We start from the raw sequence: 56699 nt of genomic DNA, 5'->3' as shown, positions 1-56699 counted from the left end.
GGGCTCCGTCTGCGCGTCGACCCTGTCGCTCCTCAACGCCGGTGTGCCGCTGCGCGCCCCGGTCGCGGGCATCGCGATGGGCCTCGTCTCCGACGTGGTCGACGGTCACACCCGCTACGCGGCGCTGACCGACATCCTGGGCGCCGAGGACGCGCTCGGCGACATGGACTTCAAGGTCGCCGGCACCTCCGAGTACGTCACGGCCATCCAGCTCGACACGAAGCTCGACGGCATCCCGTCGTCGGTCCTCGACGCCGCGCTCAAGCAGGCCAAGGACGCCCGCACCACGATCCTCGCGGTGCTCACGGCGGCCATCGACCAGCCCGACGAGATGGCCCCGACCGCGCCCCGCGTGATCTCGGTCCAGATCCCCGTCGACAAGATCGGCGAGCTGATCGGCCCCAAGGGCAAGACGATCAACGCGATCCAGGACGAGACCGGCGCCGACATCTCCATCGAGGAGGACGGCACCGTCTACATCGGCGCCGTCGACGGACCGTCGGCCGAGGCCGCTCGCGCCCAGGTCAACGCCATCGCGAACCCGACCAACCCCGAGGTCGGCGAGCAGTTCCTCGGAACCGTCGTCAAGATCGCGACCTTCGGTGCGTTCGTCTCGCTCCTGCCCGGCAAGGACGGCCTGCTGCACATCAGCGAGGTCCGCAAGCTCGCCGGTGGCAAGCGCGTCGAGAACGTCGAGGACGTCCTCGGAGTCGGCCAGAAGCTGCTCGTCTCGATCACCAAGATCGACGACCGCGGCAAGCTGTCCCTCGCGCCCGTCGTGGCCGAGGACGCCGAGGCGCCCGTCGAGGTCCCCGCCGAGAGCTGATCCCTCCCGCACGACGACGCCCGTCCCACTCCGGTGGGGCGGGCGTCCGTCGTTTCCCGGGTGATGGCCGTCCCACTCGTGCGGGGCGGGCGTCCGTCGTTCCCGGGGTGCGACCGCACCTCGGGGGCCGGCCGCCTGTCGTCCGTGGGGTACGGTGGCGGGACCGTGCCGTCGCACCGCCCCGACCGGAGGACCCCGTGACCGACTCGACGCCCCCGGCCCTCGCGCCGGAGACGCCCCTTCCGCCCCGCCTCCTCGGAGCCACCGGTCTGCCCGTGCACCCGGTCGCCCTCGACGGCTCCGTCTTCGGCTGGGCCGCGAGCATCGACGAGACCACCGAGGTCCTCGACGCCTTCGCCGAGCTCGGCGGGACGCTGATCTCGACCGCCGACCACTACGCCACCGGGCGCAGCGAGTACATGATCGGCCGCTGGCTCGAGCAGTCCACTCGGCGCGACGAGCTGCTCGTCGCCACCAAGGTCGGCCGCCACCCCGACGCCCCGGGCCTCGCGGCCGAGGACGTGCGGGTCGCGATCGAGGGCTGCCTCGAGCGGCTCGGCACCCGGATCGACCTGCTCTCCTTCGACAGCGAGGACCCGGAGGTCCCGATCGCCGAGAGCCTCGCCGCCGTCGCCCCGTTCATCGAGAACGGCTCGGTCGGCGCCCTCGGCGCGGCGCACTTCAGCGGCGCCGCCCTCGCCGAGGCGGAGGCGGCGGCTCGCGACCTGGGCCTGCCCGCCTTCACCGCGGTGATCGCGGAGTACAACCTGATGGAGCGCAAGCACTACGAGGCGGACGTCGCCCCCGAGGTGCTCCGCCAGGGTCTCGGCACCCTCGCCCGCCTGCCGCTCGCGAGCGGCTACCTGACGGGCCGGCTGCGCCACCGCTCCGACGAGCCGGAGTCGGTCATGTTCGAGGCCGCGCTCGACTACGTCGGCCGGCACGGCAACAAGGTGCTCGCGGCGCTCGACGAGGTCGCGGAGGCGCACGGCAGCAACCCCGGCACCGCCGCGCTCGCCTGGGTGCTCGCGCACCAGGAGGTCTCGGCCGTGATCGTGCGCGCCCGCGGCGCCGAGGAGCTGGCGTCGATCTTCGGCGCGGCGACGCTGCCGATCACCCGGAGCGAGATCGCCCAGCTCGACCGCGCCTCCGCCTGAGCGGCGCCCCCACGGGTCGGCCGGCAGCACAGGCCGGCCCGGCAGCGCCCCGTCGGAGCAGGGGCGCTGCCGGGCCGGCGGTCAGCGACGCAGGATGCGCGCCTCCCACGGCCCGAGCGTCGACCCCGACGCGCCCGCGACGTTGCCCAGCACCGTCTCGGCCCCGGCCCACTCCTGGAGCAGCGCGACCTCGAGCGGCTCACCGGAGACGTTGCCGACCACGAGCAGCTCGCTCGCCCCGGTGCGGGTGAACGCGAAGAGCGTCGGATGCCCTGCCTCGAGCAGCGCGAACCGGCCCAGCTGCACCGTCTCGTCCTCGTGCCGCAGCGCGATCAGCGCGCGGTAGTACTCGAAGACCGAGCGCTCCGCCGCGCGGTCGGCCGCCACGTTCACCTCGACGTGGTTCGGGTTGACCGGGATCCACGGCTCGCCCGTGGTGAAGCCGGCCTGCGGTCCGCCGTCCCACTGCACCGGCGTCCGCGCGTTGTCGCGGCTCTGCGCGCGCAGCCCCGCGAGCACCTGCTCCGGGTCCTCGCCGCGCTCCTCGACCGCCTCGGCGTAGTAGTTCAGCGACTCGACGTCGCGGAAGTCCTCGATGCCGGCGAACGGCACGTTGGTCATGCCGATCTCGTCGCCCTGGTAGATGTACGGCGTGCCGCGCTGCAGGTGCAGGAGCGTCGCCCAGAGCGTGGCCGACTCGTAGCGCCAGGTGGCGTCGTCGCCGAAGCGGGACACCAGCCGGGGCTGGTCGTGGTTGCCGAGGTAGAGGCTGTTCCAGCCGCGCTCGGCCAGCCCGTCCTGCCAGCGGGCGAGATTCGCCTTGAGGGCGACGAGATCGAGTGGGACCGGGTGGAACTTGTCGACGCCGTGGTCGATCCCGACGTGCTCGAACTGGAAGACCATGTCGAGCTCGCGCCGCTCCGGGTCGGTGACGAGCACCGCCTCCTCGAGCGTGACGCCCGGCATCTCGCCGACCGTCATCAGCGCGGCGTCGCGCCCGGCGAACACCGCCTCGTTCATCTCGCGGAGGTACTCGTGCAGCCGGGGGCCCACCCCGCCGACGATCCCGGAGCCGCCGCCCGGCCCGTCGATCTCCTCGACGTTCTTCGAGACCAGGTTGATGACGTCCATCCGGAAGCCGTCGACCCCGCGGTCGAGCCACCAGTTCATCATCGCGTGCACCGCGTGCCGGACCTCCGGGTTCTCCCAGTTGAGGTCGGGCTGCTGCACCGCGAAGAGGTGCAGGAAGTACTCGTCGGTCGCCGGATCGAGGGTCCAGGCCGGGCCGGAGAAGTAGGAGCGCCAGCCGTTGGGCTCGGCGACGTCGAGGCTCGCGGCGGCGGTGGCCTCGAGCTCGGCGTCCGGCGCGAGCGGCGCCTCCCGAGGCGCGTTCTCGCGCCCCTGCCGCCACCAGTACCAGTCGCGCTTCGCGTCCTCCTGTGACGAGCGCGACTGCACGAACCAGGCGTGCTCGTCGCTGGTGTGGTTCACCACGAGGTCCATCACCAGCTTGATGCCGCGCTCGTGCGCCTCGGCGAGGAGCAGGTCGAACTCCTCGAGCGAGCCGAACAGCGGGTCGATGTCCTGGTAGTCCGAGATGTCGTAGCCGTTGTCGTGCTGCGGCGACGGGTAGACCGGCGACAGCCAGACGACGTCCACGCCGAGGTCGGCGAGGTGATCGAGATGCGCGCGGATGCCGCCGAGGTCGCCGAACCCGTCGCCGTTCGAGTCGGCGAACGAGCGGGGGTAGATCTGGTAGACGACCGCGCTCGTCCACCAGGGCGTCGCGGGGGTCGGGGTGAGGGGCTCCATGGCCCGAATCTAGCCGCCACCACCGACGCCGGCGGGGTCGCCGCACCGTCGCCGGCCGCCCTCGCGAGACCGCCGGAGGACACCGTGTAACGATCGGGTTAAGCGTTCCCGGGCGCCCCGCGAGGCGCCCGCCGCGCTCGGATACCCTCGGTCTCGGCGGACCCGACCGCCGCGGGGGAGTGGACGAGTGGCGAGGGTGAAGGCCGGCTCCGGCGCTCGGACGATGCGCGGCACCGCGGCGCATCCGCCCCTCGCGGACAGCGGGCCCGTCGTGGCCCCCGCCGCCCTCCGGCGCTCTCTCGGCGACACGGCCGAGGCCCTCTTCCCGCTCGTCCTCGACGCCGCAGCGCTCGCGCGGCGCGAGGTCGGCGGCCCCGAGCTGCTCGAGCGCTTCGCGGCCTGGGGCGGCGACGGCGTCGTCGTCGCGGACACGGTCGGAACCGCGACGGGGGAGGAGCGGCTCGGCGCCTGGCTCGCCGGCCACCGCGACCGCGATCGGTTCCGGCTGCTCGGCCGCTTCGGCGGCTCCCCGTCCGCCGTCGCCTCCCCGCGCGCCCTGGTGACCCGGGTGGAGGAGACACTGCGACGCCTCGGAGTCGAGCGACTCGACGTCCTCGCAGTCCGCCCCGACGGCGCCGGTCGCCTCGACCAGCTGCTCAGCGCCGTCGAGGTCCTGCTCGCCCGCGGTCTCGTCGGCACCGCCGTCGCCTCGGGGTTCGCCGCCGAGGAGCTCTTCGAGGCGCGCGTGCTCGCCGGCCACGGTCACCCGCGGTTCGCCGGCGTCGAGCTGCCCTACAGCCTGCTCGACAGCACCCGGGCGGACGGCGACCTCGGTCTGGTCGCGGCCGGCCAGGGTCTCTCGCTGCTCTGCACGGCGCCGCTCGCGCACGGCTTCCTCGACGGCGTCGAGCGCGGCCGCCGGCAGCTCGGCCGGCTCCCCGACGGCGTCCTCGCCGCCGCCCACGTCGGGCGGCGCGGGCGGCGCGTGCTGGTCGCCCTCGACGCCATCGGCGCCGAGCTCTCCGCCACCCCGGCCGCCGTCGCACTGGCCTGGCTGCTCTCCCGGCCGGGAGTGACCGCGGCTGCGGTCGCCCCGCGCTCTCCGGCCGACGTCGACGCCGTGGTGCGCGCCGTCTCGCTCGAGCTCGACGCCGGGCACCTGGCGGCCCTGGAGCGCGCCCGCCGCTGACGGGTCGCGCAGGGATCATCCGGTGCAGGTGGCCTAGGCTGTGCCGGATGAACCACGGTGTCGCACTCCCTCTCGAACAGCCGGAGACGACCATCGGGGCCGCCGGCGGCTCGCTCGTCCGCCGGACCGTCCTCTCGAGCGGTGTCCGCATCCTCAGCGAGGCGATGCCCGGGGCCCGCAGCGCGTCGATCGGCTTCTGGGTCGCAGCCGGCTCCCGCGACGAGGCGCCCGCCCTGCCCGCGGCCGACGGCCGTCCCGCCGTGCCCTCCAACTTCGGCTCCACGCACTTCCTCGAGCACCTGCTCTTCAAGGGCACGGGCACCCGGTCGGCGCTCGACATCGCGGTCGCCTTCGACTCGGTCGGCGGCGAGCACAACGCGCTGACCGCCAAGGAGTACACCTGCTACTACGCCAAGGTGCAGGACCGCGATCTGCCGATGGCGGTCGAGGTCATCGGCGACATGGTCACGTCGAGCCTGCTCGACCCGGCCGAGTTCGAGACCGAGCGGGGCGTCATCCTCGAGGAGCTCGCGATGGCCGACGACGACCCGGCCGACGTCGCCAGCGAGCGGCTCTTCGAGGCCGTCTTCGGCGAGCATCCGCTCGGGCGCCCGATCGGCGGCACCCCCGCGATCATCGGCGAGGCCACCCGCGACGCCGTCTGGGCGCACTACCGCGCCGCCTACCGCCCGCGCGACCTCGTCGTCACGGTCGCGGGAGCGGTCGACCACGAGGTGCTGGTCGCCCAGCTGGAGCGCGTCCTCGCCGCCGACGGCTGGGACCTCAGCACGCCGGCCGCACCGGTCGAGCGGCGGGTCGGCGGCTCGGCCGTCTTCACCCGCGGCACCCCCCTCTCGATCGTGCACCGCCCGACCGAGCAGGCGAACCTGCTGATCGGCTTCCCCGGCCTGGCCGCCGCGGACGACCGGCGGATGACGATGGGCGTGCTGAACTCGATCCTCGGCGGCGGCATGTCCTCGCGTCTCTTCCAGGAGGTGCGCGAGAAGCGCGGCCTCGCCTACTCCGTCTACTCGTTCGCCCCGTCCTACTCCGATGCGGGCCTCTTCGGCCTCTACGCGGCCTGCACGCCGTCGAAGGCGGGCACCGTCGCCGAGCTGCTGCTGGCCGAGTTCACCCGGCTGGCGGAGCACGGCGTCACCGCCGAGGAGCTCGCCCGCGCCCGCGGCCAGCTCTCCGGCGCGGCAGCGCTCGCCCTGGAGGACTCGGACACCCGGATGTCGCGGCTCGGCCGCTCCGAGCTGACCTTCGGCGAGTTCGTCGACCTCGACGAGAGCCTGCGCCGACTCGCCCTCGTCGGCGCGGAGGACGTTCAGGCAGTCGCGGCAGACTTGGCCCGGGGGCCGTCGTCGATCTCGGCCGTCGGAGCGGTCGACGAGTCGACCTTCGCCGGCATCGCCGAGATCGAGACCACTCCCGCGGCCTGACCCGCTCCGAGAACACCCGCTGACCGCGCACCGTCGCGCCGCACCAGGGAGGACCTCCGTGTCCCACTACATCTACCTCGTCCGCCACGGCGAGCAGCAGGACGCCGAGCACGGCATGCCCGACGGGCCGCTGTCGGCCCGCGGCGAGCGCCAGGCCCGGCTCATCGCCGAGCGGCTCGGCGGCGTCCCTTTCACCGGGGCGTGGCACTCGCCGCTGCGCCGGGCGGAGGAGACCGCCGCACGCTTCCAGGCGGTCCTGCCCGGGCTGTCGATCGAGCCGTCCTCGCTGCTGTTCGACTGCATCCCCTCCGGCCCGACCCCGGACATGCCGCGCGCCTTCGAGCCCTTCTTCGGCAGCGTCACCCCGGCTGAGATCGACGCCGGGCACGCGCAGATGCAGGACGCCGTGGCCGAGTTCCTCGCCCCGTCCCGCGAGGACCGCCACGACCTGCTCATCACGCACAACTTCGTCATCGGCTGGTTCGTCCGGCACGTGTTCGACGCCCCGGACTGGCGCTGGCTCGGCGTGAACCAGGCGAACTGCGGCCTGACGATCATCCGCGTCCGCTCCCGCAAGCCCCCGGTCCTCGTCGTCCACAACGACCTCGCCCACCTCCCGGTCGAGCTGCGCACCGGCCTCCCCGAGGCCCAGTCCTACTGACATCGCCTGCATGCTGATCGAGTAGCCCGCGCAGCGGGCGCATCGAGATCCCGCTCCGCCCGCAGTCCCACCCCACCCGCGGTCGTTAGGCTGGCACGGTGACCACCTCCGTCGCCGTCGTCGGTGCAACCGGCAAACTCGGCTCCCTCACCTGCTCGCTCCTCGAGGCCTCGGAGGAGTTCGACCTCGTCGCCCGGCTCGGCTCGCGCAGCGACCCGCGCGAGATGCTCGCGGCGGACGTCGTCGTGGACATGACGCTCCCCGCCGTCAGCCAGCAGATCGTCGACCTCGCCGTCGCGAACGGCAGGAAGGTGCTCGTCGGCACCTCCGGCTGGACCGGCGACCGCATCGCGGCGCTCCGCCGCAGCGTCGACGCGCAGCCCGGCGCCGGCGTCGTGATCATCCCCAACTTCTCGCTCGGCTCCGTGCTCGCGACCGCGCTGTCCACCGTCGCGGCGCGCTTCTTCGACGCGGTCGAGATCGTCGAGACCCACGGCGCCCGCAAGGTCGACTCGCCCTCCGGCACCGCCGTGCGGACCGCCGAGCTCCTGCTCCGCGCCCGCGCCGAGCTCGGCCCGGTCCAGGCGCCGCACACCGACCAGCGCGCCCGCGGCCAGCAGGTGGCGAGCATCCCGGTGCACAGCCTGCGCCTGCCCGGGGTCGAGGCACGCCAGGAGGTGGTCTTCGGCGGCACCGGCGAGACGGTCACGATCCGCCACGACACCACGTCCTCCGCGTCCTACGAGGCCGGCATCCTCCGCGCCCTCGACGCCGTCCGCAGCACCACCGGCGTGGTCGTCGGCCTCGACGCGCTGATCGACCTCCGCGCCGCCTTCGACGCCGCACCCCTGGCCGAGCAGGTCCGCGACGAGCCGGCGATCAGCGACGACCCGCCCTCCGGCCAGGCCGCGGCCGCCACGAGCGCCCCGTGACGACCCGCATCGGCGTCGGCCTGATGGCCGTCCTCCTCGCGCTCTACCTCTTCGTCTGCCTGCAGTACTCGTACGTCGCCTTCGCCGCCGGGACGGTGCCGGGCATCGTGATGGGCGTCGGCCTGCTCGTCCTCGGCGGGGTCGGCGTCTGGGGTCTCGTACGCGAGATCTCCTTCGGCGTCCGCGCCGAGAAGCTGGCCCGGCGCCTCGAGTCCGAGGACGCCCTGCCCTCCGAGGTCCTCGAATCCAGCGCGACCGGCCGACTCGACCGGACCGAGGCCGACGCGCTCTTCCCGCGCTACGCGGCCGACGTCGACGAGGACCCCGGCAGCTGGCGCGCCTGGTACCGGCTCGGCCTCGCCTACGACGCGAGCGGCGACCGCAAGCGCGCCCGCGGGGCGATCCGCCGCTCGATCGCCCTGGAGCGCGAGCGGCCCGCCTGATCGGCGGCGCTCAGTCCGCCAGCACCGCCTGCAGCGCCTCGGCCACCGTGCGGTGCCGGAAGACGAAGCCGTCGTCGAGCAGCCGCTGCGGCACCAGCCGCTGGCTCGAGAGCAGCAGCTCGTGCCCCGCGTCGCGCAGTGCGAGCTCGATGATCTTCTCCGGCACCGGCAGCTTGAACGGCCGGTGCAGGAGCTCGGCCAGGGTGCTCATGACCTCGTTCGCCGTCGCCGCTTCGGGTCCGGCGAGGTTGACCGGTCCGGACAGCGACGAGGTCAGCAGGTGCCGGATCGCGGCGGCCTCGTCGTAGTGGCTGATCCACGGCCAGTACTGCTGTCCGCCGCCCAACGGGCCGCTCAGTCCCAGCTTCGTCAGCGGCAGCAGCGGCTTCAGGGCGCCGCCGTTCCCGAGCACGAGCCCGGTGCGCACCGTCACGACGCGCGCGGTCTCGGGAGCGAGCAGCGCCGCCTGCTCCCAGCGCTCGACGACGTCGGCGAGGAAGCCCTCGCCGCGGGGGGACTCCTCGGTCAGCTCCTCGCCCGGCCGGTCGCCGTAGTAGCCGACGGCCGAGGCGTTGAGCAGGATCGACGGGGGAGTGGACGCCATCCGCATCGCATCGGTGATGGTCTGCGTGGCCTGCACCCGCGAATCGAGGATCTCGCGCTTGTACGAGGAGGTCCACGGGAGGCGGCTGATCGAGGCGCCCGAGAGGTTGACCACGGCGTCGACCCGGTCGAGCACGCTGAAGTCGAGCATGTGCGAGGCGGGCGCCCAGTGGAACTCGTCCGGGCTGGTCGGGGCGTGGCGGACAAGGCGGAAGATCTCGTGCCCGTCCGAGCGGAGCTGGCGCACCAGCTCCGAGCCGATCATGCCGCTCGCCCCGGAGATCAGGACCCGCAGCCGCTTCGGAGCCGCGGACTCCTCCTGTGCGCGGGTCGCCGTGTCCGGCGCCTCGCCGGGCGGCACAGCCGGCCGCGGTGCCGCCGTGCGGGTGGAGCGCCGGGGGGAGTCGCCGGCGCCGCCGGTCCCGTCCTGGTCCGAGTGCCGTGCGGTCGATTCGCTCATGGTGCCTCCCGAGGCCCGTCGCGGGCCGCCCGCGAAGCGGGATTCAGCCTAGGGCCTCAGGCCCGGGAGCCGGCCGTGCGGCCGAGGACCCCGGCACGCACCAGGAGCAGGTAGAGCTCGCAGCCCAGGCAGAGGCCGAACGCCGCGTTGAGGAAGGCGGCGAGGAAGGCGATCGCGGCGGCGACGGGGACCGCACCCGGCACTCCGGCGAGGTGCAGGACGACTCCCGCGGCGGTGACGAGCAGCCCGACCAGCTGGGCGAAGCGCGGCGGGCGGGCGTCCTCCCACTCCGTCGGCGGGGCGAGGCGGGGCCGGAGGAGGCGGCGGAAGACGACCGCCCAGGGCCCCGAGCCGACACCGCGGGAGGCCGACCAGGCGAACAGCGCCGCGAGGACCGCCAGCAGCAGGAAGCCGGGCTGGACGAGCCGGGCGACGGAGTCCGCCGGCACCGGCGCCGCGAGTCCGAGCCCCACGGTCGCGAGTAGCAGCACGGCGGTGACGGAGGCGGCGAAGCGCGGTCCACGCGGATCGACGGAGCCGGCGGGCGGGGCGGTGGTCATGCTGTCTCCAGTCGGTCGAGCTCGGCGAGGACGACGGCGCGGGCCGGAGCGCCGGCGATGCGGCTGCGGGCCACGCCGTCGGCGTCGAGCACGAGCAGGGTCGGGGTCTGCAGGATGCGGAAGCGGTCGGCCAGGTCCGCCCGGCGGGTCAGGTCGACGTCGAGGTGCACGACGCCGTCGCGACCGGCGGACACGTCGGCGAGCATCCGGTGCACCGCCGGGCAGCGGGCGCAGTACTCGGTGGAGAACTGCACGATCGTCGCTCGCGGGCCGAGGACCGCGCCGTCGACCAGCGCGGCCGGATCGATCCGCTCGGCGGAGGCGGCGGGCCGGGCGCGGACACGCCCGGCCGCGCGCCGCCGGAGCAGCCCGAGGGCGGTTCCGAGCGCGACGAGGCCCAGCAGGGCGGCCGCGATCTGGAGAGGGTTCACGCGATCACGGTAGGCGCCGGCCGCCCTGCACGCCCGTTCATTGCGCTCTGCGTCGACGGACCGTGCTCTATCGTCGAAGCCGTGACCGACCAGAGCGCCTCCGACAGCACCCCGATCTTCCGCTCCGATGTGGTCGTCGAGCTCGTCCGCTCCAGTGCCCACGACTCCGACGTGCTCTTCGCCGCCCGCGTCTCGACGCAGGGCGAGAAGACCCTCGCCGGCGCCCTCGACGAGGAGTCGGCCGACAGCGAGCTGCAGGGCAAGCGCGACCGCGGCCTGATCAACTACCTGATGCGCGACCGCCACGGCTCGCCCTTCGAGCACAACTCGATGACCTTCTACGTGCAGGCGCCGATCTTCGTCTTCCGCGAGTTCATGCGGCACCGCATCGCCTCCTACAACGAGGAGTCGGGCCGCTACCGCGAGCTCCGCCCCGTCTTCTACGTGCCCGGCCCCCAGCGCAACCTCGTCCAGGTCGGCAAGCCCGGCGCCTACTCCTTCGAGCCCGGCACCCCCGAGCAGACGGAGCTCGTGGTCGCCGAGACGCGCCGCGCCAGCACCCAGGCCTTCGAGGCGTACCAGCGGATGCTCGGCGAGGGCGTCGCCCGAGAGGTCGCCCGCATCGTTCTGCCGCTCAACATCTACTCCTCGATGTACGTGACGCTGAACGCCCGCTCGCTGATGAACTTCCTCTCCCTGCGCACCAAGCGCGAGGACTCGACGTTCCCCTCCTTCCCGCAGCGCGAGATCGAGATGGCGGCCGAGCAGATGGAGCAGCACTTCGAGCAGCTCATGCCCCTCACCGCCGCCGCCTTCACCGCGAACGGCCGCGTCGCCCCGTAGCAGCGCCCCTGCCCGCACTCCCCACGCCCGTCCGCTCTGCAGGCGCCTCTCCGTTGTGCAGGTGCCTGTCCGATCTGCAGGCGATCCGACGACGAAGCCGCCTCGAGCCGCGCGAGTAGGCCCGGGCGGGCCGGGATCGCCTGCACATCGCACCACTCCCCGCGAAAGCGTCCCCCTCCACAGGAGCCGTGGCGGCAAATTGTCCACCGATCGCAGTGTGCGCCGCCCGCGCGCCCTTCCTGCGCGGCCACGCTCTCCCTGTGCGCGCGTCCTCCGGCTCCGTCCTCCGCGCCGGAGGCCTGGTGAAGACCGAGCAGTTCCTCCGCGAGGGCTCCTCCGCACGCGAGCTCCGCGAGGCGGTGAAGACCGGAGCGCTCCTCCGTGTCCGGAAGGGCTGGTACGCCCTTCCCGGAGTCGACACCGGAATCGAGCGCGCCTTCCGCGTCGGCGGGGCCCTCGCCTGCGCGAACGCCGCCGTCGCGCACGGGCTCTGGGTCCCGCGCTTCCGCGGCCTGCACGTCGCCGTCGGTGCCCACACCTCACGACTCCGTGATCCGGACCGTCACGCCGTCCGGCTCTCCCATGACCCCGACGTCGTCGTCCACTGGTCGAAGGAGGCACCGCGACCCTCCGCGCTGGTCCAGGCGCTCGAGGACTGCGTCGTCGAGGCGGCGGCCTGCCAGGGCGCCGAGTTCGCCTTCGTCCTCCTGGAATCGGCGCTGCACCGGCGGCTCCTCGACTCCGCAGGCCGAGCGCGGATCCTGGCTCGGCTGCCGACGACGCTCCGGCGGCTCCTCCGCCGGGCCGGTTCGTCCTCCGAGAGCGGGCTGGAGTCGATGGTCGCCTTCCGGCTGCGAACTCTCGGGATCGCCTTCCGCCAGCAGGTGCGCATCGGCCGCCGGCGCATCGACTTCCTGCTCGGCGAGGTGCTCGCCCTCGAGGTGGACGGTGCTGCGTTCCACGATCCCGAGCACGACAACCGGCGCGATGTCGAGCTCGGCCTGCTCGGCTACCGCGTCCGCCACTACCGCACCTCCCTCGTCCTCGACGACTGGCCGCTCGTGGAGGCCGACATCCTCGCCGCCCTCTCCCGCGGGGATCACGTCCGCAGCTGACTCCGTCCGTCTGCGCACGGCGCGGATCCGTTCGATCTGCAGGTGTTCGGTTCCCCGCCGAGGTCTCCGGCGCGGTTGAAGACCCGTTCGGCTCGGCGACTCCTGCAGATCGAACGAGAGCCCGCAGACCCGGCCGGCACCCGCGGATCAGAACGCCACGAGCCCGTGGCCGCCGACCCGTTACCCTGGGCTCGTGTCAACTCCGGAGAATCCTTTCGGCCAGGTCCTGGTCGCCCTGGTCACCCCGTTCACCGCCGACGGCGAGGTCGACTGGCCCGGCGTCGAGAAGCACATCGACGACTGCATCGCGAAGGGCGCCGACGGCATCGTCGTCACCGGCACCACCGGCGAGACCAGCACCCTCACCGACCCGGAGAAGATCCGGCTCGTCGAGGTCGGCAAGTCCGTCGCCGCAGGTCGCGCGAAGATCATCACCGGGGGCGGCTCGAACGAGACCGCGCACGCGATGCAGCTCGCCCGGCAGAGCGAGAAGGCCGGCGCCGACGGCAACATGATCGTCACGCCGTACTACAACAAGCCCACCCAGGCCGGCATCCTCACGCACTTCCGGATGATCGCCGACGCGACCGACCTCCCGGTCATCCTCTACGACATCCCCGGCCGCACCGGCGTGCCCATCCGCTACGAGACGATCCTCCGCGCGGCCAAGCACCCCAACATCCTCGCCGTGAAGGACGCCAAGGGCGATCTCTCCGAGGTCAGCCGCGTCCTCAACCAGACCGACCTGATGTACTTCTGCGGCGACGACGCCAACGTCCTGCCCGAGCTGGCCATCGGCGCCACCGGCCTGATCGGCGTCACCGCCAACATAGCCGCCTCGCCCTACCGCACCATCGTCGACGCCGTGAACTCCGGTGACCTCAGGGCCGCCACCCTCGCGCACCAGCAGCTCGAGCCGCTCGTGCGCGCGGTGATGACGCACGTGCCCGGCACCGTCGCGGCGAAGTACATCCTGCACGGCCTTGGCCGCATCTCCTCGCCCCGCGTGCGCCTGCCGCTGGTCGGCCCCGAGGAGTCGGAGGCCGCCCTGATCGAGGACGAGCTCGGCCTCGTCCGCGACATCCCCGGTGTCGACTTCCGCAACTTCCGGCCCGACCGCAACGCCGCCGCGGGCGGCGCGCTGCCGAAGGTCGCCGGCACCACACGCTGACGCCGCACGAGCGGCACGGACGACTCCCGACCGAGGAAGAGGAGGGCGCATGCCCAGTCCCGTGATCACTCCTGCCGCGCTCGAGGCGGGCACGCTGCGGATCATCCCGCTCGGCGGCCTCGGCGAGATCGGCCGCAACATGACGGTCTTCGAGATCGACGGCAAGATCCTCGTGGTCGACTGCGGCGTGCTCTTCCCGGAGGAGAACCAGCCGGGCGTGGACCTGATCCTGCCCGACTTCACCCCGATCAAGGACCGCCTCGAGGACATCGTCGGCGTCGTGCTGACCCACGGCCACGAGGACCACATCGGTGCCGTCCCCTACCTCCTCAAGCTCAAGCGGGACATCCCGCTGATCGGCTCGACCCTGACGCTCGCGCTGGTCGAGGCGAAGCTGAAGGAGCACCGGATCAAGCCCTACACGCTGACGGTGAAGGAGGGCGACGTCGAGAACCTCGGGCCCTTCGAGCTCGAGTTCGTGGCGGTCAACCACTCCATCCCGGACGCGCTCGCCGTCGCGATCATCACCGACGCGGGCTCCGTGCTGCACACCGGCGACTTCAAGATGGACCAGCTCCCGCTCGACGGGCGCATCACCGATCTCCGCGCCTTCGCCCGCCTCGGCGAGGAGGGCATCGACCTGTTCATGGTCGACTCGACCAACGCCGACGTGCCCGGCTTCACGCCGAACGAGCGCGACATCGGCCCGGTCATCGAGAGCGTGATCGCGAAGGCGACCCGCCGGGTCATCGTGGCGAGCTTCTCCAGCCACGTGCACCGCGTGCAGCAGGTGCTCGACGCCGCGCACGCCAACGGCCGCCGCGTGGCGCTGCTCGGCCGCTCGATGGTGCGCAACATGGGCATCGCGGCCACCCTGGGGTACCTCAAGGTGCCGGAGGGCGTGCTGATCGACGTCAAGAAGGCCGGCGACATCCCCGAGGACGAGATCGTCTACATGTCCACCGGCTCCCAGGGCGAGCCGATGGCGGTGCTCAGCCGGATGGCGAACCTCGACCACCAGATCCAGCCCGGTGAGGGCGACACGGTCATCCTCGCGTCGAGCCTCATCCCCGGCAACGAGAACGCCGTCTACCGCGTGATCAACGGACTGACCAGGCTCGGCGCCACCGTCGTGCACAAGGGCAACGCGAAGGTGCACGTCTCGGGCCACGCCGCCGCCGGCGAGCTCATCTACTGCTACAACATCCTCAAGCCGCTCAACGTCCTGCCGGTGCACGGCGAGTACCGCCACCTCGTCGCGAACGCGAAGCTCGCGCAGGCCACCGGCATCGCGGAGGAGAACACGATCATCGCCGAGGACGGCACGGTGCTCGACCTCCGCGACGGCGTCGTGACCGTGGCCGGCCAGCTCGACCTCGGCTTCGTCTACGTCGACGGCTCGTCCGTCGGCGAGATCACCGACGCCGACCTCAAGGACCGCCGCATCCTCAGCGAGGAGGGCTTCATCTCGATCATCGTGGTCGTGGAGGCGGGCACCGGCCGGATCGTGGTCGGTCCCGAGATCCACGCCAAGGGCTTCGCGGAGGACGACAGCGTCTTCGACGACGTGAAGCCGCGCATCGCCAAGGCCCTCGAGGAGGCGGTGCAGAGCGGAGTCAGCGACCAGCACGCGCTCTCGCAGAGCATCCGCCGCGTCGTCGGCCGCTGGGTGAACACCACCTACCGCCGCCGCCCGATGATCGTCCCCCTGGTCATCGAGGCCTGACCCCCGGACGGAGTGCCCCCGACGCTCCGACCCGCTTCCGTACCGTCCGCCGCCCCAGGCACCCGTCCGCACCTCATGCCAGACCCGATCCCCCACGGAGACCGCGCATGGACCACTCGATTCGCCCCGCTCGCCGCGACGACGCCCCCTTCCTCGCCGACATGCTCGTCGACGCGGCGAACTGGAACTGGACGTCGGCCCGCACCCGCATCGACGTCCTCGAGGAGGAGTCGACCCGCCGCTACGTCGCCGGCTGGCCCCGCCCCGGCGATCTCGGCTCGGTCGCCGAGACCGTCGACGGCGAGCGGATCGGCGCCTGCTGGTTCCGGCTCTTCAGCGCCGCTGCACCCGGCCGCGGCTTCGTCGCCACGGGCGTGCCCGAGCTGACCCTCGGCGTGCGCCCGGTCTGGCGCGCGCAGGGCATCGGCCGCGGGCTGCTGAGGGCCGCCCTGGACCAGGCGCGCGCCGCCGGGTACGCGCGCATCTCGCTCAACGTGTCGACGGACAACTTCGCGCGCCGGCTCTACCGCAGCGAGGGCTTCAGCGCGGTGGCCGACCGCGGCGACGCGGAGACGATGGTCGCGACGCTGCGCTGAGCAGGCGCGGTGCGGCGCGGTGCGGGCCCCGCGCGGCCCCCGCCCTCCGGCGCGGGTCCGCGGCGATGACGGAGGCGGCGGGTACGGTGGCCCTATGGCGACGACTCCGAAGACGACCTCCCGCGCGAAGGCGAGCGCCCCCGCGCGCTCGAGCACTCCGCGCTCCGGCCGCGGCTCCGGGCGGGGATCGTCCGAGAAGAGCACGGTCGCGTTCAGCTCGACCCCGCGCACGAATCCGCTCGTCACCGTCTGGATGGCGCTGGCGCACCTGGCCGGCGGTGCCGCCCGCGCGCTCGGTCCGGAGCGCCTGGCGAAGGAGGAGCGCCGCGACGGCGTCCCCTTCCTGCTCCTGCTGCTCGCCGTCGCCGGCGCGGTGGTGGAGTGGTTCCTCGCGACCGACCCGGTCGCCCTCGTGCTGGACGCCTGGAGCTTCGGCGGCCTGTTCGGCCGCGTCGCCTACGTCCTCCCCGTGGTGCTGCTGCTCTTCTCGCTCTGGCTGTTCCGCCACCCGCGCTCGGTCGACGACAACGGCCGCATCGGCGTCGGCCTCGCCGTCCTGCTGATCTCCTCCGCCGGTCTCTGCCACGCGCACCTCGGCGCGCCGCAGCCGGGCTCGGGCATCGAGCAGATGGCCGCCGCCGGCGGTGTCCTCGGCTGGCTCGTCGGTGCGCCGCTCGTGGCGATCGCGACCGTGCCGGGCGCCACGGTGCTCCTCTCCCTGGTCGTCCTGCTCTCCCTCTTCATCATCACCAAGACCCCGCCGAACCGGATCGCCGCCCGCTCGCGCGAGCTCTACGGCTACCTCTTCGGCGCTCCCGTCCTCGACGACGAGGAGCGCGCGCGCCTCAAGGCGGAGAGGGCCGCGAGCAAGGCGGCTGCGAAGGCCGAGAGCGAGAAGGCCGACGACGAGCAGGAGGAGGGCGGCGAGCTGCCCTGGTGGCGCCGCACCGACTCCGGTCGCGAGGACGAGCCGACGGTCCAGGCCGAGCTGCCGATCGACGCGCTCGGCGACGAGGACGAGGCGCCGAAGGGCCGCAAGGGCCGCGGCCGCGCGAAGGGCTTCGACACCGCGCTCGAGGAGCCGGCGTCCGCCGAGCGGGACGAGCCGGCCGACCCGCCCACCCGCTCCTACGCCACCGAGGTAATCTCCGAGGCCGAGTCGGCCGAGGCCGCCCTGGCCCGCCACGATCAGAGCGCGACCACCCGCATCCCGCTGGGCGTGGTGGACGACGACGCGACGGGCGTGATCGCGCTCGACGACCTCGACGTCGCCCCCGCCGTCCCGCTGCCGCCGATGATCGAGACCGGTCCGATCGCCCCTGTCGTCGCCGACCCCACCGCCGACTTCGACTCCTCGTTCGGGGAGGAGACCCCCTACCGCCTGCCGTCCGCCTCCGCCCTCTCCACCGGTACGCCGTCGAAGGCGCGCTCGGCGGCGAACGACGAGATGGTCCGCGCGCTCACCGAGGTGCTCCAGCAGTTCAACGTCGACGCGACGGTCACCGGCTTCTCCCGCGGCCCGACGGTCACCCGCTACGAGATCGAGCTCGGCCCGGGCGTCAAGGTCGAGCGCGTCACGGCGCTGAGCAAGAACCTCTCCTACGCGGTCGCCAGCAACGAGGTGCGGATCCTCTCGCCGATCCCGGGCAAGAGCGCGATCGGCGTCGAGATCCCGAACACCGACCGCGAGATCGTCTCGCTCGGCGACGTCCTGCGCTCCGCCGCGTCGACGACGTCGACCCACCCGATGACGATCGGCGTCGGCAAGGACGTCGAGGGCGGCTACGTGGTGGCCAATCTCGCCAAGATGCCGCACCTCCTGGTCGCCGGCTCGACCGGCTCCGGCAAGTCCAGCTTCGTGAACTCGATGATCACGAGCCTGCTGATGCGGGCGAGCCCGCAGGACGTCCGGATGGTGCTGATCGACCCCAAGCGCGTCGAGCTCACGATCTACGGCGGCGTCCCGCACCTGATCACGCCCATCATCACGAACCCCAAGAAGGCCGCCGAGGCACTCCAGTGGGTCGTGAAGGAGATGGACATGCGGTACGACGACCTCGCGTCGTTCGGCTACCGGCACATCGACGACTTCAACGCGGCGGTGCGCAGCGGCGAGATCAAGCTCCCCGCGGGCAGCAACCGCGTCCTCCGGCCCTACCCCTACCTCCTGGTGGTCGTCGACGAGCTCGCCGACCTCATGATGGTCGCCCCGCGCGACGTCGAGGACTCCATCGTCCGCATCACTCAGCTGGCCCGCGCCTCCGGCATCCACCTCGTGCTCGCCACCCAGCGGCCGAGCGTCGACGTGGTCACCGGACTCATCAAGGCCAATGTGCCGAGCCGGCTCGCCTTCGCCGTGACGAGCGTCACCGACTCGCGGGTCATCCTCGACCAGCCGGGCGCCGACAAGCTCATCGGCCAGGGCGACGGGCTGTTCCTGCCGATGGGCACGAACAAGCCGATGCGCGTCCAGGGTGCCTGGGTCCGCGAGGAGGAGATCGCCAAGGTCGTCGAGCACGTCACCCGGCAGGCCCAGCCCGAGTACCGCCAGGACATCACGGTCCAGGCGCAGCGCAAGGAGATCGACTCCGACATCGGCGACGACCTCGAGCTGCTGATGGCTGCGGCCGAGCTCGTGGTCAGCACGCAGTTCGGCTCGACCTCGATGCTGCAGCGCAAGCTCCGCGTCGGCTTCGCGAAGGCGGGCCGCCTGATGGACCTGCTCGAGTCCCGCGAGGTCGTCGGCCCCTCCGAGGGGTCGAAGGCGCGCGACGTGCTGGTGACCGCCGAGCAGCTGCCGGGTGTCCTCTCGCGGATGCGCGGCGAGGAGCCCGGCGAGCACTCCGCCGCGCCGTCGCCGACCGCACCCGACGCCTACGCCGATCCGCTGGCGGAGCCCTCGGGCCCGGTCGCGACCGACTACCACGACGACGACGAGGGCTCCGACGACGACGCCTGGGCGCTCACGGGGCGCGACTGAGCGATGACCACGCCGACCACGCCGCCGATTCGACCGATCACGAGGAACGGCTCAGACCGATGACCAGCCCCACCGCGCACGCCGACGCCGCCCCGAGCAACTGGAACCTGCCGAACGCGATCACCGTGGTGCGCATCCTGCTCGCTCCGGTGTTCTTCTGGCTGCTCCTGGCCGACGGCGGCGAGGACGGCGGCGTGCGCATCGCGGCCGCGCTGCTCTTCATCGTCGCGATCGCGACCGACGGCATCGACGGCCACATCGCGCGCAGCCGCGGGCTGGTCACCGACCTCGGCAAGCTGCTCGACCCGATCGCGGACAAGGTGCTCACCGGTGCCGCGCTGGTCGGCCTCTCGATACTCGCCGAGCTGCCCTGGTGGGTCACGATCGTCATCCTGGTCCGCGAGATCGGCATCACCGTCTTCCGGATGGCCGTCCTCTCGGACCGGGTGATCCCCGCCTCTCGCGGCGGCAAGCTGAAGACGATCGTGCAGTCCGTCGCGATCTCGCTCGCGCTCCTGCCGCTCTGGACCTTCCTCGGCGAGTGGGTGCACTGGCTGAACGGCATCACGATGACAGCCGCGGTCGTCCTCACCGTCGTGACCGGCATCGACTACCTCGCCGACGCGGCGCGCCAGAGTCGCGCGGCCCGCGGGCGCCGATGAGCGCCGAGGAGCTCCTGCGGGCACTCGCGGAGCGCGGTCTCGCGCTGGCGGTCGCGGAGTCCCTGACGGGCGGCGCGCTGAGCTCCGCCCTGGTCGAGGTGCCCGGCGCCTCCGCCGTCTACCGCGGGGGAGTGGTGTCCTACGCCACTGATCTGAAGCACCGCCTGCTCGGGGTCGACGCGGCGCTCCTGGCGCAGGAGGGACCCGTCCACCCCGTGGTCGCCGTGCAGATGGCGCGCGGCGTCGCCCGGCAGCTCGGCGAGGCCGGCGCGAGGACCGTCGGCGTCGCGACGACGGGGGTGGCGGGCCCGGAGCCGCAGGGCGGAGCGGCCGTCGGCACCGTGTTCGTCGCGGCGGTCCTGGGCGAGGCCGAGCTCGTGCGCGAGCACCGCTTCGACGGCGGGCGGCCCGAGATCCGCGCCGCGTCCGTCGCCGCGGCACTCGATCTGGCCGGCGAGGTCGCGGCCTCGGCCGTGTGACGTTCGAGAGTCCCCGAACCGCCTCGGAATCGTGGAATGCGCAGGGTTTCGGCCGGGTTACATCTGACGTCGCTCACACGCAAAGTCCAGTCATCCGGTATTAGAGTCGACTCACACGAGCCGGGTAGTGAACAGCTATCCGGCTCTCTCGTACACATCCCCTTCGAATCCGATGCTCCGGCATTCCTCGAAGCGGTGCGCGAGAAGCGGTTGACGTGGAGAAGGAGGGTCCAGTGGTTCTAGTTCGTCAGGAGATCGGCGATGTCCTCAGGGACTTTCGCCTGCAGAAAGGTCGCACCCTGCGCCAGGTGGCGAGCAAGGCGAGTGTCGCTCTCGGCTACCTCAGCGAGGTCGAGCGCGGTCAGAAGGAGGCGTCGTCCGAGATCCTCGCCTCGGTGGCCGATGCGCTCGACACCCCGATCTCGGTGATCATGCGCGAGGTCGGCGACCGTCTCGCGGTCATCGAGGGGATCGACACGATCCCCGACACCATCCCGGCCGACATGGTCGCCGGATTCGACGCGGACCTCGTCTCGCAGTAGCGGATCCGTCCTCTTCCCACCCACCGCACCGCACCTCGCGAAGGGCGCCCGAGCTCCGGCTCCGGCGCCCTTCGTCGTACCCGGAGACGCACCCGCCCCACCCTCCGGGCTTGCACCCCGGTTCGGGTTGTTACCGTGGACGCATGCGCTTGAGCGAGTTCCAGCAGCTGGTCGACGACGAGTTCGGCGACGCGTACGCGCGCGTCCTCGTCTCCGACCTCGTGCTCACCGAGCTCGGCGGTCGGACGGCCCAGAAGGCCCTCCGCGACGGCGCGGAGCCGCGAGAGGTCTGGATCGCGCTCTGCCGCGCCAACGACGTCCCCGAGGGCCGCTGGCACGGGATCGACCCGGCGAAGCGCCGGCACTGACGTCGCACGCCTCCCGCGGCGGTCTGCGGCCCGAAGTCGTGTTCGACACGCCTGGCGCGCCACCATCGAATCCCTGTTCGAACGGGTCTAAGCTCCTCACCAGAAGCAGGATCGCCTCCGTCTCCACAGAAGCGGTCCGGCTCGGCGCCGATGTCGGTGGTCGGGCCTACCGTCGACATCAGTCACACGGACTGCTTCACCGCCTTGTCGCAACCGGCCGGGACCGCATTCAGGGGCACTCGCCCGCGAACGGTTCCGGTACGACACGACAGCCTGTAGGCGATACCACCACGACACGAGAGCGAGACGGCCATGCCCAGTTCCTCAGACCGCGAGAAGTCCCTCGAGACCGCACTCGCCCAGATCGACCGCCAGTTCGGCAAGGGCGCCGTCATGCGCCTGGGCAGCGATGACCGCGCCCCCGTCGAGGTGATCCAGACCGGCTCGATCGCGCTCGATGTCGCGCTCGGGATCGGCGGACTCCCGCGCGGCCGCATCGTCGAGATCTACGGCCCCGAGTCCTCGGGAAAGACCACGCTGACCCTGCACGCGATCGCCAACGCCCAGCGCAACGGCGGCATCGCGGCCTTCATCGACGCGGAGCACGCGCTCGACCCGGAGTACGCCAAGAAGCTCGGCGTCGACATCGACTCGCTCCTGGTCTCGCAGCCGGACACGGGCGAGCAGGCGCTCGAGATCGCCGACATGCTCGTGCGCTCCGGCTCCATCGATCTCATCGTCATCGACTCCGTCGCGGCCCTCGTGCCCCGCGCTGAGATCGAGGGCGAGATGGGCGACTCGCACGTCGGCCTCCAGGCCCGCCTGATGTCGCAGGCCCTCCGCAAGCTCACCGGTGGCCTCAACACCACGAACACCACGATGATCTTCATCAACCAGCTCCGCGAGAAGATCGGCGTCTTCTTCGGCAGCCCCGAGACCACCGCGGGCGGCAAGGCGCTGAAGTTCTACGCGTCGGTCCGCCTCGACATCCGCCGCATCGAGACCCTCAAGGACGGCACCGACGCGGTCGGAAACCGCACCCGCGTCAAGGTCGTCAAGAACAAGATGGCGCCGCCGTTCAAGCAGGCCGAGTTCGACATCCTCTACGGCATCGGCATCTCCCGCGAGGGCAGCCTGATCGACTTCGGTGTCGAGCACGAGATCGTCCGCAAGTCGGGCGCCTGGTACACCTACGACGGCGACCAGCTCGGCCAGGGCAAGGAGAAGGCGCGCCAGTTCCTCATCGACAACCCGGACATCGCGGCCGAGATCGAGAAGCGCATCCTGATCAAGCTCGGCGTCGTCGCCGACCCGAACGCCGTGGTCGACGCCGCCCCGGTCGCGATCGAGACGAAGCAGCCGGTCCGCGAGACCAAGCCGCCCGTCCGCAAGGGCGCGTAGCCCGTGGGGGAGAAGGCTGCGGAGGGGGCACAGGGTCGGCCCGTGGCCTTCCTCCCCTGGGTCAAGGACGACGGGGCGGCCGCCGAGGCGGTCGAGCCCGCTGTCGACGCGATCGCGGAGCTCTCGGCGCACGTCGCGCGTCGGGACGCGGCGCCCTCGAGGGCTCCGGGCCGGTCGTCCCGATCGGACGACTCCGCGGCGGACGTCGCAGAGGACGACTCCCCGGAGGAGGACTCCTTCGCGGAGGATCTCCCCGAGGAGCCCGACCCCGAGCAGATCGCCGACCGCATCGTCCGCGGCCTGTCGCGCAAGAGCCTCTCGGTCGCCGAGGTCGAGGCGCGCCTCTACACCGAGGGCGTCGCCGAGAAGGACGCGATCGACATCCTCGAGCGCTTCACCCGCTTCGGCTATCTCGACGACTACAAGATGGCGGAGTCGCTGGTGATCCAGCTGCGCGAGCGCAAGAAGCTCGGTCGCTCGTCGATCATGCAGGAGCTGCGCGCCCGCAAGCTCGACCCGGATGCGATCGCGACGGCGCTGGACGAGTTCGACGGCGACGACGAGTACCGCACCGCGATGGAGCTCGCGCGCAAGCGCCTGCCGAGCCTGCGGTCGCTCTCCGATGAGGTCGCCGAGCGCCGCCTCTCCGGGTTCCTCGCTCGTCGCGGCTACGCCGGCGCACTGGTGCAGCGCGTCGTCCGCGAGACGGTGCGCAAGCCCGGCTCGAGCGTCCGCTTCCGCTGAACGACCGCGCCGCCCGGTCGCCGAGAGGCGGCCGGAGCGGCGCGTAGAATCGCACACCATGAGCACGCTCGGTCCGGTGACCTCCCCCCTCGTCGATGCGCGGCCGAGGACCTACGAGGTCCGCACCTTCGGCTGCCAGATGAACGTTCACGACTCCGAGCGGCTGAGCGGCTCGCTCGAGGCGGCCGGCTACGTCTCGGCCGACGGCGCCGAGGCCGACATCGTCGTCATCAACACCTGCGCCGTCCGCGAGAACGCGGACAACAAGCTCTACGGCAACCTCGGCCACCTCGCCTCGGTGAAGCGCCGGCACGAGGGCATGCAGATCGCCGTCGGCGGCTGCCTCGCGCAGAAGGACAAGAACGTCATCCTCGAGAAGGCTCCGTGGGTCGACGTGGTCTTCGGGACGCACAACATGGGGGCGCTGCCGAGACTGCTCGAGCGGGCCCGGCACAACGACGAGGCCCAACTCGAGATCCTCGAGTCGCTCGACGTCTTCCCCTCGACGCTGCCGACCAAGCGCGACTCGACCTACAGCGGCTGGGTGTCCATCTCGGTCGGCTGCAACAACACCTGCACCTTCTGCATCGTCCCCGCACTGCGCGGCAAGGAGAAGGACCGCCGTCCCGGCGACGTGCTCGCCGAGATCCAGGCACTCGTCGACGACGGCGCCATCGAGGTCACCCTCCTCGGCCAGAACGTGAACTCCTACGGCGTCGAGTTCGGCGACCGGCAGGCGTTCTCGAAGCTGCTCCGCGCCGCGGGCACGATCGAGGGCCTCGAGCGGATCCGCTTCACCAGCCCGCACCCGGCCGCCTTCACCGACGATGTCATCGACGCGATGGCCGAGACGCCGGCCGTCATGCCGCAGCTGCACATGCCGCTGCAGTCCGGCTCCGACCGCATCCTCAAGGCGATGCGCCGCTCCTACCGCTCCGAGCGCTTCCTCGGGATCCTCGACCGCGTCCGCGACCGGATCCCGCACGCGGCGATCAGCACCGACATCATCGTCGGCTTCCCCGGTGAGACCGAGGCCGACTTCCAGGAGACCCTCCGTGTGGTCGAGGCGGCCCGCTTCGCCTCCGCCTTCACCTTCCAGTACTCCATCCGCCCGGGGACGCCCGCGGCGACGCTGCCCGACCAGATCCCGAAGGCGGTCGTCCAGGAGCGCTTCGAGCGCCTGGCCGCGCTGCAGGACTCGATCAGCGAGAGCGAGAACCGCACGGTCGTCGGGCGCCGGGTCGAGGTGCTCGTCGCGACCGGCGAAGGCCGCCGCGACAGCACGACGCACCGCCTCAGCGGCCGCGCCGAGGACAGCCGCCTGGTGCACTTCGATGTGCCCGCCGGCTCCGAGCAGCCGCGCCCGGGCGACGTCGTCAGCGTCGAGGTCACCCGCGCCGCACCCTTCTACCTGATCGCCGACTCGACCGACGGTGCTCCGCTGCAGGTCCGCCGCACCCGCGCCGGCGACGCCTGGGACCGCGCGCAGGCGGAGTCGTGCGGAGTCCCCGCGGCTCCGGGCGCCAGCGGCGCACCGAAGGTCTCGCTCGGCCTGCCGTCGCTCCGCCTCCGCCCGATCACGCCGGTCGCGCCGGAGACGCTGACCACGCCGATCTACGACGCCCTCGATGGCGAGCGCTGAGCGGGCGGCGCCCGCCCTCCTCACCGTCGTCGGCGCCACGGGCACCGGCAAGTCCGACCTCTCGCTCGCCCTCGCCGGCTCGATCCGCGCGGCCGGCGATGCCGCGGAGGTCGTCAACGCCGACGCGATGCAGCTCTACCGCGGCATGGACATCGGGACCGCGAAGCTCCCGCCGGAGGAACGCCAGGGCGTTCCGCACCACCTGCTCGACGTCCTCGACGTCACCGAGGACGCCTCCGTCGCCCGGTACCAGCGCGAGGCCCGCGCGGTGATCGACGGTGTCCTGGCGCGCGGCGCGACCCCGATCCTGGTCGGCGGGTCCGGTCTGTACGTCTCGAGCGTGATCTTCGAGTTCTCCTTCGCCGGCACCGACCCGGCCGTCCGGCGCTCACTGGAGCAGACCGCCGAGCGCGAGGGGCCGGCCGTGCTCTTCGAGCGGCTCCGCGCCATCGACGCCGAGGTCGCCGCACGGATCGGGCCGCACAACGTCCGCCGGATCGTGCGCGCCCTCGAGATCACCGAGCTCACCGGCTCGCCGAACAGCGCGCTGATGTCGGACACCCCCGTCCCGTGGCGCCCGAGCACGGTCCTCGCGCTGGCCGCGCCGCGGGACGTCCTCGTCGAGCGGCTCGACCGCCGCGTCGAGCGGATGTGGGCGGGCGGCATGCTCGACGAGGTCGAGCGCCTCGTGCCGCTCGGCATCGAGCGGGGCGTCACCGCCAGCCGCGCCATCGGCTACGCCCAGGCGCTCGCACAGCGCTCGGGGGAGCTGACCGAGGCGGAGGCCGTCGCCTCCACCCAGGCGCTCACCCGCCGCTACGCCCGCCGGCAGAACAGCTGGTTCCGCCGCTACCAGGCGGCGCACTGGCTCCCGTTCGACGCTCCGGACCTCCTCGAGCAGGCGCTCGCCCTCGCCCAGGTCGGGGCTCGAGCGCCTCGGTAGGCTGAGCGCCATGACGATCGAGCTGCACTTCACCAAGGGCCAGGGCACCGGCAACGACTTCGTGCTCTTCAGCGACCCGGACGGTGAGGTCGACCTCTCGCCCGCGCAGATCGCGATGATCTGCGACCGGCACTTCGGCGTCGGCGCCGACGGCATCATCCGCGCGGTCCGCTCCCGCTCGCTCGCCGACGGCGCCGCCGCCCTCGAGCAGGAGCCGGAGGCGGAGTGGTTCATGGACTACCGCAACGCCGACGGCTCGATCGCCGAGATGTGCGGCAACGGCATCCGCGTCTACGCGGCGTTCCTGCTCGCCGGCGGTCTGGCGACCCTCGAGCAGGGCGACACCCTCCCCATCGGCACTCGCGCCGGGGTCCGCGACGTCACCCGCAGCGGTGCCGGCTTCCAGGTCGACCTCGGGCACTGGGAGCTGGCCGGCGGCGAGCCGCTCGTCCGGGCCAAGGAGCTGAAGGTTCCGCGTCCCGGTCTCGGGCTCGACCTCGGCAACCCGCACATCGTCGTCGCACTGAGCAACGACGAGGAGCTCGACGAGGCCGACCTCAGCTACATCCCGCAGATCGAGCCGGAGCCGTCCGACGGGGCGAACGTCGAGTTCGTCGTGCCGGGCGAGCCGCTGGTGCACGACGGCATCGGCCGGATCCGGATGCGCGTCCACGAGCGAGGCAGCGGCGAGACGCTCAGCTGCGGCACGGGCGCCGCCGCGGCGGCCCTCGCCGTGCGCTACTGGGCCGGAGCGCGCGCTCCGCAGTCCTGGCGCGTGGAGGTGCCCGGCGGCACACTGGGCGTGACCATGTTCCCGACCGAGGAGGGCGAGCACGTCGGCCTGTCCGGCCCGGCCGACCTCGTCTACACCGGCACGATCCGGATCGACTAGCTCGGGATCGCTCGATCGGTCGACCGGCGCGGCACCGGTCCGGTCCGGCGAGCGCGCCCGGTGCCTGCGATCAGGCGGTGCGCGTGGTGCGGATGACGCGGAAGCCCTTGGCCGAGGAGATCCGGTCGACCTCGAGCCGGCCCTCGAACGTCTCGGTCAGCCAGGTCAGCAAGGAGTCGGCGCCCAGGTTGCGCTGCACGACGAGCCAGGCCTCCGCCTCGGGCTCCAGCCGCGGGAGCCAGCGCTCGAGCAGAGCGTGCAGCTCGGCCTTGCCGACACGGATCGGCGGGTTCGACCAGACGGCGGCGAAGCTGACGTCCTCGGGAACATCCTCGGGCAGCACGGCGTTGACATTGGAGACACCGAGTTCTGCGCAGTTGCGGCGGACGAGCTCGAGCGCCCGCTGGTTGACGTCGACCGCCCACACCCGGGCGTCGGGGGAGCCGAGCGCCAGGGCGAGCGAGATCGGTCCCCAGCCGCAGCCGAGGTCCAGGAGGTCTCCGCTCGCGGGGGCGTCGGGGACCGCGTCCAGCAGGACCCGGGTGCCCAGATCGACGTGGCCGGGGCTGAACACCCCGCCGGCGGTCGTGACCTCCAGATCGCGGCCGGCGATCCGGGCGCTGATCCTCCGGGGTCGGAGGTCGCCGTCGGGAGTGCTGGTGAAGTAGTGCTCGGCGGCCATGAGAAGTGAACTTATCAACAGCTGAGGAGTTAGTGTTATCCGGATGACGGAAGACCTGAACGAGACCGACACGACCGAGGCCGTCGACGTCGTCTCGCGGGTCCTGGCGAACGCGCAGTCGCGCTCGTCGGGATATTCGCGGTTCGTCGCGGGCGGAGCCCAGGCGCTGCAGAGCGCCGGAGGCGACGTCGAGCGCGACGCCGAGCAGACCAGTGACGGCGACCAGTTCGATCGCGAGGACCGCCAGGCGCTGCGGCGCGTGGCCGGCCTCTCCACCGAGCTCGAGGACGTCACCGAGGTCGAGTACCGCCAGCTGCGCCTCGAGAACGTGGTGCTGATCGGCGTCTACTCGCAGGGCTCGATCGAGGACGCGGAGAACTCGCTGCACGAGCTCGCCGCCCTGGCCGAGACCGCGGGAGCGACCGTCCTGGACGGTCTGCTCCAGCGCCGGCCGCACCCCGACCCGAGCACCTACCTGGGCAAGGGCAAGGCGGAGGAGCTCGCCGGGCTCGTCGCCGCCCTCGGCGCCGACACGGTCGTCGCCGACACCGAGCTGGCTCCGAGCCAGCGCCGCTCGCTGGAGGACGTGGTGAAGGTCAAGGTCATCGACCGCACGGCCGTCATCCTCGACATCTTCAGCCAGCACGCCACGAGCCGCGAGGGCAAGGCGCAGGTCGAGCTCGCGCAGCTCGAGTACCTGCTGCCGCGCCTGCGCGGCTGGGGCGAGTCGATGTCCCGCCAGGCCGGTGGCCAGGTCGGCGCCGGCGCCGGCATGGGCTCGCGTGGTCCGGGTGAGACGAAGATCGAGCTCGACCGCCGCCGCATCCACACCCGCATGGCGCGCCTGCGCAAGCAGATCACCGCGATGAAGCCCGCCCGGGAGGCGAAGCGCGCCAACCGCAAGCGCAACGCGGTGCCGTCGGTCGCCATCGCCGGCTACACCAACGCCGGCAAGTCCAGCCTGCTCAACCGGATGACACACGCCGGCGTGCTCGTCGAGAACTCGCTCTTCGCGACACTCGACGCGACGATCCGCAAGTCCGAGACCCCGGACGGGCGCGGCTACACGCTCGCCGACACCGTCGGCTTCGTGCGCGCCCTGCCGCACCAGCTGGTGGAGGCGTTCCGCTCGACCCTGGAGGAGGTCGCCGACTCGGACATCATCGTCCACGTCGTCGACGCCTCGCACCCGGACCCCGCGGGGCAGATCGCGACCGTCCGCGACGTCATCGGCGAGGTGGGCGCACGGAGCATCCCCGAGATCATCGCGTTCAACAAGTCCGATCTCGTCGACGAGGGCCAGCGGCTCGTTCTGCGCGGTCTCGCCCCCGGCGCCGTCTTCGTGTCGGCGCGCACCGGCGAGGGGATGGACGAGCTCCAGGCGAAGATCGCCGAGATCCTGCCGGAGCCGCAGATCGAGATCGATCTGCTGGTGCCGTACGACCGCGGCGACGTGGTCTCCTCGCTGCACCGCAACGGCCGGATCCTCTCGACGCAGTACGTCGAGGGCGGCACGCACGTCCACGCGCTCGTGCACGAGGACCTCGCCGGCTCGCTGGGTGAGTTCGCGGCTCCCGTCGCCGCCGTCGAGGCGTAGCGGCGGAGCCGGCACCCGCGCCCGAAGCGCCCGCGACCACGGATCACCTCCGCGGTCGCGGGCGCTTCGTCGTCACGCTGCGCGAGCTGCTCGCCGCGCGCCCCGGTGAACGCAGGAGGGGCGGACGGCTCGATGCCGTCCGCCCCTCCTGCGCGTGTGCGCCGCCGCGTCAGACGGAGCGGAGCACCGCGACGATCTTGCCGAGGACCTCGGCCTCGTCGCCGAGGATCGGCTCGAAGTTGGAGTTGCGGGGGAGCAGCCAGGTGTGGCCGTCGCGCTGCCGGAGGACCTTGACGGTCGCCTCGCCGTCGAGCATCGCGGCGACGATCTCGCCGTTCTCCGCGGTGCGCTGCGAGCGGACGACGACCCAGTCGCCGTCGCAGATGGCGGCGTCGATCATGGACTCGCCGACCACCTTGAGCATGAAGAGCTCGCCCTTGCCGACCAGCTGGCGGGGGAGCGGGAAGACCTCGTCGATCTGCTGGTCCGCCATGATCGGCACGCCCGCCGCGATCCGGCCCACCAGCGGCACCATCGCCGCGTCGGCGACCGTCGCCGTCGATTCGAACGAGCCGTCGTCCTCGGTCGAGCTCGGCACGTCGATGAGGATCTCGAGCGCCCGGGGGCGGTTGGGATCGCGGCGCAGATACCCGCTCAGTTCGAGCTGGTTGAGCTGGTGGGTCACGCTGGAGAGCGAGGCGAGCCCGACGGCGTCGCCGATCTCGCGCATGCTCGGCGGATAGCCGCGGCTGGACACCGAGCGCTGGATGGCGTCGAGGATCGCGAGCTGCTTCGCGCTGAGGTTCTTCCGGCGGCGGCCCGCCGCGGGCTTCGCCGCCGCCTTCGCCTTCGGCGCCGGAGTCGTCGTCCTGGCCGCCTTCGCCCCGGCCGCCTTCGCCCCGGCCGTCTGCGCGTCGCTCACGATCGTCCCTCTCTCGGTGCGCACGCCGCGTGCGCGCCCTCTCCGTCCGCGTCGAGCACCGATGTCGGTGGTCGCTGCTGTACTGACTGCGGACTCTCGAAACTGTATCCGGCGGGGGTCCGCGTTCGAAACATTCGTTCGAGTGTGTCGCGCGATCCAGCAACGGATGCGACGCGACCGGGTCTTGCCCGGCGCGGTATTCGAAGATATATTCGGAACAGAGGTTCGGACCGGGTCCTCCCGGCCGAGGCCCCGGCCCGAACCCCTGCTGAAAGGAGCGATCACCATGACCGCACAGCCCTCCACCATCGCGCAGCACCAGCCCTCCGCGCAGCACGTCACCGCTGCCGAGCAGCCCGGTGCGCGCACCCGCCTGCGCCTGACCCGTCGTGGCCGCGCCGTCCTCGCGACGCTCGGCGCCCTGCCCCTCGTCGCGGGCGCCTTCGTCTTCGGACTCAACGGCGGCGGAGCCGTCGCCTCGGGGGAGAGCGCCGACGTCGAGTTCCAGTACGTCACCGTCCGCGCCGGCGAGTCCCTCTGGTCCCTCGCGGAGGAGCTCGCACCGGACTCCGACCCGCGCGACGTCGTCTACGACATCCAGTCGCTCAACCAGCTGGCGAACGCCGGCCTCGAGCCCGGGCAGCGCCTCGCGATCCCGGCGCAGTACGACCTCGCGGACTGATCGAGCGCACCGAGTGCCCCGGTACCATTCCGGGGTGACGACTCTCGACGATCTCCCCCTCCGCGACGACCTGCGCGGTCAGCAGCCCTACGGCGCTCCGCAGGCCGTCGTGCCCGTGGCCCTCAACGTCAACGAGAACACCCACCCGGTCCCTGACGACGTCATCGCCGACATCGTCGAGCGGGTGTCCGTCGCCCTCCGCACGGTGAACCGCTACCCCGATCGCGAGTTCCGGGAGCTGCGCAACTCCCTGGCCGGCTACCTCGGCCACGGTCTGACCGCCGACTCGATCTGGGCTGCCAACGGCTCGAACGAGGTACTCCAGCACATCCTGCAGGCCTTCGGCGGCCCCGGACGGTCGCTGCTCGGCTTCTCGCCGACCTACTCGATGTACTCGATCCTCGCCTCCGGCAGCGGCACGCGCTGGATCGGCGTCGAGCGCGAGGCCGACTTCCGCGTGTCCGCTTCGTACGCCGCCGACGCCGTGCGCCGCGAGCGCCCCGACATCGTCTTCCTCTGCGCGCCGAACAACCCCACCGGAACCCCGCTGGACCTCGAGACGATCGCCGCCGTCTACGACGCGACCGACGGCATCGTCGTCGTCGACGAGGCCTACGCCGAGTTCGCCGGCCGGGACGCGCCGACCGCCCTGAGCCTCCTCGAGGGCCGCCCGCGCCTGCTCGTCTCCCGCACGATGAGCAAGGCCTTCGCCTTCGCCGGCGTCCGCCTCGGCTACCTCGCCGCGGACCCCGCCGTCGTCGACGCCCTCCGCCTGGTGCGCCTGCCGTACCACCTCTCCGCGTTGACCCAGGCGGCCGCGACCGCGGCGCTCGCCCACGCGGACGAGATGCTCGCGATGGTGGGCGAGATCATCGTCCAGCGCGACCGGATGATCGACGGACTGCGCGAGCTCGGCTACACCCCGCACGAGACCGGCAGCAACTTCGTCCTCTTCGGCGGCGTCGCCGACCCCGGCGCGATGTTCGAGGCGCTGCTCGCGCGGGGCATCCTGATCCGCGACGTCGGCATCCCGCACCACCTGCGGGTGAGCGCGGGCACCGAGGCCGAGACCACCGCCTTCCTCGAGGCGGTCGCCGCGCTGCCCGCTCCGGCGGCGGACCCCGCGGTCGCCCTGGCCCGCGAGTAGCCGCCCGGAGGGTCGGCGGCCCCCGAATACACTGGAGACCATGACCTCCTCGAGCGCCGCTCCCGGGCGCACCGCCTCCCTCCGTCGTGCCACCAGCGAGTCGAGCATCGAGCTGTCGATCGACCTCGACGGGACCGGTGTCGCGGACCTCTCCACCGGCGTGCCCTTCTTCGACCACCTGCTGACGGCGTTCGCGAAGCACTCGCTGACCGACCTGACCGTCCGTGCCACCGGCGACATCGAGATCGACATCCACCACACCGCCGAGGACATCGGCATCGTGCTCGGCACCGCGATCAAGCAGGCGCTGGGCGACAAGGCCGGCATCTCCCGCTTCGGCGACGCCCTCGTGCCGCTCGACGAGGCGCTCGTCCAGGCCGTGGTCGACATCTCCGGCCGCCCCTACCTCGTGCACAGTGGCGAGCCGGAGGGCTTCGCGCTGCACCTGATCGGCGGCCACTTCACCGGATCGATGGTCCGCCACGTCTTCGAGGCGATCGCCTTCAACGCCGGCCTGACCGTGCACGTCACCGTGCTCGGCGGCCGCGACCCGCACCACATCGCCGAGGCCGAGTTCAAGGCGTTCGCGCGCGCGTTCCGCCAGGCCAAGGCTTTCGACCCGCTGGTCGCCGGGGTGCCGTCGACGAAGGGCGCGCTGTGAGCAACGCCCGGCCGTCCGTCGTCGTCTACGACTACGGCTCCGGCAACGTCCACTCGGCCGTCAAGGCGCTCGAGCTCGCCGGCGCCGACGTCGAGCTGACCTCCGACCGCACCCGCGCCCTCGAGGCCGACGGCCTGCTCGTCCCGGGAGTCGGCGCGTTCAGCGCGGTGATGTCGGCGCTGACGGCGGCGCGCGGCGGCGAGATCATCGAGAAGCGCCTCGCCGGCGGTCGCCCGGTGCTCGGCATCTGCGTCGGGATGCAGGTGCTCTTCGAGCGCGGCGTCGAGCGCGGCGTCGAGAGCGAGGGCCTGGGGGAGTGGCCGGGAACGGTCGACCTGCTCCCCGCCGAGGTCGTGCCGCACATGGGCTGGAACACCGTCGACGTGCCCACCGGCTCGCGGCTGTTCGACGGCATCGAGGACGAACGCTTCTACTTCGTGCACTCGTACGGCGCCCGGGAGTGGACGCTGGACGTCATGCCGCCGTTCCCGCGCCCGGCCGTCACCTGGGCCGACCACGGCGGCCGCTTCATCGCCGCGGTGGAGAACGGCCCGCTCTCGGCGACGCAGTTCCACCCTGAGAAGTCCGGCGCCGCGGGCCTGCGCCTGCTCTCGAATTGGCTGGGCGGGCTCCGCACGAACTAGGATCGGCCGGTGGTCGGCGGCTCCCCGAGCGCCGCGGCCGCACCAGCTCCGAGACTGAGGATGACGATGAGCGAGTTCACCAAGGCCCCGGGCCTGGTCCTTCTCCCCGCGATCGACGTGGCCGGCGGCAAGGCCGTCCGCCTGACGCAGGGCGAGGCGGGCACCGAGACGAACTACGGCGACCCGATCGACGCGGCCGGCGACTGGGCCGACCAGGGCGCGGAGTGGATCCACCTCGTCGACCTCGACGCCGCCTTCGGCCGCGGTGACAACCACGGCATCATGAAGAAGGTCATCCGCCAGGTCAAGGGCGTCAACGTCGAGCTCTCCGGCGGCATCCGCGACGACCGAAGCCTGGAGTCCGCGCTCAACGCCGGCGCGAAGCGCATCAACCTCGGCACCGCCGCCCTGGAGAACCCGGAGTGGGCCGCCAGCGTCATCGCGCAGTACGGCGACCAGATCGCCGTCGGCCTCGACGTGCGCGGCACCACCCTCGCGGCCCGCGGCTGGACCAAGGAGGGCGGCGACCTTTGGCAGGTCCTCGAGCGCCTCGAGGAGGCCGGCTGCACCCGCTACGTCGTCACCGACGTCACCAAGGACGGCACCCTCAAGGGCCCGAACCTCGAGCTGCTCGAGCAGGTCATGGCGCGCACCCACCGCCCCGTCATCGCCTCGGGCGGCATCTCCAACCTCGACGACATCGCGGCGCTCCGCGACCTCGTGCCGCAGGGCCTCGAGGGCGCGATCGTCGGCAAGGCGCTCTACGCGGGAGCGTTCACGCTCGCCGAGGCGCTCGACGTCGCCTCCGAGTGACCGGATCGCCCTCGGGTGAGGGCCGGGCGCTCCCCGCGCACCTGACCGACTCGGCCGGGACCCCGTGGGCCGGCCGCCACTTCGAGCAGAGCGCCTCGACGGACGACGACGGCAGCGCGCCCGAGGCCCTGGTCGCTGCCCTTCGCTCGTTCGGCGCCGGCGACGCGGGCCCGGAGGCGGTGGTCGACGCGCTGCGCGTCTCGCGCCTGCTCATTCCCCTGGTCGCGAAGCTCGGCGAGGAGGCCGAGGGGGTCGCCGGGCTCCGCGCCGACAAGTCGCAGGAGCTGTCGATCGTGACGGTCGCCGGGCCGGACGGCCGCACCGTGCTCCCGGTCTTCAGCGACGTCGAGGCGATGCGGCGCTGGGACCGCCTCGCCCGCCCCGTCCCGGTCGACGGCCGGCGGGCGGCGCTGGCCGCGGTGGCGGAGGAGACCGAGCTGATGGTCCTCGACCCCGCCTCGCCGCACGAGTTCGCCGTCCGGCGCCCCGCGCTCTGGGCGATCGCCGAGGGCTCGCCGTGGCGGTCGAGCCCGGCCGATCCGGAGGTCCTCACCGCGCTGCGGGCGAGCGCCGAGGGGGAGGACGCCGTCGTCTCGCTCGACGTGCAGCCGGGCGACAGCCGTCAGCGGCTGACGGGACCGGAGCTCGTCATCGTGCTGGAGCTGCGGCCCGGCCTCGACCGCGCGGCGCTCGGCGAGCTGGTCGCGCGCCTGGGCGAGCGCTGGGCCGCCGACGAGATCGTCGCCGCCCGGGTCGACTCGATGACCCTCCAGCTGGCGTCCGCTTCGACGGGCTGATCCGGGCGCCGCCGCTCAGGTGACCGGGCCGGTCCACTTCTCGCCCGGGCCCTTGCCGATCGGGTCGGCGATCGGGGAGGCCTCGCGGAAGGCGAGCTGCAGCGTCCGGAGTCCGTCGCGCAGGCTGCGCGCGTGCATGTCGCTGATGTCGGGAGCACCGGCCGTGACCAGTCCGGCCAGGGCGTTGATCAGCTTGCGCGCCTCGTCGAGGTCGACCTGCGCGCCCGGCTCGTCGGCGAGACCGCACTTCACCGCGGCGGCACTCATCAGGTGCACCGCGGCGGTCGTGATGATCTCGACCGCCGGCACCTCGGCGATGTCGCGGGTCGCCTCCACGTCGGAGTCGTCGCCGAACCGTCGGGCGTAATCGTCGTCGTGCTGAGCCATGGGTCCCTCGTTCGGTGAGTCCGGCGCTCGCGAGGACCCCGAGGCGGTGCTCGAGGGGGCGCTCGCGGGGGAGGGGGAGTGGCGGGCGCCGCCCGCTGCCCTTCCGGCCGGAAGTCTGCTATGGTGATGCGGGCTCCGAGGCATGTCCTCGGTTCGAAAGTGGAGATTCTCCCACCCGCGCTTGACCGCTTCACTAGGTTACCGGGTCAGAAGCACTCCGCCTCCGGCAACGGGGGCAGGGCTGCGGTCCTCGAGACACGTCTCGGGGAGCGCGTCGTAGGGTGCAGCGCAGCGCAGTAGACGCGCTTCGCACAGGGAATCACCTCTCTCGGGATGCGCCGGACGAAGAATCCGGCCGCAGAGCAGCAACTCACCGAGATCAGAGGAGAAACGCAATCAGCGATCCCCGTACCAACGACCGAATCCGCGTCCCCGAGGTCCGCCTCGTGGGTCCCGCCGGAGAACAGGTCGGCGTCGTGAAAATCGAGGTCGCCCTGCGACTCGCGCAGGACGCAGACCTGGATCTGGTCGAGGTTGCTCCCAACTCCAAGCCTCCCGTCGCCAAGATCATGGACTACGGGAAGTTCAAGTACGAGCAGGCCCAGAAGCTCAAGGAAGCCCGTCGCAACCAGGCGAACACGATCCTCAAGGAGGTCCGTTTCCGCCTGAAGATCGACAAGCACGACTACGAGACCAAGCGCAAGCGCGCCGAGGGCTTCCTGAAGGCCGGCGACAAGGTCAAGGCCATGATCCTGTTCCGCGGTCGCGAGCAGTCCCGCCCCGAGATGGGCGTCCGGCTCCTGCAGCGCTTCGCGGAGGACGTGTCCGAGTTCGGCCAGGTCGAGTCCACCCCGACCATCGACGGTCGCAACATGGTGATGGTCATCGGCCCGCTGAAGAACAAGTCCGAGGCGAAGGCCGAGGCGAACGCCGTCCGCGCCGCTCGTCGCGAGGCCAACACCCCCGAAGAGGAATCGGCCGAGTCCGAATCCGTCTGATACTTCGCCGCCCCGTCCTCGGGGCCGGTGGACGCCCCGCTCGCGGGGCACCAGTTTCGCCCGCCGAGTGCGCGTGCGACGTCGACAAGGAGAGAACATGCCCAAGATGAAGACCCACTCGGGTGCCAAGAAGCGTTTCAAGGTCACGGGCTCCGGCAAGCTCATGAAGCAGCAGGCCGGCATGCGTCACAACCTGGAGTCGAAGTCCAGCGTCCGCACCCGCCGCCTGAACCAGGACCAGGTCCTCGCCCCGCAGGACGCCAAGGTCGCCAAGAAGCTTCTCGGCCTGTAGTCGACCACCGCGGCAGCCCGCTGCCGCCGTAGTCCTCGACAACCGACCCGGATCGTAAGGAAGAAAGAGAAATGGCAAGAGTCAAGAGGGCGGTCAACGCCCACAAGAAGCGTCGCGTCATCCTCGAGCGCGCCAAGGGCTACCGCGGCCAGCGCTCGCGTCTGTACCGCAAGGCCAAGGAGCAGGTCACCCACTCCCTCGTCTACTCGTACCGCGACCGTCGCGCGAAGAAGGGCGAGTTCCGCCGCCTCTGGATCCAGCGCATCAACGCCGCGTCCCGCGCCAACGGCCTGACCTACAACCGCTTCATCCAGGGCCTCGCCCTGGCCGGCATCCAGGTCGACCGCCGCATCCTCGCTGACCTCGCGATCACCGAGCCCGCGACCTTCACCGCCCTCGTGGCGAGCGCGAAGGCCGCACTGCCGGCCGACACCTCGGCCCCGAAGGCCGCGTAGTCCGCAGCACTTCCCCGAAGGGGGTCACGACGAGAGTCGTGGCCCCCTTCGTCGTTCCCGCAGGACGTCGTTCCGGCAGGTCCTCGTGCCCGCAGGACCTCGTTCCCGCAGGTCGCCTTCCCGGCGGGCGACGTGTCGACCGGGCCCCGCGACGGTGCGCCGATAGGCTCGCCGCATGCTCGACAACCCCCGTTCTCCCCGTGTCCGCTCCGTCGCCAAGCTCACCCGGCGTCCGGCACGGCAGGAGTCGGGGCTCTTCCTCCTCGAAGGCCCGCAGGCCATGTCCGAGGCGCTGCGCTACCGGCCCGAGCTGCTGATGGAGTCGTTCGCGACCCCCACCGCGCTCGAGCGCCACCCCGAGATCGTCGCCGCGGCTGAGGAGGCGGAGGTCGAGATCGAGTACGTGACCGAGGACGTCCTCGACTCGATGGCCGACACCGTCACGCCGCAGGGCTTCGTGGCCGTCTGCCGGCAGTTCCCGACTTCCCTCAAGGACGTCGTCGCCTCCGAGCCCCGCCTCGTCGCCGTGCTCGAGGAGGTCCGCGACCCCGGCAACCTCGGCACGATCATCCGGGCGGCCGACGCCGCGGGTGCCGACGCCGTCGTGCTGACCGGCCGCTCCGTCGACCTCTACAACCCCAAGGTCGTCCGCTCGACCACGGGCTCGCTGTTCCACCTGCCCGTCGCGGTCGGCGCCGAGCTGCCCGACGTGCTGCAGCGGCTGCGCTCCGCGGGCCTCCGCGCCGTCGCCGCCGACGTCAAGGGCGAGGGCCTGCTCGACGTGCGCGCCCGGGGCGACCTCGCGCAGCCGACGGTCTGGGTGTTCGGCAACGAGGCCCGTGGCCTCGAGGACGAGTCGCTCGAGCTGATGGACGGCGTCGTGGCCGTGCCGATCTACGGCGCCGCGGAGTCGCTCAACCTCGCCACCGCCGCCTCGGTCTGCCTCTACGAGAGCGCCTTCGCGCTCCGCTCCTGACGACCCGACGCGCACTCGACCTGAGACGTTTCACGCCAGAACTGAGAGAAGACCACCTCGGCGTGGTATGAGGCTGGGAGCGAGCCCCGGTTGTTGCGCTCTGGTTAAGAATCCGCTCATGATTTGACCCACCCATGCCCGTGTGATTCTCTGACGGAATGGAAGCACCCTCCCAGGCCGGGCGATCGTCCGCTGCCGCCCGCGAGCCCCTCGTCGTCCTCGACGGGGTCCAGAAGCACTACGGCGAGTTCCAGGCGCTGAAGGACATCGATCTGACGATCAATCGCGGCGAGGTGGTCGTGGTGCTCGGTCCCTCCGGGTCGGGCAAGTCCACGCTCTGCCGCACGATCAACCGCCTGGAGACCATCTCCGGCGGCACGATCTCGATCGACGGTCAGACGCTGCCGGAGGAGGGCAAGGGGCTCGCCGCCCTGCGCGCCGACGTCGGCATGGTCTTCCAGTCCTTCAACCTCTTCGCGCACAAGACGATCCTCGAGAACGTCACGCTCGGGCCGATCAAGGTCCGCAAGCTCTCGCGCAAGGCCGCCGAGGCGGAGGCGCAGGCGCTGCTCGACCGCGTCGGCGTCGGGCACCAGGCGGGCAAGACGCCCGCCCAGCTCTCCGGCGGTCAGCAGCAGCGCGTGGCCATCGCCCGCGCCCTCGCGATGAAGCCGAAGGTGATGCTCTTCGACGAGCCGACCTCCGCGCTCGACCCCGAGATGATCAACGAGGTCCTCGACGTCATGGTCGGCCTTGCCGAGGAGGGGATGACGATGATCGTCGTCACCCACGAGATGGGCTTCGCGCGCAAGGCCGCGCACCGCGTCGTCTTCATGTCCGACGGCGAGATCCTCGAGGACACCGATCCCGAGTCGTTCTTCACCGCTCCCCGGACCGACCGCGCCAAGGACTTCCTCTCGAAGCTGATCACCCACTAGGTCTCCGGCGCCGCAGACGGACTCCGCCTCGGCCGCCGTTCGACAGGTCGCCCCCCGAACCCCCGGGAGCGACCGGACATCGCCCGCTCCAGCGGGCCACACCCCAGGAAGGACGATCATGCGCACCAAGCTCATGTTCATGACCGCGGGACTCGCCGCAGCGGCCCTCACCCTCGCCGGCTGCGCCGGTGACTCCGGGACCGGCACCGGCTCCGACTCCGGCTCCGAGGGGAGCGGAGCGGCCTACGAGGTCGCCACCGACGTCACCCTCGAGGGCAGCCCCACCTTCGACGCCATGACGGCGGACGACACGGTCACCATCGGCGTCAAGGAGGACCAGCCCGGTCTGGGCTACCTCGACGCCGCGACCGGCGAGCGCTCCGGCTTCGACATCGAGATCGCGAAGTGGGTCGCCGCGTCCCTCGGCTTCTCCGCCGACAAGATCGACTACCAGCCGATCCCCTCCGCCAACCGCGAGGCCTCGATCGTGAACGGCGACATCGACTACTACGTCGGCACCTACTCGATCACCGACAAGCGCAAGGAGCAGGTCGGCTTCGCCGGACCGTACTTCGAGACCGGACAGCAGCTGCTGGTCGCCGCGGACAACGACACGATCAAGGGTCCGGAGGACCTCTCGGCCGACACCACCGTGTGCTCCGCGACCGGCTCCACCCCGATCCAGAACATCCGCGCGAACTACCCCGAGGTCCCGCCCGTCGAGTTCGACACCTACTCGCAGTGCGTCGACGCCCTCGCCGACGGCCAGGTCGACGCGGTCACCACCGACGGCGCGATCCTGATCGGCTACGCGGCGCAGAAGCCCGACGAGCTCAAGGTCGTCGGCGAGCCCTTCAGCACCGAGCTCTACGGCATCGGCCTCGCGAAGGACGACACCGCACTGCGCGGCTTCATCAACGAGATGCTGACCGACGGCGGTGACACCTGGAGCGCGATCTACGACGAGACCCTCGGCCAGTCCGGCACCACGGTCGAGCAGCCCGCGGTCGACGCGTACTAGGCCGACACCCCTGAGGAGTCCCGGGGCGGCGCGTCGCGCCTCGCCCCGGGACCTCCTCTGCCCCGCGCCGCACCGGCGACCGCTTCCACCTCCCCGATGAAAGGGCACGCAGCATGGATGTTCTCCTGAACAACCTCGACGTGTTCGTCCCCGCGTTCGGCAACACTCTGCTGCTGTTCGTCGTGTCGCTCGTCTTCGCTCTCCTCCTCGGCACCGTGGTCGGAGCGATGCGCGTCTCGCCCGTCCCGATCGCGCGAGCGGTCGGCACCGTCTACGTCAACACCGTCCGGAACACGCCGCTGACGCTGCTGATGTTCTTCTTCGCCTTCGGCTACCCCAAGCTCGACCTGCCGGACGTCGGCTACACGAACCTCGCCATCACTGCGCTGAGCATCTACACCGCGACCTACGTCGCCGAGGTGCTCCGCTCCGGCATCAACACCGTGCCGATCGGCCAGGCCGAGGCGGCCCGCGCGATCGGCCTCGACTTCGGGCTCACGATGACCCAGGTGGTGCTGCCGCAGGCGTTCCGCTCGGTCATCCCGCCGCTGATGAGCGTGCTGATCGCCCTGCTCAAGAACACGACCGTCGCCGCCGGCTTCTCGGTCGCCGAGGCCGGGACGATCGTCCGCGTGCTCAACGAGCGCGGCGAGAACAGCCTGATCGTCGTGCTCTGGGTGGCGCTCGCCTTCGTGATCCTCGTCACCGGGCTCTCCCTCCTCCAACGCCAGCTCGAGAAGAAGTGGAGGGTCGCCCGATGAGCTCCGTCCTCTTCGACAACCCCGGACCCCGCGCGGTCGCCCGCAACCGCGTCATCGGCGCCGTCGTCCTGCTCGTCCTCGTCGCGCTGCTGGCCTTCGTGCTCTGGCGCTTCGCCGAGTCCGGGCAGTTCTCCGCGGCCAAATGGCGTGCCTTCGGCTACCCGCTGGTCTGGCAGAGCATCGGCGCGGCTCTCGGGCAGACGCTCGCCGCCTTCGCCACCGCCGGCGTCGCGAGCATCGTGCTCGGCCTGCTGCTGGCGATCGGCCGCCTCTCCGACCGCCGCTGGATCAACATCCCGGTCACGCTCTTCATCGAGCTGTTCCGCGCGATCCCGGTCCTCATCCTGATGATGCTGATGTACTACGGGCTCCCGTTCGTCGGGCTCAAGCTCACGCCGTACCTCGCCGTGGTCATCGCACTGACGCTCTACAACGGCTCCGTCTTCTCCGAGATCTTCCGCGCCGGCATCGAGGCACTCCCGCGCGGCCAGAAGGAGGCGGGCTACGCGATCGGCCTGCGCAAGGCGGGCGTCATGCGCCTCATCCTCTTCCCCCAGGCGATCCGCTCGATGCTGCCCGTGATCATCGCCCAGCTCGTCGTCGCCCTCAAGGACACGGCGCTCGGCTCGATCATCACCTACAACGAGCTGCTCTACTACGCCCGCTACCTCGGCAACCAGCCGAGCCTGGACAGCCCGATCATCCCCGCCGCCATCGTGGTCGGCGCGATCTACATCGGCATCTGCCTGATCCTCTCCGGCATCGCCAAGTGGGTCGAGATCCGCACCAAGACCGGCGGCCGCAAGGGCGCCGGCCACCCGGCGGTCCGCGCCACCACGGACACCGCCCTGATCGCCGCCCAGGACTGACCTTTTGGTCGGCATCGCCTTCGGCGATCCCGACCGCGGTCGGCTGACGAGGCGGTCGCGTTCCGCAGAGCGTCCTGCGTCCGCCTAGCGCGAATCGCTGGCACGCGATTCGCACGTTCGCTTTGCGGGCGGTCGGCGATCTGCAGAGTTCCCGTTCGATATCCCTGCACATGCTGGTCGAGTAGCCCCGGAGGGGCGTATCGAGACCCACCGCTCCGCGAGGAGGACTGGCGGGCGTCGGTTCCGGCGCTGGTGGATCTCGATACGCCGGCGTCGCCGGCTGCTCGATCAGCATGCAGGGGCCGGTCGTCCGATTCGGTGGGCGTCGACCCTTGGGGTCGGCCGGATCCGCGATCGGCCGCGCCGGCGGGCGAGCGCGTCAGCCCGCCGCGGCGAGCGGGCCGCTCAGGGCATCCCTACACTGGGGGATCGTGTCTGACAGCAACCCGATCACCGACGAGGCCGTCTCGGCGGCGACCGCGGAGGCGCTCACCGCGATCCGCGCGGCCGCCGATTCCGCCGCTCTGAAGGCGGCCCGCACCGCCCACCTCGGCGAGGGCTCGGCCCTCGCCCGACTGAACGCGCTGATGCGCTCCGTGCCGCCGGAGTTCAAGGCGGCGTCCGGCAAGCTCGTGGGCGGTGCCCGCAAGCAGGTCGGCGACGCGTACGCCGAGCGCGAGGCGGAGCTGGTCGAGGCCGAGCAGGCCGCGGCGCTCGACGCCGAGCGCGTCGACGTCACCGCCGGCGCGAGCTTCGTGCGCCAGGGCGCCCGCCACCCGCTCTCGCTCCTCCAGGAGTCGATCGCCGACGTCTTCGTCGGCATGGGCTGGGAGATCGCGGAGGGGCCGGAGCTCGAGAACGAGTGGTTCAACTTCGACGCGCTGAACTTCGACGAGGACCACCCGGCCCGCGCGATGCAGGACACCTTCTTCGTCGACCCGGTCGAGTCGCACCTCGTGCTGCGCACCCACACCTCGCCGGTGCAGATCCGCTCGATGCTCGAGCGCACCCCGCCGATCTACGTGATCGCGCCCGGCCGCGTCTACCGCACCGACGAGCTCGACGCCACGCACACCCCTGTCTTCACGCAGTTCGAGGGCCTCGCCGTCGACCGCGGCCTGACGATGGCGCACCTGCGCGGCACCCTCGAGCACGTCGCGCGCCTCCTGTTCGGCGACGAGGCGAAGATCCGCCTGCGCCCCAACTACTTCCCCTTCACCGAGCCGAGCGCCGAGCTCGACATCTGGCACCCCACCTTCGTCGGCGGTGCCCGCTGGATCGAGTGGGGCGGCTGCGGGATGGTGAACCCGAACGTCCTGCGCTCGGTCGGCATCGACCCGGACGAGTACTCCGGGTTCGCCTTCGGGATGGGGATCGAGCGGACCCTGATGTTCCGCAACGACGTGAAGGACATGCGCGACATGGTCGAGGGCGACGTCCGCTTCAGCAAGCAGTACGGGATGGTGATCTGATGCGCATCCCGCTGAGCTGGCTGGGCGAGTACGTCGACCTCGAGCAGGGCGTCACGACCGAGGCCGTGCACGCGGCACTGGTGTCGGTCGGCCTGGAGGAGGAGGACGTCCACCGCTTCGAGGTGTCCGGCCCCGTCGTGGTGGGCGAGGTCCTCGACCTCGTGCCCGAGCCGCAGAAGAACGGCAAGACCATCAACTGGTGCACCGTCCGCGTCGCGCCCGAGGGGGAGCGCGCGGCGGACGGCGGCGACGACGTCCGCGGCATCGTCTGCGGAGCGCACAACTTCGCCGCCGGCGACAAGGTCGTGGTCTCGCTGCCCGGCGCCGTGCTGCCCGGCCCGTTCCCGATCTCGGCGCGGAAGACCTACGGGCACGTGTCCGACGGCATGATCGCGTCCACCCGCGAGCTCGGCCTCGGCGACGACCACGAGGGCATCCTCCGGCTGGCGAGCCTCGGCATCGACCCCGAGGTCGGCACCGACGCGATCGCGCTCCTCGGGCTGGACGACGCCGCCGTCGAGGTCAACGTGACCCCGGACCGCGGCTACGCCTTCTCGATCCGCGGCATCGCCCGCGAGTACGCCCACGCGACGGGCGCCGACTTCCGCGACCCCGCGCTGGCGATCACCGCGCCCGAGCGGCTCGATTCCGCCCCCGTGTTCCCCGTCGCGGTCGAGGACGAGGCGCCGATCCGCGGCCGCGTCGGCTCGTCCGTCTTCGTGACCCGGGTGGTGCGCGGCATCGACCCGTCGCTGCCGACCCCGCCGTGGATGATCGCGCGACTGCGTCTGGCCGGTGTGCGCTCGATCTCGCTGGTCGTCGACATCACCAACTACGTCATGTTCGAGCTCGGCCAGCCGCTGCACGGCTACGACCTCGAGCGACTGGAGGGCGGCATCGTCGTCCGCCGTGCCCGCTCCGGCGAGACGCTCGAGACGCTCGACGGCCAGATCCGCCGCCTGCACCACGAGGACCTCCTGATCACCGACGACGGCGGGCCGATCGGGCTCGCCGGCGTGATGGGCGGCGCCCGCACCGAGATCACGGACACCACCGCCGATGTCCTGATCGAGGCCGCGAACTTCGACCCGGTCTCGATCGCCCGCACGGCCCGCCGGCATAAGCTGCCGAGCGAGGCGTCGCGCCGCTTCGAGCGCGGCGTCGACCCGCTGGTCGCACCGGTCGCCGCCGCGCGCGCGGTCCAGCTGCTGGTCGAGCTCGCGGGCGGCACCGCCGACGAGCTCGGGTCGGTGCTCGCCGATTCCGGCACGGCGACGGCGATCGAGCTGCCCGACGGCTACATCTCCGGCCTGATCGGCCTCGAGTACACGCCGGAGGAGATCCGCGGCGCCCTGGTCGAGATCGGCGCGAGCGTCGAGGCCGGGGGAGCGGGCCTGCTCGTCACCCCGCCGAGCTGGCGGCCCGACCTGACCGACCGGTCGACCCTCGCGGAGGAGGTCGCCCGGATCACCGGGTACGACCGCATCCCGTCGATCCTCCCCGTCGCGCCTCCCGGTCGCGGCCTCACGCCCGGTCAGCGCCTGCGCCGGACGGTCGCGCAGTCGCTGGCGGCCGCCGGGCTCACCGAGGTGCTGTCCTACCCGTTCCTCTCCCGCTCGATCAACGACCGCTTCGGCTCCGTCGACGGCGAGCCGGTGCAGCAGGTCTCGCTGGCGAACCCGCTGGACGCGACCGCGGGACAGCTGCGGCTCTCCCTCCTCCCCGGACTCGTGCAGGTCGCGGCCCGCAACCGCTCGCGCGGTCTCGTCGACCTGGCCGTCTACGAGATGGGCTCGGTCTTCCTGCCGCAGGGCGACCGCCCGTTCGGCTCCGAGGGGCTGCCCCTCGCCGGCGCGCGTCCGTCCGCGGAGATCGAGGCGGCGCTGAACGCGGGGATCCCGCGGCAGCCGCTGCACGTGGCCGCGCTGCTGACGGGCTCGGCGCTCGAGCGTCAGCCCGGAGTGGCCGCGCGCGACTTCGACTGGCGCGACGCGCTCGACGTCGTCCGCGACGTCGCGGCCGCCTCGGGCGTGCAGCTGGAGATCCGGCAGGGCTCGCACGCCGCCCTGCACCCGGGCCGCACGGCCGAGGTGCTGCTGGACGGCGCCGTGGTCGGCCACGCCGGCGAGCTGCTCCCGTCGCTCGCCGACGACCTCGACCTGCCGCACCGCGTGGCGGTGGTGGAGCTCGACCTCGATCCGCTGATCGCCCGCGCCGGCCGCCTCGTGGTGGCGCGCCCGGTCGGGGCGCTGCCCGCCGCGACGCAGGACCTCTCGCTGGTTGTGCCCGTGGCCGTGCCGGCGGCCGACCTGCAGGCCGCCGTCGCCGAGGGCGCCGGCGAGCTGCTCGAGGCGATCCGCCTGGTCGACGACTACCGCGGTGCGGGCGTTCCCGAGGGCTCGAAGTCGCTGACCTTCGCGCTGCGCTTCCGTGCCGCCGATCGGACCCTCACGGCCGCCGAGGCCAGTGCGGCGAAGGAGAGCGGCACCGCGCTCGCCGCCGAGCGCTTCGGCGCGAGCCCGCGCGAGTGAGCGGGCGGCCGCCGGTTCCGGCCGGAGGCCGCCCGCCGGGGCCGGGCGAGGGCGGGTCCCGCCAGCGACTAGGCTCTCGGGCATGACTTTTTCCGTGGCGGTGGCCGGAGCGAGCGGGTACGCGGGCGGCGAGCTGCTCCGTCTGCTCGCCGATCACCCCGAGTTCGAGGTGCGCACCGTCACGGCGCACTCGAACGCCGGCCAGCCCCTCGCCGCGGTGCAGCCGCACCTGCGCTCACTGCGCCACCTCGAACTCGTCGACACGACGACCGAGAACCTGGCGGGCCACGACGTCGTCTTCCTCGCCCTGCCGCACGGCAAGTCCGGCGAGATCACCGCGACGCTCCCCGACGACGTGCTCGTCGTCGACTGCGGCGCCGACCACCGGCTGACCGACGAGCAGGACTGGGCCGACTACTACGGCGGCGAGTTCGCCGGCGCCTGGCCCTACGGCCTGCCCGAGCTGATGCTGCCCGGCACCGGCAGGCAGCGCGACGTGCTCGCCGGGGTCCGCCGCATCGCGGTGCCCGGCTGCAACGTGACCGCGATCACGCTCGGCCTCGCGCCGGGGCTGCACGCCGGCGTGATCGAGGCCGCCGACCTGGTCTCGGTCCTCGCCGTCGGCCCGTCCGGGGCGGGCAAGAGCCTGCGGACCGATCTGCTCGCGAGCGAGCTGCTCGGCTCGGCGCACGCCTACGGCATCGGCGGCGGGCACCGCCACAATCCGGAGATCCGGCAGAACCTGGCGCTCGCCGGTGCCGGTCCCGTCTCGATCTCGTTCACCCCGATCCTGGTGCCGATGTCGCGCGGCATCCTCGCGACGTCGACCGCTCGGCTCGCGCCGGGAGTGTCCGCGCAGGACGTGCGCGCCGCGTGGGAGTCGGCCTACGCCGACGAGCCCTTCGTCCAGCTGCTGCCGGAGGGGACCTTTCCCCGCACGGCCGACACCGTCGGCGCGAACACGGCGTTGATCGGGGTCGCCGTGGACGAGCGCGCCCGCCGCGTCGTGGTGGTCACCGCGCTCGACAACCTGGTCAAGGGCACCGCCGGCGCCGCGATCCAGTCGACCAACATCGCCCTCGGTCTTCCGGAGACCCTCGGCCTGAGCACGAACGGAGTCGCGCCGTGAGCATCACCGCCGCAGCAGGATTCGCCGCGGCCGGCGTCGTCGCCGGTCTCAAGTCGACCGGCGCCCGCGACCTCGCCCTCGTGCACAACCTCGGCCCGCTGCAGAACGCCGCGACGGTCTTCACCAGCAACCGCTGCAAGGCGAACCCGGTTCTCTGGAGCGAGCAGGTCATGCGCGACGGCGTCGTCTCGGCGATCGTCCTCAACTCCGGCGGCGCCAACTGCTACACCGGCGCCACGGGCTTCCAGGTCACCCACGCGACGGCCGAGGCCGTCGGCGAGAGCCTCGGCGTCTCGGCCGGCGACGTGCTCGTCTGCTCCACCGGTCTCATCGGCGATCAGCTCGACCTCGGCAAGCTGACGGCCGGGGTGACCGAGGCCTCGGCGGCTCTCCCGGGCGCGAACGGTCCGGAGGCGGGCGAGGACGCGGCCCGCGCGATCATGACGACCGACACCGTGCCGAAGCAGGCGGCCGTCCGCTCCGAGCAGGGCTGGACCGTCGGCGGCATGGCCAAGGGTGCGGGAATGCTCGCGCCCGGGCTCGCGACGATGCTCGTCGTGATCACCACCGACGCGGTCCTCGACTCCTCCGAGCTCGACACCGCACTGCGGGCGGCGACCCGGGTCACCTTCGACCGCCTCGACTCCGACGGCTGCATGTCGACGAACGACACCGTCGCGCTGCTGGCGAGCGGCGCGAGCGGGGTGCGCCCCGAGTCGGCCGACTTCACCGCCGCGCTCACCGACGTCTGCCGCGATCTCACCCTCCAGCTCCAGGCCGACGCCGAGGGCGCCGCGCACGACGTCGCGATCCGGGTGCTGAACGCCGCGACCGAGGACGAGGCCGTCGTCGTCGCCCGCGCGGTCTCGCGGAGCAACCTCTTCAAGGCCGCGATCTTCGGCAACGATCCGAACTGGGGCCGGGTGCTGGCCGCGGTCGGCACCACCGATGCGCAGTTCGACCCCTACGGCATCGACGTGGCGATGAACGGCGTGCAGGTCTGCCGGGCCGGCGAGCCCGACGCGAGCCGCGACCTGGTCGACCTCGCCCCGCGCAAGGTCTCGGTCGACATCGATCTGCACGCCGGCGACGCCACGGCGACGATCTGGACCAACGACCTCACCCACGACTACGTCCACGAGAACTCGGCGTACTCCAGCTGATGGCCGACGAGAATCCGAGGGACTCCGAGAACCCGGTGAGCACCGGGGACCCCACCGAGGCCGAGACGCTCGCGCTGCGCGACGCCGTGGCCGTCAAGGCCGGCACCCTGATCGAGTCGCTGCCCTGGCTGCAGCGGTTCCACGGCAGGACGATGGTGATCAAGTTCGGCGGCAACGCCATGGTGTCGGAGGAGCTCCAGCGCGCCTTCGCGCAGGACATCGTCTACCTGCACTACGCGGGCATCCGCCCCGTCGTCGTGCACGGCGGCGGTCCGCAGATCTCCGCGATGCTCGACCGGCTCGGCATCGCCAGCGAGTTCCGCGGCGGCTACCGGGTGACCAGCCCCGAGGCGATGGACGTCGTGCGGATGGTCCTCACCGGCAGCATCAGCCGCGACATCGTCCGGCGCATCAACGAGTACGGGCCGCTGGCCGCCGGCATCTCCGGCGAGGACGCCGGCCTCTTCGTCGGCCGCCGGCGGGGCGTGGTCCTGGACGGGGTCGAGCACGACCTCGGCCTGGTCGGCGACGTGATCTCCGTGGACCCCGCGGCCGTCCTCGCCCAGCTCGACGCCGGCCGCATCCCGGTCGTCTCCTCGATCGCGCCCGACTCCGACGACCCGACGCAGTCGCTCAACGTCAACGCCGACGCCGCCGCGGCCGCGCTCGCCGTCGCCGTCGGCGCGGAGAAGCTCGTGATCCTCACCGACGTCCCCGGTCTCTACGCCGACTGGCCCGACCGCGACTCGCTCGTCTCGCACATCGCGTCCGACGAGCTCGCGGCGCTGCTGCCGTCGCTCGAGTCGGGGATGATCCCCAAGATGACGGCCTGCCTCGACGCGGTCCGCGGCGGCGTGCCGAAGGCCGCGATCATCGACGGCCGCGTCCCGCACTCGATGCTGCTCGAGGTCTTCACCTCCGAGGGCGTCGGCACCGAGGTCGTCGCCTCGGCCGACCCCCGCGACCGGGAGCGAACGTCGGGCCGCTGACCACCAGCGGCCCCGGCTCCGAGCGCCGCCCCGACGGGGTGCGCGCACCGACGGCCCTCCCGGCCGGACCGCTTCTGCTCGAAAGGCTCGACATGTCCACCGATACCGCTCCCGGCGTCCCCGCGCCCGAGGTCCCCGCCTCCGATCCCGCACCCGTCTCCGCCCGCACCGCGGAGGCCCGCGACCGCTACGCCGCCGCGATGATGCAGACCTTCGCCGCTCCGCTCGCCGTCCTCGAGCGCGGCGAGGGCTGCCGGGTCTGGGACGTCGACGGCCGCGAGTACCTCGACTTCCTCGGCGGGATCGCGGTGAACTCGCTCGGCCACGCGCACCCGGTTTTCGTCGAGGCCGTGAGCCGCCAGGCCGCCGCTCTCGCGCACGTCTCCAACTACTTCGCCACCGCCCCGCAGATCCGGCTGGCCGAGAAGCTCCGCGAGCTGACCGGCGCGGGCGAGGCGGGCCGCGTCTACTTCGCGAACTCCGGCACCGAGGCGAACGAGGCGGCCTTCAAGCTCGCCCGCCTGCACGCGGCCGGTGGTCGGCACCGGATCCTGGCGCTGCAGAACGCCTTCCACGGTCGCACGATGGGCGCCCTCGCGATGACCGGCAAGGCCGCGATGCGCGCGCCGTTCGAGCCGATGCCCGGTGGAGTCGAGCACATCGAGGCGACGGTCGAGGCCCTCGAGGCCGCGATCGACGAGTCGGTCGCCGCGCTGATCGTCGAGCCGATCCAGGGTGAGGCGGGCGTCATCCCGCTGCCGGACGGCTTCCTCGAGCGGGCGCGCGAGCTGACCCGGGAGCGCGGCGCCCTGCTGATCGTCGACGAGATCCAGACCGGCATCGGCCGCACCGGCAGCTGGTTCGCCTACCAGCGGGCCGGCATCCTGCCCGACGCGATCACCCTCGCCAAGGGACTCGGCGGCGGCTTCCCCGTCGGCGCCCTGGTCACCTTCGGCGCGGCCTCCGAGCTGCTGCAGAAGGGCCACCACGGCAGCACCTTCGGCGGCAACCCGCTCGCGACCGCGGTCGCCGGCGCGGTGATCGGCGAGATCGAGCGCGCCGACCTGCTCCGGAACGCCCGGGAGCGCGGGGCGCAGCTGACCGCGGGCGTGCTCGGCCTCGGCTCACCGCTGATCGCCGGCGTGCGGGGCGCCGGTCTCCTGCTCGGCATCGCGCTCAGCGAGCCCGTCGCCGCCCGGCTCGCCGCCGCCGCGATGGCGGAGGGACTCATCGTCAACGCGCCGAACGAGTCCAGCATCCGGATCGCCCCGCCCCTCATCATCACCGCCGCCGACGTCGACGAGTTCGTCGCCCGCTTCGGCCGCGCGGTGCAGGCGCTCGACGCCTGAACGACCCGACCTCCTTCCCCGATCGAAAGCGAACCGCAGCTGTGACCCGCCACTTCCTCCGCGACGACGACATCACTCCCGCCGAGCAGGCCGAGATCCTCGATCTCGCCCTCGAGCTCAAGCGCGACCGCTTCTCGCGGACGCCGCTCGCCGGCCCGCAGACCGTCGCGGTCATCTTCGACAAGTCCTCCACCCGCACCCGGGTGTCCTTCGCGGTCGGCATCGCCGATCTCGGCGGCAGCCCGCTGATCATCTCGACGGCGAGCAGCCAGCTCGGCGGCAAGGAGACCGCCTCCGACACCGCGCGCGTGCTCGAGCGCCAGGTCGCGGCCATCGTCTGGCGCACCTACGCGCAGTCCGGGCTGGAGGAGATGGCGGCGGGCACCCGTGTCCCCGTCGTCAACGCGCTCTCGGACGAGTTCCACCCGTGCCAGCTGCTCGCGGACCTGCTGACGATCCGCGAGCACCGCGGTCGCCTCGCCGGCCTCACGCTGACCTTCTTCGGCGACGGCGCGAGCAACATGGCGCACTCCTACCTGCTGGCCGGCGCGACGGCTGGGATGCACGTCCGGATCGTCTCGCCCGCGGACTACGCTCCCGCTCCGGCCGTGCTCGCGGACGCCCAGCGCATCGCGGCCACCACCGGCGGCTCGGCCACCACCACGACCGACCCGGCCGCGGGCGCCGCCGGCTCGGACATCGTGATCACCGACACCTGGGTGTCGATGGGCAAGGAGGAGGAGAAGGCCGCGCGGGTCGCCACCTTCCGCGACTACCGGGTCGACTCGGCCACGATGGCGGCCGCCGCGTCGGACGCGCTCTTCCTGCACTGCCTGCCGGCCGACCGCGGCTACGAGGTGACCGCCGACGTGATCGATGGCCCGCAGAGCGTGATCTGGGACGAGGCGGAGAACCGCCTGCACGCTCAGAAGGCCCTGCTGGTCTGGCTCCTCGAGCGCGCCGGCACGCCCGACGCCGCTCAGTAGACTCGACAGCCGACCCCGAGGAGAACCATGACGGAACGACCCTCCGCCCGCGCGGGCGAGGCCGGCGCGCTCTGGGGAGGCCGGTTCGCCGGCGGCCCGTCGCCCGAGCTGGCCGCGCTCTCGAAGTCGACGCACTTCGACTGGCAGCTCGCCGAGTACGACATCGCCGGCTCCCGCGCGCACGCCCGGGCCCTCGCGACCGCCGGCTACCTCGACGACGCCGAGCTGACCGGGATGCTCGACGCGCTCGAGCGGCTGCGCTCGGCCGTGGTCGAGGGCCGCTTCACCGCGGACGACGCCGACGAGGACGTGCACGGCGCGCTCGAGCGCGGCCTGATGCTCGAGGCCGGCCCGGAGCTCGGCGGCAAGCTGCGCGCCGGGCGCTCGCGCAACGACCAGATCGCGACCTTCGTGCGGATGTACCTCCGCGACCACGCCGCCGTCATCGCCGAGCTGGTGGTGCAGCTGATCGACGCGATCGCCGCGCAGGCCTCCGCCCACCCGGCGGCGATCATGCCCGGCCGCACCCACCTGCAGCACGCGCAGCCGGTGCTGCTCGCGCACCACCTCCTCGCGCACGCCTGGGCGCTGCTGCGCGACCTCGAGCGGCTGCGCGACTGGGCGGTCCGCGCCGACGTGTCGCCGTACGGCTCCGGTGCCCTCGCCGGCTCGACCCTCGGGCTCGACGCCGAGGCGGTCGCCCGCGAGCTCGGCTTCGCCACGAGCGTGCCCAACTCGATCGACGGCACCGCGAGCCGCGATCTCGTCGCCGAGTTCGCCTTCGTCAGCGCGATGATCGGCATCGACGTCTCGCGGATCGCGGAGGAGATCATCCTCTGGAACACGCGCGAGTTCGCCTTCGTCACCCTCGACGACGGCTACTCGACCGGGTCGTCGATCATGCCGCAGAAGAAGAACCCCGACATCGCCGAGCTCGCGCGCGGCAAGGCGGGTCGGCTGCTCGGCAACCTGACCGGCCTGCTCGCGACACTGAAGGCGCTCCCGCTCGCGTACAACCGCGACCTGCAGGAGGACAAGGAGCCGGTCTTCGACTCGGTGACCACGCTCGAGGTGCTCCTCCCCGCATTCAGCGGGATGATCGCCACGCTGACCTTCCACACCGACCGGATGGCCGAGCTCGCCCCGCAGGGCTTCTCGCTCGCGACCGACGTCGCCGAGTGGCTGGTCAAGAAGCACGTGCCGTTCCGCGACGCGCACGAGATCACCGGCGAGCTGGTCAAGCTCGCCGAGACCCGGGGCCTCGGCCTCGAGGACCTCGACGACGAGGCGCTGCGCTCGGTGTCGCCCCTGCTGACGCCCGACGTCCGCTCGGTGCTCAGCATCGAGGGCTCGGTCGCCAGCCGCGACGGCGTCGGCGGCACCGCACCCGACCGGGTGGCGGAGCAGCTCGCGCAGCTGACCGAGCGCGTGCGCGTCGTCCGGTCCGCCCTCCGCGGGGACGCGTCGTGACGCTCCAGGGCCCGCCCGGCGACGACGGCCGTCCGCCGCTGCCGCCGTGGCAGCAGCGGACCCTCGTCGTCGTCGCGGGCGTCGTGATCATCGCGGTGATCATCGTCACCGTCGTCTCGGGCCAGAGCTTCTTCTAGGGATGCCGGAGCCGCTCGACCTGTCGCGCTCGGCCCTCGAGGTCGCTCCCGATCTGCTCGGAGCGGTGCTGCTGCACCGCACCGGCGAGGGCGTCGTCGGCGTCCGGCTGACCGAGGTCGAGGCGTATCTCGGACTCGGCGAGGATCCCGGATCGCACGCGCACCGGCGCCGGTCGCCGAGGAACGCGCCGATGTTCGGGGAGCCGGGGACGGTCTACGCGTACTTCAGCTACGGCATGCACACCTGCGTCAACCTGGTCTGCTCGCCGGCCGGCACGGCGTCGGCGGTGCTGCTGCGCGCCGGCGAGGTGGTCGTGGGGGAGGAGCTGGCCCTGCAGCGCCGCGGTCCGGTGCGCTCCCGCGACCTCGCCCGCGGTCCGGCGCGTCTCGCCAAGGCGCTCGGTGTGACCCTCGCGGAGTCGGGGGACCCGATGACGACGGCGTTCGAGCTGCGGCCGCGCGGGGCCGATGTGCTGATCGAGTCGTCCGCGCGGACCGGGGTCTCCGGCGAGGGCGGTGATATCGCCTTCCCCTGGCGGTTCTCGATCCCCGGAGATCCATCGGTCTCGCCCTACCGGCGGGCGGTGGCCCGGCGTCGCCCGGACGCCGGCGGCGGTCAGCCCGCCAGGTAGAGCCGCGCGAGGATCCCCAGCGCCGCAGACCAGGTGAGGCTGGCGAGCGTGCCGATGATGAAGCGCTCGCGTGCCTCGGGGGACGCCAGCTCGCTGAAGCGGCCGACGCCCTTGACGGCGACGATCACGGCGACGCCCTCCGGCAGGCCGCTGAGCAGGGCGCCCGCGGTGGCGATCCGCTCGAGCACGCCGATGGTGGTGCCGCCGCGCAGCACCTCGATCGGCTGGCCGATCGCCGACGGAGCGACCCCGGGGGTCCCCGGACGCTGAGCGGCGGCGATCATGATGCCGCCGTGTGCACCGCTGCGGGAGTCGGTGGTCGCCAGATCGAGGGTGAGCAGGACCACCGGCCCGCCGCCGAGGACCGCGAGTGCGAAGGCGAGCACCACGACGGCGAGAGCGAGCGCCGGGGGAGCGGAGGCGCCGGCCACGCCGGTCAGCAGGAAGGCGGCTGCCGCGGCGCCGATGCTGATCCAGCCGAGCGAGGGGCGGCGCAGGCGCACCGCGAGGACGGCGCCCGCGACTCCGGCGAGGAGCACCAGGAGCACGCCGGTCCAGGAGGCGGACTGCGCGGCGACGGCGAAGGTCTCGGGCAGTGCGGTGCGGAGTGCCGTCATCGGGGTGTCCTCTCGGAAGCGGAAGCGGAAGCGGAAGCGGAAGCGGAAGCGGCGTCGGTCTCGATCGATCCTCGCTGCGACGGATCGGCGCTCGCCGCAGCGTCGGGGTCGAGCGTACGGTCGACCACCGTCAGCAGCCGAGCGAGGGCGTCCCGTGCCGGTCGGTCGGCGCGCGCGCTCGCCGCGCGCACCCGGAGGCTGACCGCCTGGGGGGAGACCGAGAGCTGCTCGGCCGCCTCCTTCTGCGACAGTCCTGCGTCGAGCAGGTCGACGATCTCCCAGCCGGCCGGGGTCCGCGAATCGCGGAGGTGGAGCAGGGGATCGAACAGGGCCTGGGCGTCGCGGACCGAGGGGAAGGCGTCTTCCGGCGAGTCGGTGCTCGGCTGGTCTGCTCCGGGGGAGCCGGGGTCGAGGGAGAAGCGGGTCGCCCGACCCTTCGCCGCCTCGACCGCGCGACGTGCCGCGAAGTACGCCGCTCCGCGGGCGGCGCGGGTGGTCCGGGGCAGCGGCCGCTCGATCGCGCCGATGCCGAGGCCGATGCTCCAGTGCCCGGAGCGGTGGAGCGCGAGGATCACGGACACGACGGCCTCAGCGCGGTCGAGCACGAACTGGAACTCGTCGCCCGCGGTGCGCTCGGGAGGGAGCACGAAGGACGACTCCTCCGATTCGAGCAGAGCGGCGATCGCCTGCTCGACCCGGTCGTCGTCGTGACGACTGTCGCGCTGATCGGCGGTGATGACGAACACGATGACCTCCTCGATCAAGTATCAGGGCTTGATGCCGTGCGATCAAGCGTCCGGACTTGATCAGGCGCCGGGCGAGCCGCCGGCCTCGCGCTACCCTGGACGGGTGACCGATCAGGACTCCCGCGGATCCGCGACCATGCCGTCGCTCGATCCCTCGTTCGAGAACGTCTGGGACGAGCTCCTCTGGCGTGGCGCGATCCACGTGTCGACCGACGCGGCAGCGCTGCGCGAGCTCCTCGCCGGAGACCCGATCACCTACTACTGCGGCTTCGACCCGACCGCGCCGAGCCTGCACCTGGGCAACCTGGTCCAGCTGATCGTCCTCCGCCGGCTCCAGCTCGCCGGGCACCGGCCCCTCGGTCTCGTCGGCGGATCGACCGGGCTCATCGGCGACCCGCGGCCGACGGCGGAGCGGACGCTCAACTCCCGCGAGACGGTGGTCGAGTGGGTGTCCCGCCTGCAGGCGCAGGTGTCGCGGTTCCTGTCGACCGAGGGGGAGAACCCGCTGCGGCTGGTGAACAACCTGGACTGGACGGCGCCGCTGTCGGCGATCGACTTCCTCCGGGAGATCGGCAAGCACTTCCGGGTGGGCACGATGCTCAAGAAGGACGCGGTCAGTGCCCGCCTGAACTCCGACGCGGGGATCAGCTACACCGAGTTCAGCTACCAGATCCTGCAGGGGCTGGACTACCTCGAGCTCTACCGCCAGTACGGCTGCGTCCTGCAGACGGGTGGCAGCGACCAGTGGGGCAACCTCACCAGCGGGACCGATCTGATCCACCGGACGGAGGGGGTCTCGGTGCACGCCATCGGGACGCCGCTGGTGATGAACTCCGACGGGACGAAGTTCGGCAAGAGCGAGGGCAACGCCGTGTGGCTCGACCCGTCGCTCACCAGCCCGTACGCGTTCTATCAGTTCTGGCTCAACACCGACGACCGCGACGTGGCGGCCCGGCTGAAGACCTTCACCTACCTGCCGCGCACGGAGATCGAGCGGCTCGAGCAGGCGAGTGTGGAAGCACCGTTCAAGCGCGAGGCGCAGCGCGCGCTCGCGAGCGAGGTCACCACCCTGGTGCACGGGGAGGCGGTGACGACCTCGGTGATCGCGGCCTCCTCGGCGCTCTTCGGTCGCGGATCGCTGGAGGGCATCGACGCGGGGATCCTGCGGGGAGCGCTGCAGGCGGTGACGACGGTCGAGGCGACCGCGGCGACTCCGGTGGTGCAGGCCTTCGTGGAGGCCGGACTCGTCGCGAGCCTCGGCGAGGCCCGCCGGGCGATCGGCCAGGGCGGTCTCTCGGTGAACAACGCCGCGGTGTCGGACGACGCCGCCGTGCTCGGCGACCTCCCGCTGATCGACGGGATCGCCGTGCTGCGCCGCGGCAAGAAGAGCTTCGCCGGCGCCTTCGTCTCCTGACGCGGACGCGGTCCGCCCCGCGAGGAGCCCGGATCGCGACACGCCCGGGCGACGAGCGATTTGCAGGGCCGCGAAACCTCGACGTAATGTAACTCCTCGTCAGCCCAAAGGAGCGGACAGCGAGAGTCGGATGCAGAGCATCGTGACCCGCCGGCCCCCCTCAAGCGATGACCATCCCCTCGCTCTCAAGCCTGTTAGAGATTCGTCTCTTGATGGCGGCGGATCGCGAGCGTAAGATGCAAAGCCTCCGCGGGACCCAGGTCCTCGGCTTCGGTGCACGGCCTCGGCTGCGCACGATGACGGCGAGACGATCTCCGGATCCGACGCTGAGCATCACGAAGACGCCGATTTGACACGGCCTGCGGATGTGCTAAGTTAGTCGAGTTGCCACGGAGGCGATCGGGACTTCGGTTCTGATAAGCCTACCCGGTCTCGGCGACATGAACAAATCGAACGGCCCGTCTGAATCAGACCGGCTCTCGGTACGACTACTTCGATCACTTCCGTTGTGAAGCACCTCTTCTGGTGTGGAGGCGGGATGTGTCCGATTCTTGAGAACTCAACAGCGTGCACTATGTTCAATGCCAAATTTATAACCCCGTCCGGGTCTTGTGATCCGGTTGGGTTCCTTTGGAAATTGATGTCAGTAATGATGTCTTATTTGCTAGAGGTCAAACTTGAGTGCCTTCCTTTCGGGGTTGGTATTCGTAATTTTTTTACGGAGAGTTTGATCCTGGCTCAGGACGAACGCTGGCGGCGTGCTTAACACATGCAAGTCGAACGATGAAGCCCAGCTTGC

The 56699-nt window shown here is 72.0% G+C and carries 57 protein-coding genes and 1 rRNA gene (1 of these 58 running past the window's edge); 49 read left to right on the top strand and 9 right to left on the bottom strand.

The window, feature by feature from the left end; all coding sequences use genetic code 11:
* A protein-coding gene (locus EDF22_RS10800) for a polyribonucleotide nucleotidyltransferase (protein ID WP_123704979.1) crosses the window boundary here: on the top strand, window positions 1-826 show its 3' portion. 1439 nt of this gene lie to the left of the window's left edge; the window shows 826 of its 2265 coding nt (coding positions 1440-2265); the start codon falls outside the window, past its left edge; the stop codon is at window positions 824-826.
* 197 nt (window positions 827-1023) lie between these two features.
* Complete coding sequence (locus EDF22_RS10795; RefSeq protein WP_185020530.1) at window positions 1024-1983, top strand: aldo/keto reductase; 960 nt, start codon at window positions 1024-1026, stop codon at window positions 1981-1983.
* Between the two features lie 81 nt (window positions 1984-2064).
* Here EDF22_RS10795 and EDF22_RS10790 read toward each other — a convergent pair whose 3' ends face one another.
* The gene (locus EDF22_RS10790) at window positions 2065-3795 is read right to left on the bottom strand and encodes an alpha-glucosidase (RefSeq protein WP_123704977.1); all 1731 of its coding nucleotides are present in this window, start codon (window positions 3793-3795) and stop codon (window positions 2065-2067) included.
* Window positions 3796-3991: 196 nt separating this feature from the next.
* On the opposite strand from EDF22_RS10790, the gene EDF22_RS10785 reads away from it, so the two are divergent.
* The 5 genes from EDF22_RS10785 (at window position 3992) to EDF22_RS10765 (ending at window position 8465) form a co-directional block, all read left to right on the top strand.
* On the top strand, window positions 3992-4984 hold the full coding sequence (locus EDF22_RS10785; protein WP_123704976.1) for an aldo/keto reductase: 993 nt from the start codon (window positions 3992-3994) through the stop codon (window positions 4982-4984).
* Between the two features lie 47 nt (window positions 4985-5031).
* Complete coding sequence (locus tag EDF22_RS10780; protein ID WP_123704975.1) at window positions 5032-6429, top strand: pitrilysin family protein; 1398 nt, start codon at window positions 5032-5034, stop codon at window positions 6427-6429.
* Window positions 6430-6487: 58 nt separating this feature from the next.
* Window positions 6488-7090, top strand: a complete 603-nt coding sequence (locus EDF22_RS10775) for a histidine phosphatase family protein (protein WP_123447881.1) — start codon at window positions 6488-6490, stop codon at window positions 7088-7090.
* A gap of 98 nt (window positions 7091-7188) precedes the next feature.
* A complete protein-coding gene (gene dapB / locus EDF22_RS10770; RefSeq protein WP_123704974.1) occupies window positions 7189-8022 on the top strand; it encodes a 4-hydroxy-tetrahydrodipicolinate reductase in 834 nt (277 codons plus the stop codon).
* A complete protein-coding gene (locus tag EDF22_RS10765; protein ID WP_123704973.1) occupies window positions 8019-8465 on the top strand; it encodes a hypothetical protein in 447 nt (148 codons plus the stop codon). The genes dapB and EDF22_RS10765 overlap by 4 nt, the downstream gene beginning before the upstream one ends.
* A 10-nt stretch (window positions 8466-8475) precedes the next feature.
* On the opposite strand, the gene EDF22_RS10760 is transcribed toward EDF22_RS10765, so the two are convergent.
* From EDF22_RS10760 to EDF22_RS10750, 3 genes are read right to left on the bottom strand one after another with little or no spacing between them, the layout of a single operon-like run.
* Window positions 8476-9528, bottom strand: a complete 1053-nt coding sequence (locus EDF22_RS10760; RefSeq protein ID WP_123704972.1) for a TIGR01777 family oxidoreductase — start codon at window positions 9526-9528, stop codon at window positions 8476-8478.
* Between the two features lie 56 nt (window positions 9529-9584).
* Window positions 9585-10088 (bottom strand): DUF4395 domain-containing protein, encoded by a 504-nt coding sequence (locus EDF22_RS10755; protein WP_123704971.1) that lies wholly within the window; start codon window positions 10086-10088, stop codon window positions 9585-9587.
* Window positions 10085-10519, bottom strand: coding sequence for a thioredoxin family protein (locus EDF22_RS10750; RefSeq protein WP_123704969.1), 435 nt, complete (start codon window positions 10517-10519; stop codon window positions 10085-10087). Before EDF22_RS10750 ends, EDF22_RS10755 begins: the two co-directional genes overlap by 4 nt.
* Before the next feature lie 81 nt (window positions 10520-10600).
* Here EDF22_RS10750 and thyX point away from each other — a divergent pair, with 81 nt between their 5' ends.
* From thyX to dapF, 15 genes are all read left to right on the top strand, one after another.
* A complete protein-coding gene (thyX, locus tag EDF22_RS10745) occupies window positions 10601-11362 on the top strand; it encodes an FAD-dependent thymidylate synthase (RefSeq protein WP_123704967.1) in 762 nt (253 codons plus the stop codon).
* Window positions 11363-11622: 260 nt separating this feature from the next.
* Window positions 11623-12477 carry a DUF559 domain-containing protein gene (locus tag EDF22_RS10740; RefSeq protein ID WP_148059175.1) on the top strand — a complete coding sequence of 285 codons (855 nt, stop codon included), beginning with the start codon at window positions 11623-11625 and terminating at the stop codon, window positions 12475-12477.
* Between the two features lie 193 nt (window positions 12478-12670).
* On the top strand, window positions 12671-13648 hold the full coding sequence (gene dapA, locus EDF22_RS10735) for a 4-hydroxy-tetrahydrodipicolinate synthase (RefSeq protein ID WP_123704963.1): 978 nt from the start codon (window positions 12671-12673) through the stop codon (window positions 13646-13648).
* A 49-nt stretch (window positions 13649-13697) separates the two neighbouring features.
* Window positions 13698-15374 (top strand): ribonuclease J, encoded by a 1677-nt coding sequence (locus EDF22_RS10730; protein WP_123704961.1) that lies wholly within the window; start codon window positions 13698-13700, stop codon window positions 15372-15374.
* A gap of 107 nt (window positions 15375-15481) precedes the next feature.
* Complete coding sequence (locus tag EDF22_RS10725; RefSeq protein ID WP_123704958.1) at window positions 15482-15970, top strand: GNAT family N-acetyltransferase; 489 nt, start codon at window positions 15482-15484, stop codon at window positions 15968-15970.
* Between the two features lie 94 nt (window positions 15971-16064).
* Window positions 16065-18950: a DNA translocase FtsK gene (locus tag EDF22_RS10720; protein ID WP_123704956.1), complete on the top strand. Its 2886-nt coding sequence runs from the start codon at window positions 16065-16067 to the stop codon at window positions 18948-18950.
* Window positions 18951-19009: 59 nt separating this feature from the next.
* Window positions 19010-19612: a CDP-diacylglycerol--glycerol-3-phosphate 3-phosphatidyltransferase gene (pgsA, locus tag EDF22_RS10715; RefSeq protein WP_123704954.1), complete on the top strand. Its 603-nt coding sequence runs from the start codon at window positions 19010-19012 to the stop codon at window positions 19610-19612.
* Window positions 19609-20091 carry a CinA family protein gene (locus tag EDF22_RS10710; RefSeq protein WP_123704952.1) on the top strand — a complete coding sequence of 161 codons (483 nt, stop codon included), beginning with the start codon at window positions 19609-19611 and terminating at the stop codon, window positions 20089-20091. The genes pgsA and EDF22_RS10710 overlap by 4 nt, the downstream gene beginning before the upstream one ends.
* 233 nt (window positions 20092-20324) lie before the next feature.
* Window positions 20325-20633: a helix-turn-helix domain-containing protein gene (locus EDF22_RS10705; protein ID WP_123704950.1), complete on the top strand. Its 309-nt coding sequence runs from the start codon at window positions 20325-20327 to the stop codon at window positions 20631-20633.
* Window positions 20634-20776: 143 nt separating this feature from the next.
* The gene (locus EDF22_RS10700; protein ID WP_123444531.1) at window positions 20777-21001 is read left to right on the top strand and encodes a DUF3046 domain-containing protein; all 225 of its coding nucleotides are present in this window, start codon (window positions 20777-20779) and stop codon (window positions 20999-21001) included.
* A 312-nt stretch (window positions 21002-21313) separates the two neighbouring features.
* Window positions 21314-22402, top strand: a complete 1089-nt coding sequence (gene recA, locus EDF22_RS10695; RefSeq protein ID WP_123444530.1) for a recombinase RecA — start codon at window positions 21314-21316, stop codon at window positions 22400-22402.
* A 42-nt stretch (window positions 22403-22444) separates the two neighbouring features.
* A complete protein-coding gene (locus tag EDF22_RS10690; protein WP_165909214.1) occupies window positions 22445-23146 on the top strand; it encodes a regulatory protein RecX in 702 nt (233 codons plus the stop codon).
* A gap of 58 nt (window positions 23147-23204) precedes the next feature.
* On the top strand, window positions 23205-24788 hold the full coding sequence (miaB, locus tag EDF22_RS10685; protein WP_123704947.1) for a tRNA (N6-isopentenyl adenosine(37)-C2)-methylthiotransferase MiaB: 1584 nt from the start codon (window positions 23205-23207) through the stop codon (window positions 24786-24788).
* On the top strand, window positions 24775-25731 hold the full coding sequence (gene miaA / locus EDF22_RS10680) for a tRNA (adenosine(37)-N6)-dimethylallyltransferase MiaA (RefSeq protein WP_123704945.1): 957 nt from the start codon (window positions 24775-24777) through the stop codon (window positions 25729-25731). Before miaB ends, miaA begins: the two co-directional genes overlap by 14 nt.
* A 10-nt stretch (window positions 25732-25741) precedes the next feature.
* Window positions 25742-26623 carry a diaminopimelate epimerase gene (dapF, locus tag EDF22_RS10675; RefSeq protein WP_123704943.1) on the top strand — a complete coding sequence of 294 codons (882 nt, stop codon included), beginning with the start codon at window positions 25742-25744 and terminating at the stop codon, window positions 26621-26623.
* 70 nt (window positions 26624-26693) lie between these two features.
* Here the strand turns inward: dapF and EDF22_RS10670 are convergent, their stop codons facing one another.
* The gene (locus EDF22_RS10670) at window positions 26694-27305 is read right to left on the bottom strand and encodes a class I SAM-dependent methyltransferase (protein WP_123704941.1); all 612 of its coding nucleotides are present in this window, start codon (window positions 27303-27305) and stop codon (window positions 26694-26696) included.
* Between the two features lie 43 nt (window positions 27306-27348).
* On the opposite strand from EDF22_RS10670, the gene hflX reads away from it, so the two are divergent.
* A complete protein-coding gene (gene hflX, locus EDF22_RS10665) occupies window positions 27349-28902 on the top strand; it encodes a GTPase HflX (protein ID WP_123704939.1) in 1554 nt (517 codons plus the stop codon).
* A gap of 169 nt (window positions 28903-29071) precedes the next feature.
* Here hflX and lexA read toward each other — a convergent pair whose 3' ends face one another.
* Complete coding sequence (gene lexA, locus EDF22_RS10660; RefSeq protein WP_243582392.1) at window positions 29072-29683, bottom strand: transcriptional repressor LexA; 612 nt, start codon at window positions 29681-29683, stop codon at window positions 29072-29074.
* A 427-nt stretch (window positions 29684-30110) separates the two neighbouring features.
* Between lexA and EDF22_RS10655 the strand changes: the two genes are divergently transcribed.
* The 6 genes from EDF22_RS10655 to EDF22_RS10630 all read left to right on the top strand — a co-directional run bounded on the left by EDF22_RS10655 (window position 30111) and on the right by EDF22_RS10630 (window position 34568).
* A complete protein-coding gene (locus EDF22_RS10655; RefSeq protein WP_123704937.1) occupies window positions 30111-30506 on the top strand; it encodes a LysM peptidoglycan-binding domain-containing protein in 396 nt (131 codons plus the stop codon).
* A gap of 34 nt (window positions 30507-30540) precedes the next feature.
* Entirely contained in the window at window positions 30541-31653 is a 1113-nt protein-coding gene (locus tag EDF22_RS10650) for a histidinol-phosphate transaminase (RefSeq protein ID WP_123704935.1), read from the top strand.
* 40 nt (window positions 31654-31693) lie between these two features.
* Window positions 31694-32314 (top strand): imidazoleglycerol-phosphate dehydratase HisB, encoded by a 621-nt coding sequence (gene hisB / locus EDF22_RS10645; protein ID WP_123704933.1) that lies wholly within the window; start codon window positions 31694-31696, stop codon window positions 32312-32314.
* Window positions 32311-32958, top strand: coding sequence for an imidazole glycerol phosphate synthase subunit HisH (gene hisH / locus EDF22_RS10640; protein WP_123704931.1), 648 nt, complete (start codon window positions 32311-32313; stop codon window positions 32956-32958). Before hisB ends, hisH begins: the two co-directional genes overlap by 4 nt.
* 66 nt (window positions 32959-33024) lie before the next feature.
* Window positions 33025-33771: a bifunctional 1-(5-phosphoribosyl)-5-((5-phosphoribosylamino)methylideneamino)imidazole-4-carboxamide isomerase/phosphoribosylanthranilate isomerase PriA gene (gene priA / locus EDF22_RS10635; RefSeq protein ID WP_123705565.1), complete on the top strand. Its 747-nt coding sequence runs from the start codon at window positions 33025-33027 to the stop codon at window positions 33769-33771.
* A complete protein-coding gene (locus tag EDF22_RS10630) occupies window positions 33768-34568 on the top strand; it encodes an SseB family protein (protein WP_260303407.1) in 801 nt (266 codons plus the stop codon). Before priA ends, EDF22_RS10630 begins: the two co-directional genes overlap by 4 nt.
* A 15-nt stretch (window positions 34569-34583) precedes the next feature.
* On the opposite strand, the gene EDF22_RS10625 is transcribed toward EDF22_RS10630, so the two are convergent.
* Complete coding sequence (locus tag EDF22_RS10625; RefSeq protein WP_123444520.1) at window positions 34584-34955, bottom strand: DUF1844 domain-containing protein; 372 nt, start codon at window positions 34953-34955, stop codon at window positions 34584-34586.
* 395 nt (window positions 34956-35350) lie between these two features.
* Between EDF22_RS10625 and infC the strand changes: the two genes are divergently transcribed.
* The 18 genes from infC (at window position 35351) to EDF22_RS10540 (ending at window position 53123) form a co-directional block, all read left to right on the top strand.
* The gene (gene infC / locus EDF22_RS10620; protein ID WP_123444546.1) at window positions 35351-35953 is read left to right on the top strand and encodes a translation initiation factor IF-3; all 603 of its coding nucleotides are present in this window, start codon (window positions 35351-35353) and stop codon (window positions 35951-35953) included.
* A 97-nt stretch (window positions 35954-36050) separates the two neighbouring features.
* Window positions 36051-36245, top strand: coding sequence for a 50S ribosomal protein L35 (gene rpmI / locus EDF22_RS10615; protein ID WP_056042364.1), 195 nt, complete (start codon window positions 36051-36053; stop codon window positions 36243-36245).
* A gap of 71 nt (window positions 36246-36316) precedes the next feature.
* Window positions 36317-36700 (top strand): 50S ribosomal protein L20, encoded by a 384-nt coding sequence (gene rplT, locus EDF22_RS10610; RefSeq protein WP_123444519.1) that lies wholly within the window; start codon window positions 36317-36319, stop codon window positions 36698-36700.
* A gap of 175 nt (window positions 36701-36875) precedes the next feature.
* Window positions 36876-37676, top strand: a complete 801-nt coding sequence (locus EDF22_RS10605) for an RNA methyltransferase (RefSeq protein WP_123444518.1) — start codon at window positions 36876-36878, stop codon at window positions 37674-37676.
* Between the two features lie 158 nt (window positions 37677-37834).
* Window positions 37835-38614: an amino acid ABC transporter ATP-binding protein gene (locus EDF22_RS10600; protein ID WP_123444517.1), complete on the top strand. Its 780-nt coding sequence runs from the start codon at window positions 37835-37837 to the stop codon at window positions 38612-38614.
* Window positions 38615-38732: 118 nt separating this feature from the next.
* Entirely contained in the window at window positions 38733-39635 is a 903-nt protein-coding gene (locus EDF22_RS10595) for a glutamate ABC transporter substrate-binding protein (RefSeq protein WP_123704929.1), read from the top strand.
* A gap of 113 nt (window positions 39636-39748) precedes the next feature.
* Entirely contained in the window at window positions 39749-40396 is a 648-nt protein-coding gene (locus EDF22_RS10590; RefSeq protein WP_123704927.1) for an amino acid ABC transporter permease, read from the top strand.
* Window positions 40393-41265 carry an amino acid ABC transporter permease gene (locus EDF22_RS10585; RefSeq protein ID WP_123705563.1) on the top strand — a complete coding sequence of 291 codons (873 nt, stop codon included), beginning with the start codon at window positions 40393-40395 and terminating at the stop codon, window positions 41263-41265. The genes EDF22_RS10590 and EDF22_RS10585 overlap by 4 nt, the downstream gene beginning before the upstream one ends.
* 431 nt (window positions 41266-41696) lie before the next feature.
* Entirely contained in the window at window positions 41697-42737 is a 1041-nt protein-coding gene (pheS, locus tag EDF22_RS10580; RefSeq protein WP_123444514.1) for a phenylalanine--tRNA ligase subunit alpha, read from the top strand.
* Window positions 42737-45268: a phenylalanine--tRNA ligase subunit beta gene (pheT, locus tag EDF22_RS10575; protein WP_123704925.1), complete on the top strand. Its 2532-nt coding sequence runs from the start codon at window positions 42737-42739 to the stop codon at window positions 45266-45268. The genes pheS and pheT overlap by 1 nt, the downstream gene beginning before the upstream one ends.
* 82 nt (window positions 45269-45350) lie before the next feature.
* Window positions 45351-46397, top strand: coding sequence for an N-acetyl-gamma-glutamyl-phosphate reductase (gene argC / locus EDF22_RS10570; protein ID WP_123704923.1), 1047 nt, complete (start codon window positions 45351-45353; stop codon window positions 46395-46397).
* Window positions 46394-47560: a bifunctional glutamate N-acetyltransferase/amino-acid acetyltransferase ArgJ gene (argJ, locus tag EDF22_RS10565; RefSeq protein ID WP_123704921.1), complete on the top strand. Its 1167-nt coding sequence runs from the start codon at window positions 46394-46396 to the stop codon at window positions 47558-47560. The genes argC and argJ overlap by 4 nt, the downstream gene beginning before the upstream one ends.
* Window positions 47561-47595: 35 nt before the next feature.
* Complete coding sequence (gene argB / locus EDF22_RS10560) at window positions 47596-48549, top strand: acetylglutamate kinase (protein ID WP_260303405.1); 954 nt, start codon at window positions 47596-47598, stop codon at window positions 48547-48549.
* Between the two features lie 92 nt (window positions 48550-48641).
* Window positions 48642-49898: an acetylornithine transaminase gene (locus EDF22_RS10555; protein ID WP_123704917.1), complete on the top strand. Its 1257-nt coding sequence runs from the start codon at window positions 48642-48644 to the stop codon at window positions 49896-49898.
* A gap of 41 nt (window positions 49899-49939) precedes the next feature.
* Window positions 49940-50884 carry an ornithine carbamoyltransferase gene (gene argF, locus EDF22_RS10550; RefSeq protein ID WP_123704915.1) on the top strand — a complete coding sequence of 315 codons (945 nt, stop codon included), beginning with the start codon at window positions 49940-49942 and terminating at the stop codon, window positions 50882-50884.
* A 27-nt stretch (window positions 50885-50911) separates the two neighbouring features.
* A complete protein-coding gene (argH, locus tag EDF22_RS10545; RefSeq protein WP_123704913.1) occupies window positions 50912-52354 on the top strand; it encodes an argininosuccinate lyase in 1443 nt (480 codons plus the stop codon).
* Entirely contained in the window at window positions 52351-52491 is a 141-nt protein-coding gene (locus EDF22_RS20800) for a hypothetical protein (protein WP_159422422.1), read from the top strand. Before argH ends, EDF22_RS20800 begins: the two co-directional genes overlap by 4 nt.
* Window positions 52492-52493: 2 nt before the next feature.
* Window positions 52494-53123: a DNA-3-methyladenine glycosylase gene (locus tag EDF22_RS10540; protein WP_123704911.1), complete on the top strand. Its 630-nt coding sequence runs from the start codon at window positions 52494-52496 to the stop codon at window positions 53121-53123.
* Here EDF22_RS10540 and EDF22_RS10535 read toward each other — a convergent pair.
* Both EDF22_RS10535 and EDF22_RS10530 read right to left on the bottom strand, forming a co-directional pair.
* Entirely contained in the window at window positions 53108-53740 is a 633-nt protein-coding gene (locus EDF22_RS10535) for a hypothetical protein (RefSeq protein ID WP_123704909.1), read from the bottom strand. The genes EDF22_RS10540 and EDF22_RS10535 overlap by 16 nt on opposite strands.
* Window positions 53737-54486 carry a DNA-binding protein gene (locus tag EDF22_RS10530; RefSeq protein ID WP_185020587.1) on the bottom strand — a complete coding sequence of 250 codons (750 nt, stop codon included), beginning with the start codon at window positions 54484-54486 and terminating at the stop codon, window positions 53737-53739. The genes EDF22_RS10535 and EDF22_RS10530 overlap by 4 nt, the downstream gene beginning before the upstream one ends.
* A gap of 136 nt (window positions 54487-54622) precedes the next feature.
* Between EDF22_RS10530 and tyrS the strand changes: the two genes are divergently transcribed.
* Window positions 54623-55900 carry a tyrosine--tRNA ligase gene (gene tyrS, locus EDF22_RS10525; protein ID WP_123705562.1) on the top strand — a complete coding sequence of 426 codons (1278 nt, stop codon included), beginning with the start codon at window positions 54623-54625 and terminating at the stop codon, window positions 55898-55900.
* A 715-nt stretch (window positions 55901-56615) separates the two neighbouring features.
* Window positions 56616-56699: ribosomal RNA gene (locus EDF22_RS10515) — 16S ribosomal RNA — on the top strand; the annotation flags it as partial.

Source organism: Rathayibacter sp. PhB127, assembly GCF_003751665.1.
Classification (GTDB): domain Bacteria; phylum Actinomycetota; class Actinomycetes; order Actinomycetales; family Microbacteriaceae; genus Rathayibacter; species Rathayibacter festucae.
The sequence above is the reverse complement of the archived record's forward strand: the minus strand, read 5'-3'. Positions and strand labels throughout refer to the sequence as shown.

Coding starts and splice junctions, on each gene's coding strand:
- EDF22_RS10725 (WP_123704958.1), top strand. CDS start 15,482: ATGGACCACTCGATTCGCCCCGCTCGCCGCGACGACGCCCCCTTCCTC.
- argH (WP_123704913.1), top strand. CDS start 50,912: ATGACGGAACGACCCTCCGCCCGCGCGGGCGAGGCCGGCGCGCTCTGG.
- EDF22_RS10730 (WP_123704961.1), top strand. CDS start 13,698: ATGCCCAGTCCCGTGATCACTCCTGCCGCGCTCGAGGCGGGCACGCTG.
- pheT (WP_123704925.1), top strand. CDS start 42,737: ATGCGCATCCCGCTGAGCTGGCTGGGCGAGTACGTCGACCTCGAGCAG.
- rpmI (WP_056042364.1), top strand. CDS start 36,051: ATGCCCAAGATGAAGACCCACTCGGGTGCCAAGAAGCGTTTCAAGGTC.
- EDF22_RS10720 (WP_123704956.1), top strand. CDS start 16,065: ATGGCGACGACTCCGAAGACGACCTCCCGCGCGAAGGCGAGCGCCCCC.
- EDF22_RS10790 (WP_123704977.1), bottom strand. CDS start 3,795: ATGGAGCCCCTCACCCCGACCCCCGCGACGCCCTGGTGGACGAGCGCG.
- EDF22_RS10540 (WP_123704911.1), top strand. CDS start 52,494: ATGCCGGAGCCGCTCGACCTGTCGCGCTCGGCCCTCGAGGTCGCTCCC.
- pgsA (WP_123704954.1), top strand. CDS start 19,010: ATGACCAGCCCCACCGCGCACGCCGACGCCGCCCCGAGCAACTGGAAC.
- EDF22_RS10555 (WP_123704917.1), top strand. CDS start 48,642: ATGTCCACCGATACCGCTCCCGGCGTCCCCGCGCCCGAGGTCCCCGCC.
- EDF22_RS10655 (WP_123704937.1), top strand. CDS start 30,111: ATGACCGCACAGCCCTCCACCATCGCGCAGCACCAGCCCTCCGCGCAG.
- EDF22_RS10535 (WP_123704909.1), bottom strand. CDS start 53,740: ATGACGGCACTCCGCACCGCACTGCCCGAGACCTTCGCCGTCGCCGCG.
- hflX (WP_123704939.1), top strand. CDS start 27,349: ATGACGGAAGACCTGAACGAGACCGACACGACCGAGGCCGTCGACGTC.
- miaA (WP_123704945.1), top strand. CDS start 24,775: ATGGCGAGCGCTGAGCGGGCGGCGCCCGCCCTCCTCACCGTCGTCGGC.
- EDF22_RS10670 (WP_123704941.1), bottom strand. CDS start 27,305: ATGGCCGCCGAGCACTACTTCACCAGCACTCCCGACGGCGACCTCCGA.
- recA (WP_123444530.1), top strand. CDS start 21,314: ATGCCCAGTTCCTCAGACCGCGAGAAGTCCCTCGAGACCGCACTCGCC.
- dapF (WP_123704943.1), top strand. CDS start 25,742: ATGACGATCGAGCTGCACTTCACCAAGGGCCAGGGCACCGGCAACGAC.
- argC (WP_123704923.1), top strand. CDS start 45,351: ATGACTTTTTCCGTGGCGGTGGCCGGAGCGAGCGGGTACGCGGGCGGC.
- EDF22_RS10600 (WP_123444517.1), top strand. CDS start 37,835: ATGGAAGCACCCTCCCAGGCCGGGCGATCGTCCGCTGCCGCCCGCGAG.
- rplT (WP_123444519.1), top strand. CDS start 36,317: ATGGCAAGAGTCAAGAGGGCGGTCAACGCCCACAAGAAGCGTCGCGTC.
- EDF22_RS10780 (WP_123704975.1), top strand. CDS start 5,032: ATGAACCACGGTGTCGCACTCCCTCTCGAACAGCCGGAGACGACCATC.
- priA (WP_123705565.1), top strand. CDS start 33,025: ATGAGCGAGTTCACCAAGGCCCCGGGCCTGGTCCTTCTCCCCGCGATC.
- EDF22_RS10625 (WP_123444520.1), bottom strand. CDS start 34,955: ATGGCTCAGCACGACGACGATTACGCCCGACGGTTCGGCGACGACTCC.
- EDF22_RS10755 (WP_123704971.1), bottom strand. CDS start 10,088: ATGACCACCGCCCCGCCCGCCGGCTCCGTCGATCCGCGTGGACCGCGC.
- EDF22_RS10605 (WP_123444518.1), top strand. CDS start 36,876: ATGCTCGACAACCCCCGTTCTCCCCGTGTCCGCTCCGTCGCCAAGCTC.
- EDF22_RS10700 (WP_123444531.1), top strand. CDS start 20,777: ATGCGCTTGAGCGAGTTCCAGCAGCTGGTCGACGACGAGTTCGGCGAC.
- EDF22_RS10585 (WP_123705563.1), top strand. CDS start 40,393: ATGAGCTCCGTCCTCTTCGACAACCCCGGACCCCGCGCGGTCGCCCGC.
- hisB (WP_123704933.1), top strand. CDS start 31,694: ATGACCTCCTCGAGCGCCGCTCCCGGGCGCACCGCCTCCCTCCGTCGT.
- EDF22_RS10595 (WP_123704929.1), top strand. CDS start 38,733: ATGCGCACCAAGCTCATGTTCATGACCGCGGGACTCGCCGCAGCGGCC.
- EDF22_RS10590 (WP_123704927.1), top strand. CDS start 39,749: ATGGATGTTCTCCTGAACAACCTCGACGTGTTCGTCCCCGCGTTCGGC.
- EDF22_RS10710 (WP_123704952.1), top strand. CDS start 19,609: ATGAGCGCCGAGGAGCTCCTGCGGGCACTCGCGGAGCGCGGTCTCGCG.
- EDF22_RS10760 (WP_123704972.1), bottom strand. CDS start 9,528: ATGAGCGAATCGACCGCACGGCACTCGGACCAGGACGGGACCGGCGGC.
- tyrS (WP_123705562.1), top strand. CDS start 54,623: ATGCCGTCGCTCGATCCCTCGTTCGAGAACGTCTGGGACGAGCTCCTC.
- miaB (WP_123704947.1), top strand. CDS start 23,205: ATGAGCACGCTCGGTCCGGTGACCTCCCCCCTCGTCGATGCGCGGCCG.